The 56794-nt window shown below is 53.5% G+C and carries 57 protein-coding genes (1 of these 57 cut by a window edge); 39 read left to right on the forward strand and 18 right to left on the reverse strand.

All coding sequences use genetic code 11. From position 1 onward, the window contains the following. Positions 1 to 155 precede the first annotated feature (155 nt). The 5 genes from AC0LWE_RS11015 to trxC form a co-directional block, all read right to left on the reverse strand. Entirely contained in the window at positions 156 to 479 is a 324-nt protein-coding gene (locus tag AC0LWE_RS11015; protein ID WP_059179489.1) for a YfiM family lipoprotein, read from the reverse strand. A gap of 43 nt (positions 480 to 522) precedes the next feature. Further along, positions 523 to 1878, reverse strand: a complete 1356-nt coding sequence (gene pssA / locus AC0LWE_RS11020) for a CDP-diacylglycerol--serine O-phosphatidyltransferase (RefSeq protein ID WP_131488387.1) — start codon at positions 1876 to 1878, stop codon at positions 523 to 525. A gap of 109 nt (positions 1879 to 1987) precedes the next feature. Beyond that, positions 1988 to 4651 (reverse strand): bifunctional acetate--CoA ligase family protein/GNAT family N-acetyltransferase, encoded by a 2664-nt coding sequence (locus AC0LWE_RS11025; RefSeq protein ID WP_219347485.1) that lies wholly within the window; start codon positions 4649 to 4651, stop codon positions 1988 to 1990. Between the two features lie 35 nt (positions 4652 to 4686). Further along, the gene (locus tag AC0LWE_RS11030; RefSeq protein WP_219347486.1) at positions 4687 to 5385 is read right to left on the reverse strand and encodes a tRNA-uridine aminocarboxypropyltransferase; all 699 of its coding nucleotides are present in this window, start codon (positions 5383 to 5385) and stop codon (positions 4687 to 4689) included. Positions 5386 to 5454: 69 nt separating this feature from the next. Next, positions 5455 to 5874 carry a thioredoxin TrxC gene (gene trxC, locus AC0LWE_RS11035; RefSeq protein ID WP_059179485.1) on the reverse strand — a complete coding sequence of 140 codons (420 nt, stop codon included), beginning with the start codon at positions 5872 to 5874 and terminating at the stop codon, positions 5455 to 5457. 206 nt (positions 5875 to 6080) lie between these two features. Between trxC and AC0LWE_RS11040 the strand changes: the two genes are divergently transcribed. Then, positions 6081 to 7178 carry a tRNA/rRNA methyltransferase gene (locus tag AC0LWE_RS11040; RefSeq protein ID WP_202693293.1) on the forward strand — a complete coding sequence of 366 codons (1098 nt, stop codon included), beginning with the start codon at positions 6081 to 6083 and terminating at the stop codon, positions 7176 to 7178. Between the two features lie 76 nt (positions 7179 to 7254). On the opposite strand, the gene ung is transcribed toward AC0LWE_RS11040, so the two are convergent. After that, complete coding sequence (gene ung, locus AC0LWE_RS11045; RefSeq protein ID WP_219347487.1) at positions 7255 to 7944, reverse strand: uracil-DNA glycosylase; 690 nt, start codon at positions 7942 to 7944, stop codon at positions 7255 to 7257. Between the two features lie 300 nt (positions 7945 to 8244). Here ung and grcA point away from each other — a divergent pair, with 300 nt between their 5' ends. Continuing rightward, positions 8245 to 8628 (forward strand): autonomous glycyl radical cofactor GrcA, encoded by a 384-nt coding sequence (gene grcA / locus AC0LWE_RS11050; protein ID WP_219347488.1) that lies wholly within the window; start codon positions 8245 to 8247, stop codon positions 8626 to 8628. A gap of 45 nt (positions 8629 to 8673) precedes the next feature. Here grcA and srmB read toward each other — a convergent pair whose 3' ends face one another. After that, positions 8674 to 10002, reverse strand: coding sequence for an ATP-dependent RNA helicase SrmB (gene srmB / locus AC0LWE_RS11055; protein ID WP_059179482.1), 1329 nt, complete (start codon positions 10000 to 10002; stop codon positions 8674 to 8676). 133 nt (positions 10003 to 10135) lie between these two features. Between srmB and trmN the strand changes: the two genes are divergently transcribed. Then, positions 10136 to 10873, forward strand: coding sequence for a tRNA(1)(Val) (adenine(37)-N(6))-methyltransferase TrmN (gene trmN, locus AC0LWE_RS11060; RefSeq protein ID WP_202665663.1), 738 nt, complete (start codon positions 10136 to 10138; stop codon positions 10871 to 10873). Here trmN and nadB read toward each other — a convergent pair. Continuing rightward, positions 10858 to 12477 carry an L-aspartate oxidase gene (gene nadB / locus AC0LWE_RS11065; RefSeq protein WP_059179480.1) on the reverse strand — a complete coding sequence of 540 codons (1620 nt, stop codon included), beginning with the start codon at positions 12475 to 12477 and terminating at the stop codon, positions 10858 to 10860. The two genes, trmN and nadB, sit on opposite strands and share 16 nt — an antisense overlap. Positions 12478 to 12802: 325 nt before the next feature. Between nadB and rseD the strand changes: the two genes are divergently transcribed. The 12 genes from rseD (at position 12803) to acpS (ending at position 22411) form a co-directional block, all read left to right on the forward strand. Beyond that, the gene (gene rseD, locus AC0LWE_RS11070) at positions 12803 to 12907 is read left to right on the forward strand and encodes a rpoE leader peptide RseD (RefSeq protein WP_237729424.1); all 105 of its coding nucleotides are present in this window, start codon (positions 12803 to 12805) and stop codon (positions 12905 to 12907) included. Then, on the forward strand, positions 12904 to 13479 hold the full coding sequence (gene rpoE, locus AC0LWE_RS11075) for an RNA polymerase sigma factor RpoE (protein ID WP_015960054.1): 576 nt from the start codon (positions 12904 to 12906) through the stop codon (positions 13477 to 13479). The genes rseD and rpoE overlap by 4 nt, the downstream gene beginning before the upstream one ends. A 31-nt stretch (positions 13480 to 13510) precedes the next feature. Next, positions 13511 to 14161, forward strand: a complete 651-nt coding sequence (gene rseA, locus AC0LWE_RS11080; RefSeq protein WP_059179479.1) for an anti-sigma-E factor RseA — start codon at positions 13511 to 13513, stop codon at positions 14159 to 14161. Then, a complete protein-coding gene (rseB, locus tag AC0LWE_RS11085) occupies positions 14161 to 15114 on the forward strand; it encodes a sigma-E factor regulatory protein RseB (protein WP_059179478.1) in 954 nt (317 codons plus the stop codon). Before rseA ends, rseB begins: the two co-directional genes overlap by 1 nt. After that, entirely contained in the window at positions 15111 to 15587 is a 477-nt protein-coding gene (gene rseC, locus AC0LWE_RS11090) for a SoxR-reducing system protein RseC (protein WP_059179477.1), read from the forward strand. The genes rseB and rseC overlap by 4 nt, the downstream gene beginning before the upstream one ends. Before the next feature lie 186 nt (positions 15588 to 15773). Further along, positions 15774 to 17573: a translation elongation factor 4 gene (gene lepA / locus AC0LWE_RS11095; protein ID WP_131488373.1), complete on the forward strand. Its 1800-nt coding sequence runs from the start codon at positions 15774 to 15776 to the stop codon at positions 17571 to 17573. Between the two features lie 15 nt (positions 17574 to 17588). After that, a complete protein-coding gene (gene lepB, locus AC0LWE_RS11100; protein WP_059179475.1) occupies positions 17589 to 18563 on the forward strand; it encodes a signal peptidase I in 975 nt (324 codons plus the stop codon). 220 nt (positions 18564 to 18783) lie between these two features. Continuing rightward, positions 18784 to 19464: a ribonuclease III gene (gene rnc, locus AC0LWE_RS11105; protein WP_015960048.1), complete on the forward strand. Its 681-nt coding sequence runs from the start codon at positions 18784 to 18786 to the stop codon at positions 19462 to 19464. Beyond that, on the forward strand, positions 19461 to 20366 hold the full coding sequence (gene era / locus AC0LWE_RS11110; protein ID WP_015960047.1) for a GTPase Era: 906 nt from the start codon (positions 19461 to 19463) through the stop codon (positions 20364 to 20366). The genes rnc and era overlap by 4 nt, the downstream gene beginning before the upstream one ends. A 198-nt stretch (positions 20367 to 20564) precedes the next feature. After that, positions 20565 to 21272, forward strand: a complete 708-nt coding sequence (gene recO / locus AC0LWE_RS11115) for a DNA repair protein RecO (RefSeq protein WP_041689706.1) — start codon at positions 20565 to 20567, stop codon at positions 21270 to 21272. Between the two features lie 27 nt (positions 21273 to 21299). Further along, the gene (gene pdxJ / locus AC0LWE_RS11120; RefSeq protein WP_131488370.1) at positions 21300 to 22031 is read left to right on the forward strand and encodes a pyridoxine 5'-phosphate synthase; all 732 of its coding nucleotides are present in this window, start codon (positions 21300 to 21302) and stop codon (positions 22029 to 22031) included. Further along, on the forward strand, positions 22031 to 22411 hold the full coding sequence (gene acpS / locus AC0LWE_RS11125; protein ID WP_015960044.1) for a holo-ACP synthase: 381 nt from the start codon (positions 22031 to 22033) through the stop codon (positions 22409 to 22411). Before pdxJ ends, acpS begins: the two co-directional genes overlap by 1 nt. Here acpS and AC0LWE_RS11130 read toward each other — a convergent pair. Together AC0LWE_RS11130 and AC0LWE_RS11135 are read right to left on the reverse strand one after the other, a co-directional pair. Beyond that, positions 22408 to 22668 (reverse strand): YfhL family 4Fe-4S dicluster ferredoxin, encoded by a 261-nt coding sequence (locus AC0LWE_RS11130; RefSeq protein ID WP_059179473.1) that lies wholly within the window; start codon positions 22666 to 22668, stop codon positions 22408 to 22410. The genes acpS and AC0LWE_RS11130 overlap by 4 nt on opposite strands. A 56-nt stretch (positions 22669 to 22724) precedes the next feature. Continuing rightward, the gene (locus AC0LWE_RS11135; protein WP_059179472.1) at positions 22725 to 23573 is read right to left on the reverse strand and encodes a MurR/RpiR family transcriptional regulator; all 849 of its coding nucleotides are present in this window, start codon (positions 23571 to 23573) and stop codon (positions 22725 to 22727) included. Positions 23574 to 23690: 117 nt separating this feature from the next. Between AC0LWE_RS11135 and murQ the strand changes: the two genes are divergently transcribed. From murQ to tadA, 4 genes are read left to right on the forward strand one after another with little or no spacing between them, the layout of a single operon-like run. Further along, on the forward strand, positions 23691 to 24584 hold the full coding sequence (gene murQ / locus AC0LWE_RS11140) for an N-acetylmuramic acid 6-phosphate etherase (RefSeq protein ID WP_204771558.1): 894 nt from the start codon (positions 23691 to 23693) through the stop codon (positions 24582 to 24584). Between the two features lie 17 nt (positions 24585 to 24601). Next, positions 24602 to 25963, forward strand: coding sequence for a PTS transporter subunit EIIC (locus AC0LWE_RS11145; RefSeq protein ID WP_202667378.1), 1362 nt, complete (start codon positions 24602 to 24604; stop codon positions 25961 to 25963). Positions 25964 to 25966: 3 nt separating this feature from the next. After that, complete coding sequence (gene yfhb / locus AC0LWE_RS11150; protein WP_059179469.1) at positions 25967 to 26602, forward strand: phosphatidylglycerophosphatase C; 636 nt, start codon at positions 25967 to 25969, stop codon at positions 26600 to 26602. 24 nt (positions 26603 to 26626) lie between these two features. Then, positions 26627 to 27169 (forward strand): tRNA adenosine(34) deaminase TadA, encoded by a 543-nt coding sequence (gene tadA / locus AC0LWE_RS11155; protein ID WP_219347489.1) that lies wholly within the window; start codon positions 26627 to 26629, stop codon positions 27167 to 27169. Here tadA and mltF read toward each other — a convergent pair. Next, positions 27054 to 28607, reverse strand: coding sequence for a membrane-bound lytic murein transglycosylase MltF (gene mltF, locus AC0LWE_RS11160; protein WP_219347490.1), 1554 nt, complete (start codon positions 28605 to 28607; stop codon positions 27054 to 27056). The two genes, tadA and mltF, sit on opposite strands and share 116 nt — an antisense overlap. A gap of 266 nt (positions 28608 to 28873) precedes the next feature. Here mltF and purL point away from each other — a divergent pair, with 266 nt between their 5' ends. From purL to glnB, 5 genes are all read left to right on the forward strand, one after another. Next, entirely contained in the window at positions 28874 to 32761 is a 3888-nt protein-coding gene (purL, locus tag AC0LWE_RS11165) for a phosphoribosylformylglycinamidine synthase (protein WP_131488358.1), read from the forward strand. Positions 32762 to 33352: 591 nt separating this feature from the next. Next, on the forward strand, positions 33353 to 34786 hold the full coding sequence (gene qseE / locus AC0LWE_RS11170) for a two component system sensor histidine kinase QseE/GlrK (protein WP_106379798.1): 1434 nt from the start codon (positions 33353 to 33355) through the stop codon (positions 34784 to 34786). Then, a complete protein-coding gene (gene qseG / locus AC0LWE_RS11175; protein ID WP_059179464.1) occupies positions 34783 to 35547 on the forward strand; it encodes a two-component system QseEF-associated lipoprotein QseG in 765 nt (254 codons plus the stop codon). Before qseE ends, qseG begins: the two co-directional genes overlap by 4 nt. Then, on the forward strand, positions 35544 to 36881 hold the full coding sequence (gene glrR / locus AC0LWE_RS11180; RefSeq protein ID WP_059179463.1) for a two-component system response regulator GlrR: 1338 nt from the start codon (positions 35544 to 35546) through the stop codon (positions 36879 to 36881). The genes qseG and glrR overlap by 4 nt, the downstream gene beginning before the upstream one ends. A gap of 78 nt (positions 36882 to 36959) precedes the next feature. Then, complete coding sequence (glnB, locus tag AC0LWE_RS11185) at positions 36960 to 37298, forward strand: nitrogen regulatory protein P-II (RefSeq protein WP_002914032.1); 339 nt, start codon at positions 36960 to 36962, stop codon at positions 37296 to 37298. A 37-nt stretch (positions 37299 to 37335) separates the two neighbouring features. Here glnB and hmpA read toward each other — a convergent pair whose 3' ends face one another. Further along, a complete protein-coding gene (gene hmpA / locus AC0LWE_RS11190; RefSeq protein WP_219347491.1) occupies positions 37336 to 38526 on the reverse strand; it encodes an NO-inducible flavohemoprotein in 1191 nt (396 codons plus the stop codon). 302 nt (positions 38527 to 38828) lie between these two features. Between hmpA and glyA the strand changes: the two genes are divergently transcribed. Continuing rightward, complete coding sequence (glyA, locus tag AC0LWE_RS11195; protein ID WP_059179461.1) at positions 38829 to 40082, forward strand: serine hydroxymethyltransferase; 1254 nt, start codon at positions 38829 to 38831, stop codon at positions 40080 to 40082. Positions 40083 to 40130: 48 nt separating this feature from the next. Here the strand turns inward: glyA and AC0LWE_RS11200 are convergent, their stop codons facing one another. Then, a complete protein-coding gene (locus tag AC0LWE_RS11200) occupies positions 40131 to 40553 on the reverse strand; it encodes a DoxX family protein (protein WP_015960030.1) in 423 nt (140 codons plus the stop codon). A gap of 172 nt (positions 40554 to 40725) precedes the next feature. Here AC0LWE_RS11200 and AC0LWE_RS11205 point away from each other — a divergent pair, with 172 nt between their 5' ends. Further along, the gene (locus AC0LWE_RS11205; protein WP_219347492.1) at positions 40726 to 41865 is read left to right on the forward strand and encodes a 3-phenylpropionate MFS transporter; all 1140 of its coding nucleotides are present in this window, start codon (positions 40726 to 40728) and stop codon (positions 41863 to 41865) included. Between the two features lie 3 nt (positions 41866 to 41868). Here the strand turns inward: AC0LWE_RS11205 and csiE are convergent, their stop codons facing one another. Beyond that, positions 41869 to 43146, reverse strand: coding sequence for a stationary phase inducible protein CsiE (csiE, locus tag AC0LWE_RS11210; protein WP_174343065.1), 1278 nt, complete (start codon positions 43144 to 43146; stop codon positions 41869 to 41871). 124 nt (positions 43147 to 43270) lie between these two features. On the opposite strand from csiE, the gene AC0LWE_RS11215 reads away from it, so the two are divergent. Both AC0LWE_RS11215 and AC0LWE_RS11220 read left to right on the forward strand, forming a co-directional pair. Further along, positions 43271 to 43909, forward strand: a complete 639-nt coding sequence (locus tag AC0LWE_RS11215) for a DUF1007 family protein (protein WP_202667384.1) — start codon at positions 43271 to 43273, stop codon at positions 43907 to 43909. After that, on the forward strand, positions 43900 to 44880 hold the full coding sequence (locus tag AC0LWE_RS11220; RefSeq protein WP_219347493.1) for a nickel/cobalt transporter: 981 nt from the start codon (positions 43900 to 43902) through the stop codon (positions 44878 to 44880). The genes AC0LWE_RS11215 and AC0LWE_RS11220 overlap by 10 nt, the downstream gene beginning before the upstream one ends. 61 nt (positions 44881 to 44941) lie before the next feature. Here AC0LWE_RS11220 and suhB read toward each other — a convergent pair whose 3' ends face one another. Further along, positions 44942 to 45748: an inositol-1-monophosphatase gene (gene suhB, locus AC0LWE_RS11225; protein WP_096759540.1), complete on the reverse strand. Its 807-nt coding sequence runs from the start codon at positions 45746 to 45748 to the stop codon at positions 44942 to 44944. Positions 45749 to 45884: 136 nt separating this feature from the next. Here suhB and trmJ point away from each other — a divergent pair, with 136 nt between their 5' ends. The 11 genes from trmJ to sseB all read left to right on the forward strand — a co-directional run bounded on the left by trmJ (position 45885) and on the right by sseB (position 54955). Further along, entirely contained in the window at positions 45885 to 46619 is a 735-nt protein-coding gene (gene trmJ / locus AC0LWE_RS11230) for a tRNA (cytosine(32)/uridine(32)-2'-O)-methyltransferase TrmJ (protein ID WP_015960024.1), read from the forward strand. A 149-nt stretch (positions 46620 to 46768) separates the two neighbouring features. Next, positions 46769 to 47260 (forward strand): Fe-S cluster assembly transcriptional regulator IscR, encoded by a 492-nt coding sequence (gene iscR / locus AC0LWE_RS11235; RefSeq protein WP_059179455.1) that lies wholly within the window; start codon positions 46769 to 46771, stop codon positions 47258 to 47260. Positions 47261 to 47504: 244 nt separating this feature from the next. Next, positions 47505 to 48719 (forward strand): IscS subfamily cysteine desulfurase, encoded by a 1215-nt coding sequence (locus AC0LWE_RS11240; protein WP_015960022.1) that lies wholly within the window; start codon positions 47505 to 47507, stop codon positions 48717 to 48719. A 23-nt stretch (positions 48720 to 48742) separates the two neighbouring features. Further along, positions 48743 to 49129, forward strand: coding sequence for a Fe-S cluster assembly scaffold IscU (iscU, locus tag AC0LWE_RS11245; protein ID WP_005120408.1), 387 nt, complete (start codon positions 48743 to 48745; stop codon positions 49127 to 49129). 16 nt (positions 49130 to 49145) lie between these two features. Beyond that, positions 49146 to 49469: an iron-sulfur cluster assembly protein IscA gene (gene iscA, locus AC0LWE_RS11250; RefSeq protein ID WP_015960021.1), complete on the forward strand. Its 324-nt coding sequence runs from the start codon at positions 49146 to 49148 to the stop codon at positions 49467 to 49469. Positions 49470 to 49666: 197 nt separating this feature from the next. Beyond that, positions 49667 to 50182, forward strand: coding sequence for a co-chaperone HscB (gene hscB, locus AC0LWE_RS11255; RefSeq protein ID WP_202667386.1), 516 nt, complete (start codon positions 49667 to 49669; stop codon positions 50180 to 50182). A 14-nt stretch (positions 50183 to 50196) separates the two neighbouring features. Next, positions 50197 to 52047: a Fe-S protein assembly chaperone HscA gene (hscA, locus tag AC0LWE_RS11260; protein ID WP_219347494.1), complete on the forward strand. Its 1851-nt coding sequence runs from the start codon at positions 50197 to 50199 to the stop codon at positions 52045 to 52047. Between the two features lies 1 nt (position 52048). After that, positions 52049 to 52384: an ISC system 2Fe-2S type ferredoxin gene (gene fdx / locus AC0LWE_RS11265; RefSeq protein WP_015960018.1), complete on the forward strand. Its 336-nt coding sequence runs from the start codon at positions 52049 to 52051 to the stop codon at positions 52382 to 52384. 11 nt (positions 52385 to 52395) lie between these two features. Further along, positions 52396 to 52596, forward strand: coding sequence for a Fe-S cluster assembly protein IscX (gene iscX, locus AC0LWE_RS11270; protein WP_015960017.1), 201 nt, complete (start codon positions 52396 to 52398; stop codon positions 52594 to 52596). Between the two features lie 187 nt (positions 52597 to 52783). After that, positions 52784 to 54070, forward strand: a complete 1287-nt coding sequence (gene pepB, locus AC0LWE_RS11275; protein WP_131488326.1) for an aminopeptidase PepB — start codon at positions 52784 to 52786, stop codon at positions 54068 to 54070. 108 nt (positions 54071 to 54178) lie between these two features. Further along, positions 54179 to 54955, forward strand: a complete 777-nt coding sequence (sseB, locus tag AC0LWE_RS11280; RefSeq protein WP_059179451.1) for an enhanced serine sensitivity protein SseB — start codon at positions 54179 to 54181, stop codon at positions 54953 to 54955. Between the two features lie 18 nt (positions 54956 to 54973). Here the strand turns inward: sseB and AC0LWE_RS11285 are convergent, their stop codons facing one another. From AC0LWE_RS11285 to AC0LWE_RS11295, 3 genes are all read right to left on the reverse strand, one after another. Further along, positions 54974 to 55744 (reverse strand): MurR/RpiR family transcriptional regulator, encoded by a 771-nt coding sequence (locus AC0LWE_RS11285; protein ID WP_474265452.1) that lies wholly within the window; start codon positions 55742 to 55744, stop codon positions 54974 to 54976. After that, complete coding sequence (sseA, locus tag AC0LWE_RS11290; RefSeq protein WP_219347495.1) at positions 55744 to 56589, reverse strand: 3-mercaptopyruvate sulfurtransferase; 846 nt, start codon at positions 56587 to 56589, stop codon at positions 55744 to 55746. The genes AC0LWE_RS11285 and sseA overlap by 1 nt, the downstream gene beginning before the upstream one ends. 139 nt (positions 56590 to 56728) lie before the next feature. Further along, positions 56729 to 56794, reverse strand: partial view of a 6-phospho-alpha-glucosidase gene (locus AC0LWE_RS11295; RefSeq protein ID WP_131488322.1) — the 3' end only. It continues 1302 nt past the right edge of the window; the window shows 66 of its 1368 coding nt (coding positions 1303–1368); its start codon lies beyond the right edge, outside the window; the stop codon is at positions 56729 to 56731.

The following is a 56794-nucleotide window of genomic DNA, read 5'->3' on the forward strand; positions in this document are numbered from 1 at the left end:
ATGAGCTGCGCAGAAAACAAGCCAGTCTGATATGTCGCCCAGATGTTTACTACGTCTGTAGCCACGCCTCAATAAAATCGGCAATCTCATATTCTGGAATTTTGCCAACTCGTTGATACAGTTAGTGCGAAAGAAGGGAAGGGGCATGGGCATCATCAATAATGAGCGAGTTGCCATAATGAATAACCTGCCGTAGCACCGGCAATGTCCCATGCAAAATCTTTCCAGCTCCAGCCGCTTCCAGCAGACCGGCTATCCCACAATTCTTTTGTAGCTCCAAGACTCACTGAAAACATAAGCCCGTAAAAAGCGCTACGATCACGGCTATAACCCTGATGCTGAGCGTATTCGTTTCCTGCTGCAGAAAGCATCGCAGAGGCTATAAAATGCTGGGCTTTGTCCTGTCCCTGCCAGCGATCGTTGGCCATATGGCTGCAGCCAGAAAGTAAAAGAAGAGTACACAGGAAAGGGATGCGCATCGTTAACTCCAAAAAAAGCCCTGTCAATGACAGGGCCTGGGCATTACAAAATGCGGCTAATTAAGCGATCAATACGTATCCGGCGTAAACGGCGGATGAGCTTACGCACTTTCACCGGATAGTCTGCAATACTCTGAAGATCGCGATAGTGGCGAACAGTGAGTGTATGAGTACGGATTAATTCGAGTTCACGTTCACGTTGCGCAGAAAGTTCATGCCGTGGATCGTGAATCAGGATCGCATTTTCAAGATCCAGACGCCATGCTCGTGGGTTTAAATTATTCCCTGTCAGAAGCATCCAGTTATCGTCCACCCACATACCTTTCAGATGATAGCTGTTGTCATCATCCTTCCAGAGACGAACGATGAGCTGATCGGTATTAACGTAATATTGCAGACGACTCAGGAATCGACGCAGGTTAATTTCATAGAGATAGGGTAGTGCACCGATAATCTTAAATGGCTGATCTTCAGGGATAAAGAAATCATTTGCAGTCTTATCGCCAACGATAATTTCGACTTTTTTACCATCACGCAGCAGCTGGATAATGTTACGTACCAGGATGGCGGGTAAATTGAAATACGGCGTACAGATAGTCAGCTTTTGTTCAGTACAGGGCATCAAATGATAGATGGTCTTATTCAGCAGACTGGATTTACCCAAACCGACTAACGGCGTAACTGAAAGCTGTTCATTATCCGCATCGCCATGAAAATGATAAACCGCATCGCGTAATTCCTGACGGAAAAGGCGGATGTCATTTTTAATTTCCGGACTTTTTGGACGATTAGGATCATCAAGGCGATTCACGCCGCGGCCATGTACCAGGTTTTGATCAACCCAGTTAAACATGATATCCGTCATCTGTTTATTGCGAATAAGGTGATAACGATCATAACGATATTTATCGAGCTGATGCAGATAAACGTCATTAAGGCTGGCGCCGCTATAAAGGACACAGTCATCAATGATGAAGCCTTTAAAATGCAGAACACCAAGCGCTTCACGAGTATTGACGGGGACGCCGTAGACACGCACGTCTACGCTTGGATTTTCCTGAGCCATGCGGCAGTACCAGTCTGCATTGGTGTTTGATGCAGCAGCGCCAATCCGGCCTCGTTGTGCACGATGCCAGTCAACTAATATGCGAACGTCAAGTTCCGGGCGCTGACGTTTCGCCTCATAGACTGCGCTTAAAATGGCACGTCCGCCTTCATCCTGTTCAAGATAAAGCGCCACAATACAAATACGCTGAGTGGCACTCGCGATCTTTTCCAGAAGTGTCTCCCGAAAATGGGCGGGAGCATAAAAGAACTCGACATCATCAACTGACTGAGAAATCTTCGGTAGTTGAGCAAGGTGTTGTTGATGTTTATTGCGCTTAAATTTTGACAACATCACAGTGCGTATCTTCTCTGTTCATTGAAGGGTTATCTGACATCTGCAGACAACATAAGCGGACAATGATACCACCAGTAAAGTCCAAGTGGTCAACATTTCCAGTACCTTACTTCCGACTCAACGCCGGTGTCAGACTAAGCGACAGAGCAACAATCCCTTCGTCCAACTGAATATCTACGTCAAATCCGAGTTTACGTGCCAGGGTAATCATGCCGCGGTTATGGGGCATCGTAATACCATTCAGGCACAGCAATCCGTGATCGCGAGTGTAACTGATCAGTTTTTCTAACAGTTGCCGCCCCAGACCGAGTCCTTTCAGATCCGACCGAACGAGCACCGCAAATTCCGCATCCACATTGTCAGGATCGGAGATCGCACGCGTCACGCCCAGGATCTCATCGCCGCTATCATGATGACGAACGGCCACAAAGGCCATTTCCCGATCGTAGTCGATCTGGGTCATATTGGCTAAATCTTCGTGGGTAAATTCGCTGATCTCACTAAAGTAACGATAATACAAATCCTCTTTAGTAACCTGCCCGATAAAGACTCGTAGCTGCGGCTCGTCTTCAGGGAGGATAGGGCGAAAGAGCACGCTTTCCCCGCTTTTTAACTCGACCCACTCTTCCAGGTGCAAAGGATAGGGGCGGATGGCCAGTCGATTCTCCCGGTCACCATCAAATGGCGCGATATCCAGCGTCACATCCAGAGCCGTAAACTCGTTACCTGAAGCCAAAAGCGGATGAATATCCAATCGCTGGATTTCTGCACAATCAACAATCAGGTTCGATACTTGCACTAAAAATTGGCTTAACCCGGCAATATCCAGAGGCTGAAGCGCACTGCGGCCACGGATTTTTTTACTTTTGATAGCCTGAATCACCAGATAGCGCGCCAGGTTCATATTAAGCGGAGGCAATGCCACGACAGCCTGTTCTTCCGGGTGCCACTCAACACCGCCTTCGCCCAACATAATCAGCGGACCAAATACAGGATCCTGTTCGACCACGACTCTCAGTTCTTGTGCTCCGGCACGATTAGCCATGCTTTGGACCAGAAGCCCATGAACCCTGGCTTGGGGCCAGGCCATTTTGACGCGATCAAAAATTGCTTCAGCGGCCTGCTGCACTTCCGCTGCGGTGCGCAGGTAAAGCATCACCCCTTGTACATCCGACTTATGCGGAATATCAGGGGAGCGGAGTTTCAATGCAACGGGATAACCAATCTGTTCGGCAATGTGCACAGCCTCGGCGCTATCTCCAGCGATCCAGGTCGAGAGAGTGTGTATGCCATAGGCATCGAGGATCGGCTGGACCTCATGAGTATCAAGTGCACGCGCACCGTCTTCGATTGCCGAACGTAACAGATTATGAGCCGCTGTCGCGTTTGCCGTAAGATTGTCAGGTAACGCGGGCGTTTCACGCAGTTGTTTTTGGTTACGACGATACTCAACCATGTGCATAAACGCCGTAATTGTCCCTTCTGGCGTGCGGTACGTCGGGAGCCCAGCCTCGCTGAATAAGCGCCGCGCTTCTTGCGACGAAAACTCACCGCACCAGTTCGTCAGCAGAGTGACATATTTTCCGCGTGGATGATTTTTGACAGCATCGATTAACGCTCTGGCGCTTTCGCTGCCTGGGGCTGCGGCGCTAGGCGAGTGGATCACCATTAGCGCATCAAAGTCCTGACTATCCAGCAATAATGAAACGGCTTTGGTATAGCGCTCGCTGCTGGCATCGTCTCGCAGATCGAGCGGATTACCCGGCGTCACGCTGTCCGGAAATGCTTCACGTAATTTGCCAAGCATCTCTTCACTCAACGTGGCCAATTTTCCATTGCGTAACCACAGCTCATCCAGCGCCAATGCAGCGGGCGCGGCACCATTGCTGATGATCATCAGCCTTTCACCACGCAATGGACGCATATGGCTCAACGTCTCTACGGCAGAGAAAAGCTCATGAGTATCCTGCACACGCAGCAGACCTGCGCGCTGAATGGCGGCGTCCCAGGCAGGATCCATACCTGAATGGGAGTGGAGCAGACGCTGCGCTGCCGGGCTACGACCGCTTTTAATGACCAGAATAGGTTTGTTACGCGCGGCACTGCGGGCTGCGGAGACAAAGCGTCGCGCGTCGCTTAAATGTTCCAGATACAGCAGTATGGCGCTGGTTTTACTGTCACGTGCGAGGAAATCCAGCAGCTCATCCACGTCGATATCGAGGCTATCACCCAGTGCGATAAAATACGAAAACCCCATTTCACGCTGCTGGGCCCAATCAAGAATCGTGTTAGATACGGCTGCTGATTGAGAAATAAAGGCTAACTTACCTTTGCGTATCGGGACTGGAGAGAAGCTAGCGTTTAAACCCTGCCAGGGGGCCAGCAATCCCAGACTGTTTGGCCCCAGCAGGCGCATCTGAAAACGGCTGGCACAGGCCAGGAGTTCTGCCTGCTGCTCAGGCGGGGAAGAGAGAATGATGCAGGTTTTACAGCCTTTCTCACCCAACGCTTCCAGCAACGTGATGTTGCGTTTGGCATGCGTACACAGCACAGCGAGATCGGGTACAAACGGCAGACTGGCAACATCGGGCCACGCAAGCACACCCTGAACCGCTTTATATGCCGGCGTAACGGGCATCACCGGACCATTAAATCCCCCGGCCAGCAGATTGCGCATCATTAAATATCCCGCACGATCGGGTTTCATGGATGCGCCAATAACGGCAATAGATTTAGGGCGGAGTAGCGCTTCTAGCCCTCGCTGGCTCATACAAGTCTCCTGAAAGCACGAGTGACCTGATGATTTTAAACGCTTTCTGACTCTTCTGCTGTGACGCTTCCCGTACGATTGGGTTTTCCTGCCAGATAACGCTCACGGAAACAGGAAAAATGGTTGCCCAAAGCGCTGGCAGCGACGGTATCGCCCGCCAGATCCAGCAGAGCGATAGCCACTTCAGCCGTGCAATATTGATCTTCAGCATGAGCTGCACGTAGTCGGTAGGCCGACACTCTGGAGAGATCGACCGAGATCACGGGGAGTGCATCCAGATATGGGCTCTTGCGAAACATTTTGCGCGCTTCGGTCCAGGTGCCATCCAGCATAATGAACAGAGGGGGCTTTCCCGTCGCTGGCGTTGACATCACCTTCCTGTCAGGCCCTGCGTAAGAGGCAGGAAACACCACCATCGGTTGATAATCTGGGTTTGCAACCAGATCAAGCAGTGCCTGTGGGGGATCGGTTCGCGACCACTGGAACGCAGCAGTATTCGGGAGAATATCGGCAATCAATCGGCCAGTATTGCTGGGTTTCATGGGCTCAGTATCAAACATTACCAGGCAAAAACAGCTGTTAGCGTCGCTGGGAGCTAGCGTTTCGCACAGGCAGAGTTTAAGGGGCAGCAAGCAACGCTGGCAGCGACGAACGCGGTTGCCACGAGCAAGAAAAGGACGGGTCGCACGCGCCAGGCGTTCGGCGCGTAATTGGAGTACGGCGTTATCAGTCATAGAAATGGCGTAGGGAAAATGCCATTTTCGCAGAGCCAACTGCGGGGCACAAGATGCACCCCGCGAATGTTAGAGCGATTCGTTCAACCAGCTTTCAAAAGGCACCTTTGGTACGGCCCCATTAAGCATATCGACCATTTCGCCATTTTTGAAAATCATGATAGTCGGAATGCTGCGAATGCGAAAACGCGCGCTGAGTTCGCGTTCAGCTTCGGTATTCACTTTCACAAAACGCATTTTGCCGCTGCGTTCTTCCGCTACGTCCTCAAAGATGGGCGCAAAGTTACGGCACGGGCCACACCAGGGCGCCCAGAAATCGACGACAACAGGGAGATCGTCTTTCAGCAGTTTGTCGAGCGTTGCACCCGTGGCGTTAATCACGTCGCCATCGAAAAGCTCATGACCGCAACGCCCACATTTTGCTCCATCATCAATGCGGCCTTCCGGAATGCGATTCAGAGCCTGGCAGTTGGCACATACGGTATTCATAACTAACCTCTGATAGAGCAGTAGCACAAAGCGGCATAATGCCGATAATGTTTCAGATATGTTACATATTATCATTGAGCTTGTTTGAAACGACAATGCGTTTTATTCAATAGGAACAATAGTCACAGGCTTTTAAACGAAATAATGGCTATGCGCTTGCACATCGGGTAATCTGCGCGCTTCGCGCAGCGCTGGTGGAGAAAAGCATGAACGATGAACTGAAAAATAAAAGCGGCAAGGTCAAAGTGATGTATGTCCGCAGTGATGATGATTCTGACAAACGCACCGTTAATCCGCGTACCGGAAAGGGTGCAGGGCGTCCAGCATCGTCGCGTGCAGACGGTGGCCGTCGCCCCGCCCGCGATGACAAAAATTCCCGCGGTGATGACCGCAAACGTGATGACCGTAAGCGTGACGATCGCAAACGCGACGACCGCCCTCGGGATGATTTCCAACGTGATTCCTCGCCATGGCGCACAGTGTCTCGTGCCCCAACTGACGACGCGCCGGCTAAGGCCGATCACGGTGGAATCAGTGGTAAAAGCTTCATCGATCCGGAAGTGCTGCGCCGTCAACGCGCAGAAGAAACCCGTGTGTACGGTGAAAATGCGTGTCAGGCCCTGTTCCAGAGCCGTCCGGAATGTATCGTTCGTGCCTGGTTTATCCAGAGCGTAACGCCGCGTTTCAAAGAAGCGCTTCGCTGGATGGCTGCAAACCGTAAGGCATACCACGTTGTTGATGACGAAGAGCTGACGAAAGCGTCGGGCACTGAGCATCACGGTGGCGTTTGCTTCCTGATCAAAAAGCGTAACGGCACAACCGTTCAGCAGTGGGTCAGCCAGGCGGATGCCGATGACTGTGTACTGGCACTGGAAGATGTGGGTAACCCGCATAATCTGGGCGCAATGATGCGTAGCTGCGCGCACTTCGGCGTGAAAGGCGTCCTGTTACAGGATGCGGCCATTGTCGAGTCAGGTGCAGCGATTCGTACGGCTGAAGGTGGGGCTGAACATGTCCAACCGATCACCGGCGAAAGCGTACTGGATGCAATTGAGGAATTCCGCAAAGCGGGTTATTCCATCGTTACTACATCCAGCCATACAGGCACGCCGCTGTTCCAGGCGACGTTGCCGCGCAAAATGGTGCTGGTGCTGGGTCAGGAACGTGATGGTTTGTCTGATGCTGCGCTTTCCACGGCCGATTTGAGTGTTTCTATCGAAGGGACTGGCAAAGTAGAAAGCCTTAACGTTTCCGTTGCAACCGGCGTTCTGCTGGCTGAATGGTGGCGTCAAAACAAAGCGTAATCTCGCATTGTTTACTATGCCCGGCGATTGTCGGGCATATTCATTTTGGTGTTTACCTTTACATCCGCTTAAAAAATCACTCACTTTTCGCCGGTAATACTGGCATCCAGTCGATAGGCTTCTCGCCACGTTTTGCTAACCACTCATTCGCTAACACAAAATGATTGCAGCCAAAAAAGCCGCGATGAGCTGACAGCGGAGAAGGATGGGGCGCTTTTAGTACGTGGTGGCGCTTGGGATCAATAATCGCCCCTTTCTTCTGGGCATGCGCTCCCCACAGTAAAAACACAACGCCTTCCTGATGTTCGTTGATCAGGCCAATCACTTTGTCGGTGAACGTTTCCCAGCCGAGGCTGGCATGAGAATGTGCCTGTCCGGCTCGCACGGTCAATACCGTATTGAGAAGCAGCACTCCCTGATGTGCCCAGCTTTCCAGATAGCCATGGGCTGGACGCGTAAAACCAGGTATAGAACCTTCCAGCTCTTTATACATGTTCAGCAGCGAAGGCGGGGTGGCAATGCCTGGACGAACAGAGAAAGCCAAACCATGCGCTTGTCCTGGACCGTGGTAGGGATCCTGACCCAGGATCACGACTTTGACGTTATTCAACTCGGTGTAACGAAAAGCGTTGAACACATCTTTTTGCGGCGGATAGATTGTTTGGCCTGACTGTCTTTCATCGGCGACGGTGTTCAGCGTATTCAAAAAATAGGGTTGTTGTTTTTCATCAGCCAACACGTCATGCCATGTTAATGAAGTGGTCATCTCGCTCTCCTGCGAATTTTATCTGCGCCTAGCTTAACCGTTAATCTCGGGGGCGCAAAATCCGTTAGGGATAAAGTCTTTAAGACTTGAAAAGAATGAAAACAAACCCAGATTTCACGGTGAGAAAATTGATATAAAACAACAAATCCAAACCACACAATTTGTAAGGTCTGGTTTTTGTTGATTTAGGTCAATGAATGGGGCGGGTTCGACTGATATATATACACTCAAGAAACAATGGTTTTACCAATTGGCCGCTAATGGCCGACACCAAATAATGTAGGTTATGGGAGGCATCATATGATTACGGGTATCCAGATCATTAAAGCTGCAAATGACGACCTGTTGAATTCTTTCTGGCTGCTGGACAGCGAGAAAGGTGAAGCGCGTTGCGTCGTGGCGAAAGCCGGTTTTGCGGAAGACCAAATTGTGCCAGTAAATAAACTGGGCGAAATCGAATACCGTGAAATCCCAATGGAGATCCAACCAGAAGTACGCGTTGAAGGCGGTCAGCACCTGAATGTTAACGTCCTGCGTCGCGAGACCCTGGAAGATGCGGTTAAGCATCCAGAAAAATATCCGCAGTTGACCATCCGCGTTTCAGGTTATGCCGTACGCTTTAACTCACTGACGCCAGAACAACAGCGCGACGTGATTGCGCGTACCTTTACTGCAAGCCTGTAAGAGTTGCGGTAAATAAAAACGCCGGGTATTAAGCCCGGCGTTTTTTTATTCTTCTTTCGTAGAAGTCGCTGTTGAGCCACTTGGCTTACGGCGCTTACCAATATTCTTGGCATCGCGGTGACGGTCCTTCACGCGCGGTTTTTCTTTTTCTTTCTGTTTCTGCTCTTCACGTTTCGCAAGCACTTTCTTAGACGGTTTACCCGTCATTTTCTCGCTTGGCGGACGCGTCGTAGGGCGTAACTCATCAATCACGCGCGCTTTCACGGGCTCCTCGATGTAACGGCCTACTTTTTGAAGCAGCAGATAGTCATGTGCCTCAACCAAAGAAATCGCCGTGCCCTTCAGGCCCGCACGTCCGGTACGGCCGATACGGTGAAGATAGGTATCCCCGCTGCGCGGCATGTCGAAGTTAATAACATGACTTACTTCAGGAATGTCGATGCCGCGCGCCGCTACGTCGGTCGCCACCAGAACATTAACGCGACCTTCAGTCAGACGTTTAATCCCTTCGGTGCGTTTCACCTGCGGCATGTCACCTTCAAGATAACAGTTATCGATGCCCGCGGAACGCAGTTGAGCCGCCAGCTCATGTACGCGCTCGCGTTTACGCACAAAAACAATGGTACGCGTCGTATCATCTTGTTTGAGCAGATGCTTCAGCAACTCAAGCTTGTGTTCAAAGTTATCCGCGCGGTAATACCACTGGTGGATCTTTTTGCGCTCACGCGTAGACGGCGTGGCGGAAACTTCGGCCGGATCCTCAAGAAGACGCTCGGCAAAGTCTTTAATCGCATCGCCTTCAAGCGTCGCGGAGAACAGCATCGTCTGTTTACGCCAGCGCGTTTCACCTGCGATATGCTCAATGTCCTGCGCAAAGCCCAATTCCAGCATACGGTCTGCTTCATCGAGGATCAGCGTTTCTACTGCGCGGCAGTCAAAGTTCTCTTCTTTGATGTATTGCATCAATCGACCGGTTGTCGCCACCACGATATCCTGGTTCTCACTGAACACTTCAGCGTGGTTCATGTAAGCGACACCACCGGTGATGGTGGCAATATCCAGATGGGTTTTTGCGGCTAATTCACGCGCATGTTCTGCTACCTGAACGGCTAACTCACGAGTAGGTGTCAGAATCAAAATACGCGGTGGGCCAGATTTCTTGCGAGGGAAATCAATAAGATGCTGCAAGACAGGCAGCAAATACGCCGCCGTTTTACCGGTGCCTGTCGGCGCAGAACCGAGTACATCACGGCCTTCTAACGCAGGCGGAATGGCTGCCGCCTGGATGGCAGTCGGGCGTGTGAAGCCTTTATTCTGGAGAGCTTCCAGCAGGCATTCATCGAGTTCAAGTTCGGAAAAAGTCGTTACAGTCATGTTCTACCTCTGTGTGGGGCGCTGATTATAGACGTTATGGCTGCAATCTTCATCTGTTTGTATGGATATCCCTTTTCCACCACTTCGCTTTCCCCTATGCTACTCCCGTTTTATTTAAGAAGGTTGCTTTGACATGTCCCAACCCAAAGCGCTGTTGCGCCGCGATGGTTTCACATTTAAACAGTTCTTTGTAGCGCACGATCGTTGCGCGATGAAAGTCGGCACTGATGGTATTTTACTCGGTGCATGGGCTCCCGTCGCGGGCGTAAAGCGAATTTTGGATATCGGTAGCGGGAGTGGCCTTTTAGCGCTGATGCTGGCACAACGTACCGAGCAGCATGTCACGATTGATGCGGTCGAGCTGGATGTTCAGGCGGCAAATCAGGCCAGTGAGAACGCAGCTGAATCGCCCTGGGCTGAACGCGTTCAGGTGCAATGCGCGGATATTCTGGCGTGGGCGCCTGAGCAAACGGCGCGCTACGATCTTATCGTCAGCAATCCCCCTTATTATGAGCCGGGCGTTGACTGCGGCACGCCAGAACGTGACCAGGCACGTTATACCGGTTCGCTTGCACATCCTGCGCTTTTAACGGCGGCAGCCAATTTAATCTCCGAAGAAGGTTTTTTCTGCGTCGTTTTACCTGAAAATACCGGAAATACTTTCATCAAGACTGCGCTCGACATCGGCTGGTTTTTACGTCTGCGAACCGATATTGCCGATACCGAGGGAAAATTGCCTCACCGGGTATTGATTGCGCTATCCCCGAAAGAGGGGGAGTGCTTTAGCGATCGAATGGTAATTCGCGGGCCAGACCAGCGTTACTCCGAAGATTACACTGCGCTGACCCAGCCATTTTACCTGTTTATGTGAACAAGTGGGGCCAGAATTGACGGCCCCGATTCTTCCAGTTGGTCGGGGTAATCCAGCGTGTAATGTAAGCCGCGACTCTCTTTACGCATCATGGCGCACCGGACAATCAGCTCAGCAACCTGTACCAGATTACGCAGTTCAAGCAGGTTATTGGACACGCGGAAATGGGCGTAATACTCATCGATTTCTTGCTGGAGCATGGTAATACGCCGCAATGCGCGTTCCAGGCGTTTAGTGGTTCGCACAATCCCGACGTAATCCCACATAAACAATCTCAACTCATGCCAGTTATGCTGAATGACCACCAGTTCATCCGGATTATCGACTCGGCTCTCATCCCACGCAGGAAGGGATTCTACCTGGCGGGCATACGGCGTACGTTTGGTGATATCTTCTGCAGCTGACCAGCCATAGACCAGACATTCGAGCAGCGAGTTTGATGCCATGCGGTTTGCCCCATGCAGCCCGGTGTAGCTCACCTCGCCGATAGCATAAAGACCATCAACGTCTGTACGGCCATGGTCGTCCACCATTACGCCGCCGCATGTATAGTGCGCAGCAGGCACAATAGGGACGGGCTCTTTGGTCAGATCGATTCCCAGTCCGAGTAATTTCTCATAGATAGTCGGGAAGTGCTGACGCACAAAATCAGCGGGTTTATGGCTGATGTCGAGGTACATGCAATCGACGCCGAGACGCTTCATTTCATGGTCAATGGCACGAGCCACAATATCGCGCGGGGCAAGTTCGCCGCGTGAATCAAAGTCTGGCATAAACCGCGAGCCGTCGGGGCGTTTAAGATGAGCACCTTCGCCACGCAGGGCTTCGGTCAACAGAAAGTTACGCGCCTGAGGATGGAACAGTGCTGTCGGGTGAAACTGGTTAAACTCCAGATTGGCGACACGGCAGCCGGCACGCCAGGCCATAGCAATACCATCGCCTGAGGAGATGTCTGGGTTTGTCGTATATTGGTAAACTTTAGAGGCACCGCCCGTTGCCAGCACCACAGATTTTGCCTGACAGGTTTCCACTTTTTCTTTATTACGGTTCCAGACCCACGCGCCAACGACACGTCGCGTTCCCGGTAGCCCAATCTTATCGGAAACAATCAGATCGACTGCGTTGCTGCGTTCGAGTACCTGAATATTAGGATGGTTGCGCGCCTGGCTCACCAGCGTGGTCTCAACTTCTCTACCCGTGGCATCAGCAGCGTGCAAAATGCGTCGATGACTGTGACCCCCTTCACGGGTGAGGTGATAGCCCTCTTCTCCATTCGGCTGAATATGCGTATCGAATAAAACGCCCTGATCGATAAGCCACTGAACACAGTGGCGTGCATTGCTGGCTACAAATTCAGCGGCGTGCTCGTCGACAATTCCTGCGCCTGCTATCAAGGTATCTTCGACATGTGAGGCAATGCTGTCTGTTTCATCAAAAACAGCCGCAATGCCCCCCTGCGCATAGAAAGTGGAACCTTCGCTCATCGGGCCTTTACTCAGGACAATCACTTTCTGCTGGGAAGCCAGGCGAAGTGCGAGGGACAGGCCAGCCGCGCCGCTGCCAATAATCAGTACATCACATTGGAGTTCTGGAGTTGTGTTCATGATTTTTGTTTAATTTACTAAACAGTGTTTGGCCAGAATAGCACCAGCACGCGATATACAGCACGTTTTTTTTATTGTGTGTTGCGCCGCCTAAACATCGGCGAGGGGCCTAAAATTGTGCAAATGTGCGAAAATATTTTGCGAAGCAGATCGTTAGCTTCAGATTTAGTGGTGAAATAATACCTGTGTTGCGGTACTCTGCTGGCTGTAAAAATGCCATTTCCTATTAGAAATTGGGGTACGTATCGTTAACAGACATATAATGAGAGAAAATGAACTGTCTGCGACACGATGAACAAAAACAAAAGCCTAACGGAACTTACTGATGAACAGACACTCTAATCCCCTGCTTGCTCACATTGCAGTGTTTCTAGAGTGGCGTTTCGATAGCGCGTGGAATTTAGGTTTGGGGAGACATTACCTCGGATGAGCGAGCAGTTAACGGACCAGGTCCTGGTAGAACGGGTCCAGAAGGGAGATCAGAAAGCCTTTAACTTACTGGTAGTGCGCTATCAGCATAAAGTGGCGAGTCTGGTGTCCCGTTATGTCCCGTCAGGGGATGTCCCTGATGTGGTACAAGAGTCTTTCATTAAGGCCTATCGCGCGCTGGATTCTTTCCGGGGAGATAGTGCTTTTTACACCTGGCTGTATCGTATTGCTGTCAATACAGCGAAGAATTATCTGGTTGCTCAGGGGCGTCGTCCGCCATCAAGTGATATTGATGCTATTGAAGCTGAAAACTTCGAAAGTGGCGGTGCGTTGAAAGAAATTTCGAACCCTGAGAACTTAATGTTGTCAGAAGAGCTGAGACAAATAGTTTTTCGAACGATCGAGTCGCTCCCGGAAGATTTACGTATGGCAATTACGTTACGGGAACTGGATGGCCTTAGCTATGAAGAGATAGCTGCCATCATGGATTGTCCGGTCGGGACGGTTCGCTCACGTATTTTTCGTGCGCGAGAAGCTATTGATAATAAAGTTCAACCGCTTATCAGGCGTTGACGATAGCGGGATACTGGAAAAGGTATTAGGCATGCAGAAAGAAAAACTTTCCGCTTTAATGGATGGTGAAACGCTGGACAGTGAGTTGCTCAATGAGCTATCTCATTCTCCCGATATGCAAAAGACCTGGGAGAGTTACCATCTCATCCGTGATTCTATGCGCGGTGATACGGGCGATGTTCTCCATTTCGATATCTCAGCACGCGTAATGGCGGCCATTGAGAACGAGCCTGTACATCAAACCATTCCGTTGATTCCTGAAGCTCAGCCGGCACCGCATCAATGGCAAAAGATGCCGTTCTGGAAAAAAGTGCGTCCATGGGCCAGCCAGCTTACCCAAATGGGTGTGGCAGCATGCGTATCGCTTGCAGTTATTGTTGGCGTCCAGCACTATAATGGTCAATCTGAAGCGAATCAGCAGCCTGAAGCGCCAGTGTTCAATACGCTGCCGATGATGGGCAAAGCAAGTCCGGTTAGTTTGGGCGTGCCAGCAGATGCGTCGGTAAGTCCTGGTCAGCAACAGCAGGTACAGGAACAGCGCCGTCGTATTAATGCGATGTTGCAGGATTACGAATTGCAGCGCCGCTTGCACTCGGAACAACTCCAGTTTGAGCAGGCGCAAACCCAGCAAGCTGGCGTGCAAGTACCAGGAAACCAAACTTTAGGAACGCAATCGCAGTAATGAAGCAACTTTGGTGCGCCATGTCTTTGGTGGCGGGTAGCCTGTTCTTCTCTGCCAACGCCTCGGCTGATTTATCGTCCGGGGCGTTGTTGCAGCAAATGAATATGGCCAGCCAGTCACTCAATTATGAGTTGGCTTTTGTCAGTATCAATAAGCAAGGTGTAGAGTCGTTGCGCTATCGCCATGCTCGTCTTGATAAACAGCCGCTTGCCCAGCTTTTACAGATGGACGGCCCGCGCCGTGAAGTTGTTCAGCGCGGTAATGAAATCAGCTATTTTGAGCCAGGTCTTGAACCCTTTACGCTCAATGGTGATTACATCGTCGATTCGCTACCCGCCCTTGTTTATACCGACTTTAAGCGTCTGTCTCCCTACTATGATTTTATTTCGGTTGGCCGTACCCGCATTGCGGATAGGCTGTGCGAAGTCATTCGCGTAGTGGCGAAAGACGGCACACGATATAGCTACATAGTGTGGATGGATACGGAAACCAAACTGCCAATGCGTGTCGATCTACTCGATCGAGACGGAGAAACGCTTGAGCAATTTCGTGTGATCTCCTTCACCGTGAATAATCAGGTTGGCACCAGTATGCAGAGTCTGGCTAAAGCTAACCTTCCGCCGCTGCTGTCGGTTCCTGCGGGCGATGCGGCTAACTTTAACTGGGTGCCATCATGGATACCTCAAGGTTTCAGTGAGATATCCAGCAGTCGCCGCCAGCTGCCAACGATTGAAACCGCGGTCGAATCCCGACTTTATTCTGACGGTTTGTTTAGCTTCTCGGTGAATATCAATCGCGCGACAGCTAACAGTTCCGAGCAAATGCTCCGTACGGGCCGCCGAACAGTAAGTTCGACGATCCGCGATAATGCTGAAATCACCATAGTGGGAGAACTGCCTCCGCAAACGGCGAAGCGTATTTCTGACAGCATTAAATTTAGGGCCGCGCAATGATTAAAGAATGGGCCACGGTGGTTTCGTGGAGCGATGGAGTCGCGCTTGTTATGTGCGACGTCAAAGCCTCATGTAACAGTTGTGCTTCCCGTGCCGGATGTGGCTCTCGCGTACTCAACAAACTCGGGCCGCAAACGACGCATACGATTTCCGTGCCCAGCGAGCAGCCTCTCACCGAAGGGCAAAAGGTCGAGCTTGGTATTGCTGAAGGCAGTTTGCTTGGCTCGGCAATGCTGGTTTACCTCTCGCCGCTCGTGGGCTTATTTGTGCTTGCGGGAATTTTCCAGGTGTTATTTGGAACCGATCTTGCGGCAATGTGCGGCGGAGCGTTGGGTGGTGTGGGTGGTTTCATGTTGGCACGTGGTTTTTCGCAAAAACTCGCTGAGCGAGAAGCCTGGCAGCCTGTCATTCTGAGCGTAGGCCTTCCTCCCAATATGCTTCGCGTTGAAACGCTTTCTTCTGAAGCCCGGTAATGACACCGGGCTTTATCTTTATTTACATCTCTGAAATGAAAACCCCGAATCCTCGCGCTAAGCTTGGCTTCAACAGCATTTCCTGGTGACGAAGATGTAGTGTAGAATGCTGCGTTTTCGCACTGAAAAACGTCAGGCTAAGAACAGCGGCCTCCAGGAATTCGTAAGGCATAATTATTTAATTATATGAAGAATATACGTAACTTTTCGATCATTGCTCACATTGACCACGGTAAGTCGACGCTGTCTGACCGTATTATCCAGATTTGCGGTGGCCTGTCTGATCGTGAAATGGAAGCCCAGGTTCTGGACTCCATGGACCTGGAACGCGAACGTGGGATTACCATCAAAGCGCAGAGCGTCACGCTTGATTACAAAGCCGCCGATGGCGAAACCTATCAACTGAATTTCATCGACACCCCAGGCCACGTAGACTTCTCGTATGAGGTTTCTCGTTCGTTGGCGGCCTGTGAAGGCGCGCTGCTGGTGGTCGATGCAGGGCAGGGCGTAGAAGCCCAGACCCTGGCGAACTGCTACACCGCAATGGAAATGGAACTTGAAGTGGTGCCGGTTCTTAACAAAATCGACCTGCCTGCTGCTGATCCAGAACGAGTAGCGGAAGAGATTGAAGACATCGTGGGCATTGATGCTACCGATGCTGTGCGCTGCTCCGCGAAAACCGGCGTGGGTGTTCCTGAAGTACTGGAACGACTGGTTCGCGACATTCCACCACCGGAAGGCGATGTGGATGCCCCGCTGCAGGCACTGATTATTGACTCCTGGTTTGATAACTACCTGGGCGTTGTGTCGCTGGTCCGAATCAAAAACGGCACCATGCGTAAAGGCGACAAAATCAAAGTGATGAGTACCGGTCAGGTTTATAACGCCGATCGCCTGGGGATTTTCACGCCAAAACAGGTTGACCGTACTGAGCTGAAATGCGGTGAAGTTGGCTGGCTGGTTTGTGCAATTAAAGACATTTTGGGCGCGCCGGTCGGCGATACGCTGACGCAAGCCCGTAACCCGGCTGACAAAGCGCTGCCTGGCTTCAAAAAAGTGAAACCGCAGGTTTACGCGGGTCTGTTCCCGGTCAGCTCCGATGATTACGAAAACTTCCGTGATGCGCTTGGTAAGCTAAGCCTGAACGATGCTTCCCTGTTCTATGAGCCAGAAAGTTCTACTGCGTTGGGCTTCGGCTTCCGCTGTGGCTTCCTCGGTCTTTTGCACATGGAGATCATTCAGGAACGTCTGGAGCGTGAATACGATCTGGATCTGATCACCACAGCACCGACCGTAGTGTATGAAGTTGAGACAACCAACAAAGACGTTATTTACGTCGACAGCCCATCCAAGCTGCCGCCTCTGAATAATATCGAAGAGCTGCGCGAGCCTATCGCCGAATGCCACATGTTGCTGCCGCAGGAATTCCTGGGCAACGTAATTACGCTGTGCATCGAGAAACGTGGCGTGCAGACCAACATGGTTTACCACGGTAACCAGGTTGCGCTCACCTATGAAATCCCAATGGCAGAAGTCGTACTCGACTTCTTCGACCGTCTGAAGTCAACCTCGCGCGGTTACGCGTCGCTCGATTACAACTTCAAACGCTTCCAGGCTTCCAACATGGTCCGTGTGGATGTGCTGATCAACAGTGAGCGCGTCGATGCGCTGGCGCTGATTACGCACAACGATAACGCACCGTACCGTGGCCGCGAGCTGGTCGAGAAAATGAAAGAACTGATTCCGCGTCAGCAGTTTGATATCGCGATTCAGGCGGCCATTGGCAACCATATTATTGCTCGTGCAACGGTAAAACAGCTGCGTAAAAACGTTCTGGCGAAATGCTACGGCGGTGACGTCAGCCGTAAGAAAAAGCTGCTGCAGAAACAGAAAGATGGTAAGAAACGCATGAAGCAGGTTGGTAACGTTGAGCTACCACAGGAAGCGTTCCTCGCCATTCTGCACGTTGGCAAAGACGGAAAATAATTCTAAGGAGTTGGCATGGCGAACATGTTTGCCCTGATCCTGGTCGTTGCGACACTGGTGACGGGTCTGTTGTGGTGTCTGGATAAGTTTATTTTTGCCCCTAAACGTCTCCAGCGTCAGGCCGCCGCGCAGGCAGCGACGGGTGATCAACTGGATCCGAAAACCCTGAAGAAAGTCAGCCCTAAACCGGGCTGGCTGGAAACCGGCGCTTCCGTGTTCCCAGTTCTGGCGATTGTTTTGGTGGTGCGTTCATTTATTTATGAACCCTTCCAGATCCCGTCAGGTTCGATGATGCCAACGCTTTTGATTGGTGATTTTATTCTGGTAGAGAAGTTTGCTTATGGCATCAAAGATCCTATCTACCAGAAAACATTGATTGAAACCGGTCATCCAAAACGCGGCGATATCGTGGTCTTCAAATACCCCGACGATCCGCGCCTGGATTACATCAAGCGTGCGGTGGGTTTGCCTGGTGACAAAGTCAGCTACGATCCAGTAGCGAAAGAAGTCACCGTTCAGCCAGGTTGCAGTTCCGGAACGGCATGTGAAAACGCGCTGCCAATCACCTATTCCAACGTTGAGCCGAGCGACTTCGTTCAGACTTTTGCGCGTCGTAATGGCGGAGAAGCCACCAGTGGCTTCTTCCAGTTGCCAAAAGGTGAGACTAAAGAAAACGGTATTCGCCTGGTAGAACGCAAGGAAACGCTGGGTGATGTAACGCATCGCATCTTGACCGTTCCGATTGCGCAGGATCAGCTGGGTATGTATTACCAGCAGTCAGGTCAGCCGTTAGCGACCTGGATCGTGCCGCCTGGACATTACTTCATGATGGGTGATAACCGCGATAATTCCGCGGACAGCCGTTATTGGGGCTTTGTTCCGGAAGCCAACCTGGTAGGTAAAGCGACCGCGATTTGGATGAGCTTTGAGAAACAAGAAGGCGAATGGCCGACTGGCGTCCGCTTGAATCGGATTGGCGCAATTCATTAATCGTGTGAATTGAACACGTAACCACGGATAAACGTGGTTACGTGAATTATTTAAGGGATAATCTCACCTGGCTAACGACATCCCCACCCGTTGTGTATAGAATATTCCCCCGAAGTTTAAGGTTGGCGCAGAGCCAGTGCCACGGCACACGAAACCGCGTTGGTTTTCTCAGGTCGGTTTCGTGTGCTGCATTTTTGACGCATTCATTTATTGGTATAGCATGAACCCCATCGTAATTAATCGGCTTCAACGGAAGCTGGGCTACACTTTTCAGCATCACGAATTATTGCAACAGGCATTAACCCATCGCAGTGCCAGCAGCAAACATAATGAGCGTTTAGAGTTTTTAGGTGACTCCATTTTGAGTTACGTGATCGCGAATGCGCTTTATCACCGTTTCCCCCGCGTTGACGAAGGCGACATGAGCCGCATGCGTGCCACGCTGGTACGCGGTAATACGCTTGCCGAAATCGCACGCGAGTTTGAACTGGGTGAATGCTTGCGACTGGGTCCCGGCGAACTGAAAAGCGGCGGTTTTCGCCGTGAATCTATTCTCGCCGATACTGTCGAAGCATTAATCGGTGGCGTTTTCCTCGACAGCGATATTCAGACTGTTGAGCAGCTGATTCTGAACTGGTATCAAACGCGTCTGGATGAAATCAGTCCGGGCGACAAACAAAAAGATCCGAAAACGCGTCTGCAGGAGTATCTGCAGGGTCGCCATCTGCCGCTACCATCTTATCTGGTGGTGCAGGTCCGTGGTGAAGCGCACGATCAAGAATTTACCATCCATTGCCAGGTTAGCGGCCTGAGTGAACCGGTGGTTGGCACAGGTTCAAGCCGCCGTAAGGCTGAACAGGCTGCCGCCGAACAGGCGTTGAAAATGCTGGAGCTGGAATGAGCGAAGAAAAAAGTTACTGTGGTTTTATTGCTATCGTCGGACGTCCGAACGTTGGCAAGTCAACCCTGCTGAATACCTTACTTGGGCAGAAGATTTCAATCACGTCCCGTAAGGCGCAGACCACGCGTCACCGTATCGTGGGCATCCATACAGAAGGTGAGTATCAGGCAATTTACGTTGATACTCCCGGCCTGCATATGGAAGAAAAACGTGCCATTAACCGCCTGATGAACAAAGCGGCGAGCAGTTCGATCGGTGATGTTGAGCTGATCATTTTCGTCGTGGAAGGAACTCGCTGGACGGCGGACGATGAAATGGTGCTGAACAAACTGCGTGACGGCAGAGCACCGGTCATTCTTGCGGTCAACAAAGTTGATAACGTGCAAGAGAAAGCCGATCTGCTGCCACACCTGCAGTTCCTGGCAAGCCAGATGAACTTCCTTGATATCGTTCCGCTGTCTGCGGAAAGCGGAATGAACGTGGATACCATCGCGGGCATCGTGCGTAAACATCTGCCAGAAGCGATTCATCACTTCCCGGAAGATTACATCACCGACCGTTCTCAGCGCTTTATGGCCTCTGAAATCATCCGTGAAAAACTGATGCGTTTCCTGGGTGCTGAACTGCCGTATTCTGTGACCGTAGAAATCGAGCGTTTCCAAACCAACGAGCGCGGCGGTTATGACATCAACGGGCTGATCCTCGTCGAACGCGAAGGGCAGAAGAAGATGGTGATTGGTAACAAAGGTTCCAAGATTAAAACCATCGGTATTGAAGCCCGTAAAGACATGCAGGACATGTTTGAAGCACCGGTACACCTCGAACTGTGGGTGAAGGTCAAGTCTGGCTGGGCCGATGATGAGCGCGCACTGCGCAGCCTCGGTTACGGCGACGACGTCTAAGTTTTCCTGCTTAATGGCTTCCACGCTGCAGGACAAAACACACCGTGTTTTGAACAGCGCTTGCGCTGGCTCCGCAGGAGCGAGGCCAGACGCCGAGTCATGCGGCAAGATCGCGAATCTTCGGGAGCTTACTTCGGTAAACGACCAGGGTGAACGGGTACAACCAACGCACCTGCAGCGTGAAAGACGACGAGTATGATGGAAGGCTGGCAGCGCGCATTCGTCCTGCATAGTCGTCCCTGGAGCGAAACCAGCCTCATGCTGGACGTCTTCACGGAAGAATCTGGTCGCGTGCGTCTTGTGGCAAAAGGCGCACGATCCAAACGTTCGAATCTGAAAGGGGCTCTGCAACCTTTTACCCCTCTTTTAGTGCGCTTTGGTGGACGCGGGGAAGTCAAAACCCTGCGCAGTGCTGAAGCCGTCTCTCTGGCGCTTCCCCTTTCCGGTATCACGCTTTACAGCGGCCTGTATGTCAACGAACTCATCTCACGCGTTCTGGAACATGAGACACGCTTCTCTGAACTCTTTTTTGATTATCTGCACTGTATCCAGGCGCTGGCTGGCGCAACGGATTCGCCGGAACCGGCATTACGTCGGTTTGAGCTGGCCCTGCTCGGGCATCTTGGCTACGGCGTCGATTTTCTGCATTGCGCGGGGAGCGGGGATTCCGTCGATGACACCATGACCTACCGTTATCGGGAAGAGAAAGGTTTTATCGCCAGTATCGTCATTGATAACACCACCTTTACGGGGCGACATCTCCGGGCCCTGTCCGAGCGTGAATTTCCCGATCAGGACACCTTACGCGCGGCAAAACGCTTTACCCGAATCGCCCTCAAGCCGTATCTTGGTGGCAAGCCCTTAAAGAGCCGAGAATTATTCAGGCAGTTTGTGCCAAAGCGTTAACGAACAACGAGAAAACCGAGGATTGTCATGGCTGAATTACTGTTAGGCGTCAACATTGATCACATCGCCACGCTGCGTAATGCGCGCGGTACGGCATATCCTGATCCGGTTCAGGCGGCGTTTATTGCCGAGCAGGCGGGCGCAGACGGTATTACCGTTCATTTGCGTGAAGATCGCCGTCATATCACTGACCGCGATGTGAAAATTTTGCGCCAGACGCTGGATACCCGCATGAATCTGGAAATGGCGGTCACGGAAGAGATGCTGGCGATTGCCTGTGAAACCAAACCACATTTTTGCTGCCTGGTGCCGGAAAAGCGTCAGGAAGTGACCACTGAAGGTGGGCTAGATGTCGCCGGGCAGCAGGATAAAATGCGCGATGCCTGCAAACGCCTCGCTGACGCCGGAATTCTGGTTTCTCTGTTTATCGACGCCGATGTTGAGCAGATAAAAGCGGCCGCTGCGGTCGGCGCGCCGTACATCGAAATTCATACCGGCTGCTATGCCGATGCTGAAGATGAAGCCACGCAGGCTAAAGAACTCGCCCGCATCGCGAAAGCGGCAACTTACGCCGCCAGCCTCGGCTTGAAGGTTAACGCCGGGCATGGTCTGACGTATCACAATGTTAAAGCAATTGCGGAAATTCCAGAGATGTTCGAACTGAACATCGGGCACGCCATTATCGGGCGTGCGGTGATGAGCGGTCTTAAAGAGGCGGTGTCGGAAATGAAACGTCTGATGCTGGAAGCGCGTCAGTAATGGCGATTCTGGGCTTAGGCACGGACATCGTTGAAATCGGCCGTATCGAAGCGGTGATCGCCCGGAGTGGCGATCGCCTGGCGAGACGCGTGCTGAGCGACAATGAATGGGCTATCTGGGAAACGCATCAACAGCCGGTGCGTTTTCTGGCGAAGCGTTTTGCGGTCAAAGAGGCAGCAGCCAAAGCCTTTGGCACGGGCATCCGCAACGGACTGGCTTTTAATCAGTTTGAGGTGTTTAACGATGAACTGGGCAAACCGCGCCTGCGTTTATGGGGTGAGGCGCAAAAACTGGCTGAGAAGCTTGGCGTGGTCAATATGCACGTGACGCTGGCGGATGAACGACGCTACGCCTGTGCGACGGTAATTCTCGAAAGTTAAACTTTGTCCGCGTGGTGCATCAGTACAAATTTGTCCCACAGCTGCTCTTCTGATTCCACATGCGCAGGATCCTTGAGGATGGTGTTTGGAATAGGGCACACTTTCTGACAAGTCGGCGTCTCGTAATGACCGATGCATTCGGTACAGCGATCGCTGTTAATCTCATAAATGCTGTCACCCATCGAAATCGCCTCGTTAGGGCATTCGGGTTCGCACATATCGCAATTGATGCATTTTTTGGTGATTAACAGCGCCATCAGGAAAATCTCAGAAACATCACAAACAGGGCGGGCATTATACGCTCATTCCCTGCTCAAACCAGTTTTTTTACCAGCTCTTCGCTATGACGAATACGCTCCGGCGCATGTTCTAAATCCTGCTGTACGAGCGCCACAAAGAGCAAATCCGTCAGCATCATCTGCGCGCTGGTGGACGAAATCGCCGCGCTGCGCGTCGCTTGTTCCTCAGCAATGGTGTACAGGCAACGCGTGGCGCGTTGTTGCAGGGCGTTAGGCGTAAAACCGGTGATCGCCAGGATCTTCCCGCCCACACGCAGCGCCTCATCAGAGGCCAGATTGATTTCACGCCGCTCGCCGGAATACGAAATTGCCACCAACAGATCGTCTGGAGCCATAGCCTGAACCGTCGACAGGAGGGCATGCATATCCTGTTCGGCCATGGCGTTGTAACCAATTTTCGTTAGCTTCCAGCCAAAGTTCCGCGCCACCAGTCCGGATGCGCCAATACCCGTCAGAATGATCCGTCTCGCACTGCGCAGCATGGCGACACTCTCGAGCAGTTTTTCTTCGCTATTCACATCAAGCGTGGCGTGCATTGCCGTCACGTTCTCCTTGATGAGTTTTTCCCCGACGAGCCGCATCGGGTCATCACCGCGAATCTGATTGTGCAGCGGCATGGATTGCGGATTTGGGTTGTTGACCAGCGCTTCGCTGATCGCCAGTTTTAGTGCCGGAAAGCCTTTAAACCCAATCTTTTGCGCAAATTTAACGACGCTCGACTGGCTGACTCCCGCTTCGCTGGCGAGCTGTTGAGAGCTTAAGTGACGCGCATGATCGGGCTGCGCCAGCAGGAAATCCGCCAGTTTTTTGTCGCTCTGGGCAAAGCCCGCATAACGCTGGCGAATACGGATTAAGCAGTTCATACGTCCTCCTGGCGAAAATGTGATAGCCGCAGCAAATCGAAGTTTGCTCACCTGAATGAATTTTATATTCCACTATAGTACGAGTATTATGAATTAAAAATTCCTGAGGTACAAAAGATGAATCTTGGCTCGCTAGTTTCAGAATCACGTAATCCACAAACCATGGACCTGGATGCATTGTCCACCTTTGACCTTGTAACCCGTTTTAATCAACAGGATACGCTGGTCGCGCTGGCAGTGAAAGAGACATTGCCCGAGGTCGCTAAAGCCGTGGATGCGGCAGCCGATGCGCTTAAAGCTGGTGGACGCATAATTTACATGGGCGCAGGGACCAGCGGGCGGCTGGGGGTGCTGGATGCGTCTGAATGTCCGCCAACCTTTGGCGTGCCGCACGGTCTGGTTCTTGGCCTGATTGCAGGCGGACCCGGCGCATTATTAAAAGCGGTTGAAGGGGCTGAGGACAATCAGCAACTGGGCGCAGACGATCTCATGGCCGTTAATCTGAGTGCTAATGATGTCGTGGTCGGTCTGGCCGCGTCCGGGCGCACACCGTACGTCATCGGTGGACTGGAATATGCCAAACAGCAGGGCTGCACCACGGTCGCTATCTCCTGCAATCCGGGTTCGCCGATTGCCCAGATCGCGGCGATTGCGATCTCGCCGGTTGTGGGGCCAGAAGCGTTGACTGGCTCGACGCGGCTTAAATCCGGCACGGCGCAAAAGCTGGTGCTCAACATGATCTCTACCGGTGCGATGGTGAAATTCGGCAAGGTCTACCAGAACCTGATGGTGGATATGCAAGCCACCAATATCAAGCTGGTGGACAGAGCCTGCCGCATGGTGGTGCAGGCGACAGGGGCCAGTCGTGAAGAGGCTGAGGCTGCGCTCAAAAAAACCGATCACGATGTGAAACCCGCCATTCTGATGATTCTGAGTGGGCTAGACGCCGCGGCGGCGCGCGCTAAGCTCGACGCTCATCACGGTTTCTTGCGAGCGGCGTTGGAAAACTAAAAATAACAGAGGCGTGTATGGAAAAAACAGCAGCGCTCGCCAGCGAGATTTTGCAGGGGATTGGCGGAGAGAAAAATATTCTGCGTCTTGAAAACTGCATGACGCGGGTACGAGTAGAAGTTCAGGATGACGATCGGCTTGATATTGCTCGTCTGAAAAAGCTCTCTGGCGTCAGCGGATACGTCAAACAAGGTGCCCAGCACCAGCTGATTGTCGGGCCGGGTAAAGCCGCGCAGGTTGTCGATGCGATGCGGGCGTTAATGGGGGCAGGCGGTGCTGGCGTACTTGATGATGCCGAACGCACCAAAGCGCAGGCGAAAGCCAAATATAAAGCGCCAATGAGCGATGCGCTGCGACAGCTGGCTAACGTCTTTATTCCGCTGATTCCTGCGTTTATCGCCTCTGGTCTGATTACTGGCATTATCAATATTCTCAAGCGGCCAGACATCGTCGGGGATTTCGCAACGCAGTATCCCAATATGCTGGGGATCCTGGGCATATTCGGCAGCGCAGTATTTGCCATTATGAATATCCTGGTCGGCGTCAATGCCGCGAAGGTGTTTGGCGGATCGCTGGCGATGGGCGGCGTAATGGCGGGGATCCTTTCCAGCCCGCAGTTGGCGCAGATCACGCTGTTTGGTGAGGCGCTCCAGCCGGGGCGGGGTGGCGTAATCGCGGTGCTGTTGGTGGTCGTTCTGATGTGCTGGGTGGAGAAAAAGCTGCGCAGCCTGCTGCCTGGCTCAATTGAGTTAATCCTTAATCCGCTACTGACGACGCTGATCACTGGGAGTATCGCGATTGTGGCGCTGCAACCGCTAGGCGGTTGGATCTCAGAGGCCATTGCTCACGGTGCTTCTTTAGCTATCGATCGCGGTGGCCTGCTGGTTGGGGCGATTCTGTCCGGGACCTTCCTGCCACTGGTATTAACCGGTTTACATCAGGGGCTGGTGCCGATTCACGTTGAACTGGTTCAGGCGCATGGCTATAACGCCCTGCTGCCAATCCTGTCGATGGCGGGCGTTGGACAAGTGGGTGCGGCCATTGCGGTACTGATGAAAACGCGTAACGCCCGACTGAAAAAGGTCATCAAAGGGGCGCTGCCGGTGGGGCTGTTGGGTATCGGCGAGCCGCTTATTTTTGGCGTCACGCTCCCGCTCGGCAAACCGTTCCTCGGTGCGTGTCTGGGTGGTGCCGTGGGCGGGGCGCTGATCAGCTACTGGAAAGTGGCAACCGTTATTACCTTTGGCATTTCAGGTTTACCGCTGGCATTAACCATCGTGACCGGAAAAGTCATGCTCTATCTGTTAGGCTATCTAATAGCAGTAATAGCCGGGTTCCTGTTTACCTGGCTGTTAGGGTTCAACGATCCAGAGGAGTAAGGTTTGGTTAATCACGAGCGACGTGTTGTCTTTTTCGATTTAGATGGAACGCTGCATCAGCAGGATATGTTTGGCACATTTATGCGCTATCTGCTGCGCCGCCAGCCCCTCAATGCGCTGCTCGTGCTGCCTCTTTTGCCGGTGATTGGCATCGCGCTGTTGATTAAAGGACGCGCGGCTCGTTGGCCGATGAGCCTGCTGTTATGGGGATGTACTTTTGGTCACAGTGAGGCGCGGCTCATGCAGCTTCAACAGGATTTTGCCCTGTGGTTCCGTGAGCATGTCATCGCCTTTCCGGTAGTCCAGGAACGTCTGACCACCTATCTGAATGCTAATGATGCCGATATCTGGTTAATTACCGGTTCTCCCCAGCCGCTGGTGGAGCAGGTCTATTTTGATACGCCGTGGCTGCCACGCGTAAATCTTATCGCCACCCAAATTGGCCGAGCCTATGGTGGTTGGGTGCTGACCCTGCGCTGCCTCGGGCATGAGAAAGTCGTTCAACTTGAGAAAAAAATCGGCACTCCGCTGCGGCTGTACAGCGGTTACAGCGACAGCAAACAAGATAACCCACTGCTCTACTTTTGCCAGCACCGCTGGCGAGTCACGCCGTCTGGTGAACTTCAGCAACTGGAATAGTGTTAATCATAACGGGTGTGTATAATGCGCCCGCTTTTCAGACTGGAGTATTATCCGTTGTCCGACCTTGAACTCAATCATGAATACTGGATGCGCCATGCGCTTCAGCTTGCCAAACGCGCTTGGGATGAGGGCGAAGTGCCCGTGGGTGCCGTTCTGGTACATAACAACCAAGTGATTGGGGAAGGGTGGAACCGCCCGATTGGGCGTCACGATCCGACTGCACATGCTGAAATTATGGCGCTGCGTCAGGGCGGTCTGGTACTACAAAACTATCGTCTGCTCGAAACCACGCTGTACGTCACGCTGGAACCTTGCGTGATGTGCTCTGGTGCGATGGTACACAGTCGCATCGGGACGCTGGTCTTTGGGGCGCGCGACGAAAAAACAGGCGCAGCGGGATCGCTGATGGACGTGCTACGGCATCCGGGTATGAACCATCAGGTGCAGATTATCGACGGGGTGCTTGCACCAGAGTGTTCGGGGCTATTAAGTGATTTCTTTCGAATGCGCCGTCAGCAGAAAAAGCAACAAAAGGCAGAATCGACGTCGTCGCCGGGTGATTGAGTTCATGCGGTGAAACCACCGGATAGCTCTGCGCGATCTGCTTGGCCTGTGTCACTTCCTTTTCCTTTTCCATCAGATAACCCACAAGGCTTATCTGATATTTCCGGATATTTTCCACATAGGCGTAAGCCTCATGCCCACGCGCATAGCCGTAGGTCAGCTTGTTGTACCAGGGTTTCTGGCTTAGGAGTGGCAAACGCTGTTTAACGTCGGACCAGCTGTCCGGGTTTCCTTTCGTTTTCGCCGTCAACGCACGGGCGTCGAGCATATGCGCGTAGCCCATATTGTAGGCCGCGAGCGCAAACCAAATCCGCTCTTCTTCCGGTACGGTATCCGGTACTTTTGCCATCATGTCCTGCAAATAGCGCGCGCCGCCGCTGATGCTCTGTTCGGCGTCGGTGCGATCGGTCAGGCCGAGACTTTGTGCGGTATTTTTGGTGAGCATCATCAGCCCGCGCACACCGGTCGGTGACGTCGCCTGGGCATCCCAATGTGATTCCTGATAGGAGATAGCCGCCAGCAGACGCCAGTCAATTTCCTCGGCGTATTTCTCAAAGAGGGGCTGCAAATCGGGCAACACGCTGTCAACGGCACGCAGGAAGCTGCGGGTATCAACGTAATCAAAATCACCGCCGTGCCCAAGATATTTCTCTTCAAGCCGCGCCAGGATGCCTTCTTCATTCATGGAATTAAAGAAATCGAGTATGGCGGCGGAAAGCGTCTGATCGTCGTCGAGCGGACTAAACCAGGTGACGGGCTGTTCATCGGTTACATCAAGCGCAACGGCGATTTCTGGATGAACGCGCTGGAAAAAACTGATCGCAACAGAATCGGCGATCGTGTACGCCAGCTTTTTGTCTTTCACTTGCTCCAGCAGCGCAGTCGTGCCGAGTTTCTCATCGACTTTCCAGCTCAGATCCGGATATTTTTTCTCTTTCAGCGCACGCAGATCGTCAATGACCACGTGCCCCGGTGCGACGGTGAGCTGCTGATCGTTGAGCGTGGCCATCGTACGCGGGCGAACGCCACCGACGCGGTATACCACCTGTTGCGAAACAGAATAGTATGTCGGGCCAGGTTGATAGTTTTTGCTCCGCTCGCTGTTATACACAAGCCCTGCGGCCAGCAGGTCGGCATCGTCATTATCCAGGTCGTCAAACAGCTGGCTGATATTCTGGCGAACGGTGATTTTGAGCTTTACGCCAAGGTAATCGGCAAACTGTTGCGCCAGTTCATAGTCCAGGCCAATGATTTTGCCATTCACATTGTTATAGGTCAGCGGGGAGTCGAGAGTACTGACGCGCAGTTCCCCCCGCGACTGAATCGCGGCGATACGGTTTTCGGCTTTGCCAAACCAGGGAATAGAAGGCCATAAGGCCGCTGCCAGCAGCAAGGTGACTATGCCGATGAGCAGATAATTAATCTTGAATTTTTTCAATTAGTTAATTCTCTGCGCCGTGCGATGCCTCAGTGTGCTGTAGTCATGTTAAGAATAAGGTTTACCATTGAATGAGCGGCATTTTGCGTAAACTTGCGCCAGTTGGCAACTAATTACAGAGACAGGTAACACCAATCGATAAAAATTCAGAATGATTTTATTTCGACGCAAACGGTTTCGTCGGCGCTCAGGATTCTCTATAATGACGCCCGTTTTCCCCTTGCGCACACTGTAAGCGCCTCAAGCGCTTCGAAGACGAGAGACTTATGATGGAAATTCTGCGTGGTTCGCCTGCACTATCTGCCTTCCGTATCAACAAACTGCTGGCACGTTTTCAGGCTGACGGCCTTCCGGTAAGCACTATTTACGCTGAGTATGTCCATTTTGCCGACCTGAATGCTCCTTTAAATGCAGAACAGCGAGCGCAGCTCGAACGCCTGCTCAAGTATGGTCCGAGTCTGAGCAGCCACACGCCGACCGGTAAACTGATTCTTGCTACACCTCGTCCGGGCACCATCTCCCCCTGGTCTTCTAAAGCGACTGACATCGCCCACAACTGCGGCCTGAGCCAGATCAATCGTCTGGAACGCGGCGTAGCGTATTACGTTGAAGCCTCGACGTTGACAGATGAACAGTGGCAGACGGTAGCCGCTGAGCTGCACGATCGCATGATGGAGAGCGTGTTTGCCTCTCTGGACGACGCGCAACAGCTGTTTTCCCATCATCAGCCGGCACCCGTGCAAAGCGTGGATCTGCTGGGCTTGGGCCGCCAGGCGCTGATTGACGCCAACCTGCGTTTAGGGCTGGCGCTCGCGGATGACGAAATTGACTACCTGCAGGATGCGTTCATTAAGCTGAACCGCAACCCTAACGACATCGAACTGTATATGTTCGCGCAGGCGAACTCTGAGCATTGTCGCCATAAGATTTTTAACGCCGACTGGATTATCGACGGCGAAGAACAGCCAAAGTCGCTGTTCAAAATGATTAAAAACACCTTTGAGAAAAACCCTGAGCACGTGCTGTCTGCGTATAAAGACAACGCGGCGGTCATGGAAGGGTCTGAAGTGGGCCGCTTTTTCGCCGATCGCGAAGCAGGGCGCTATGACTTCCACCAGGAACCAACGCATATCCTGATGAAGGTCGAAACGCATAACCACCCGACGGCGATTTCGCCATGGCCAGGTGCGGCGACAGGCTCCGGCGGCGAAATTCGTGACGAAGGCGCAACCGGACGTGGCGCGAAACCAAAAGCAGGGCTGGTGGGCTTCTCCGTTTCAAACTTGCGTATTCCTGGCTTTGAACAGCCGTGGGAAGAAGATTTCGGCAAGCCGGATCGCATTGTCACCGCGCTCGATATCATGACCGAAGGCCCGCTGGGTGGCGCAGCCTTTAACAACGAATTTGGTCGCCCGGCCCTGAACGGCTACTTCCGTACCTATGAAGAAAAAGTCGACAGCCATAACGGCGAAGAGCTGCGCGGGTATCACAAACCGATCATGCTGGCGGGTGGGATCGGCAATATTCGCGCCGATCACGTCCAAAAAGGCGAGATCGTCGTGGGCGCTAAACTTATCGTCCTGGGCGGTCCGGCCATGAATATCGGTCTTGGCGGCGGCGCGGCGTCTTCTATGGCGTCCGGTCAATCTGACGCAGACCTTGATTTTGCCTCCGTTCAACGCGACAACCCGGAAATGGAACGTCGCTGTCAGGAAGTGATCGACCGCTGCTGGCAGCTTGGCGATGCCAACCCGATTCTGTTTATCCACGACGTCGGCGCGGGCGGTCTTTCGAACGCCATGCCAGAGCTGGTGAGCGATGGCGGCCGCGGTGGCCGCTTCAATCTGCGCGATATTTTGAGCGATGAGCCAGGCATGAGCCCGCTGGAAATCTGGTGTAACGAATCCCAGGAACGCTACGTGATGGCCGTTGCTGCCGATCAGTTGCCGCTGTTTGACGAGCTGTGCCGCCGCGAGCGCGCGCCGTACGCGGTGATTGGCGAAGCGACAGAAGAGCTGCACCTGACCATGAACGATCCGCATTTCGACAATCAGCCGATCGATCTGCCGCTGGACGTGCTGCTGGGCAAAACACCAAAAATGACCCGCGACGTGCAAACCCGTAAAGCGACGGGTAAGGCGCTGGATCTGCAGGGTGTGACGATTGCTGATGCGGTAAACCGCGTGCTGCATCTGCCTGCGGTGGCAGAGAAAACCTTCCTGGTGACCATCGGTGACCGTTCCGTGACCGGTATGGTGGCACGCGATCAAATGGTTGGCCCGTGGCAGATCCCGGTGGCGAACTGCGCGGTTACGACCGCGAGCCTCGATAGCTACTATGGCGAAGCGATGGCGCTGGGCGAACGTACGCCTGTCGCACTGCTCGACTTTGCTGCTTCTGCGCGTCTGGCTGTTGGCGAAGCGCTGACGAACATTGCGGCCACGCAGATTGGCGACATCAAACGCATCAAATTGTCCGCAAACTGGATGGCGGCCGCAGGCCACCCTGGTGAAGACGCGGGGCTGTACGAAGCGGTGAAAGCGGTAGGCGAAGAGCTGTGTCCGGCGCTGGGCCTGACCATTCCGGTGGGCAAAGACTCAATGTCGATGAAAACCCGCTGGCAGGAAGGCAATCAGCAGCGCGAGATGACGTCTCCGCTGTCGCTGGTGATTACCGCATTTGCGCGTGTTGACGATGTGCGTCATACCATCACACCGCAGCTGTCTACCGACGATAACGCCCTGTTGCTTATCGACCTGGGTAAAGGGCACAACGCGCTGGGCGCGACCGCGCTGGCGCAAGTGTACCGTCAACTCGGTGACAAACCTGCTGACGTACGCGATGTGGCTCAGCTGAAAGGCTTCTACAATGCGATTCAGGCGCTGGTTGCTGCGCGCCAACTGCTGGCCTACCACGACCGTTCAGACGGTGGCCTGATGGTTACTCTGGCTGAGATGGCCTTTACCGGCCACTGCGGCGTGGAAGTGAATATTGCTGGGCTGGGTAACGATCGTCTGGCGGCCCTGTTCAACGAAGAGCTGGGTGCGGTGATTCAGGTACGTGCGGCGGATCGCGAGGCTGTTGAAGCGTTGCTTGAACAGCACGGTCTGGCTGATTGCGTGCATTATCTGGGTAAAGCCGTAGCGGGCGACCGCTTTGTCATTGAAGCGGACGGCCATGCGGTGTATAGCGAGAGCCGCTCCCGACTTCGCATGTGGTGGGCTGAAACCACCTGGCAGATGCAGCGCCTGCGTGATAACCCGGAATGCGCTGACCAGGAGCATGAGGCGAAAGCCAACGATAACGATCCTGGCCTGAATGTGAAGCTCTCTTTCGATATCAACGAAGATATTGCGGCTCCGTATATTTCGACCGGTGCGCGTCCGAGAGTGGCGGTGCTGCGCGAGCAGGGCGTGAACTCCCACGTTGAGATGGCGGCAGCGTTCCACCGTGCAGGCTTCGATGCTATCGACGTCCACATGAGCGACCTGTTGGCTGGCCGTATGGGCCTTGAAGACTTCCAGGCGCTGGTGGCCTGCGGCGGCTTCTCCTACGGTGACGTGCTGGGCGCGGGTGAAGGCTGGGCGAAGTCCATTCTCTTCAACAACCGCGTGCGCGATGAGTTCGAAACCTTCTTCCATCGTCCACAGACGCTGGCATTGGGCGTGTGTAACGGTTGCCAGATGATGTCCAATCTGCGCGAAGTTATCCCGGGTAGTGAAGCCTGGCCGCGCTTTGTACGTAACCAGTCGGACCGCTTTGAAGCGCGCTTTAGCCTGGTCGAAGTCACTCAAAGCCCGTCGCTGCTGTTGCAAGGTATGGTGGGTTCACAGATGCCGATTGCGGTTTCGCATGGCGAAGGGCAAGTTGAACTGCGTGACGCTGCGCATCTCGCAACGCTCGAAAGTAAAGGTCTGGTGGCGCTGCGCTTTGTCGATAACAACGGCAATGTGACGCAGAACTACCCGGCAAACCCGAACGGCTCGGCGAACGGCATTACCGCAGTGACCAACGAAAGTGGCCGTGTAACCATTATGATGCCGCATCCGGAGCGTGTATTCCGTACTGTCAGCAACTCGTGGCATCCGGAAAACTGGGGCGAAGACAGCCCATGGATGCGCATTTTCCGCAATGCGCGCAAGCAGTTGGGGTAATCCATCTGCCTCTCGCCGGACGATAATCGTTACGTCCGGTGGATGAGATGTGCTTTCAAAGCCCGGTTCGCATCTGCGCGCCGGGTTTTTTCATTGTGATATCACGCATCTTTAGGTGTCGGTATTACACGACAATGGTACAGTTGTCGTGTCTCTAAAAGGCGACACTTAACGCTATGATTTATAAAGCAGTCTGGAAGTTTGAAATAAGGTGTAGCCAATGAGCGACACTTAGCCTGGAAATCATTCAGGCAATAAGTAACACGATGTTGTAGTAAAAGTCATATATTTCATAATGTTAATATTTTGTTTTGATTTTTGGCACGGCTGTTGCATAATATTAATCAGTGGCTCATTCACCCTCTTATGTCAGCCCCTTCGGGACGCGCTACATAAACTTCGAATGACGCACAAAAAGGTGCCTGCCGTCCAACTACTGATTATTGCTCACGCTTTATCAGGCTCCGGGCGAAACGTCGAGTAAGGCACCGCCTCATTTCATAACAAAGCCGGGTTTTTACCCGGCTTTGTTGTATCTGAAGGTCAGACTCGGTACGCTCTCCAGACCCCCCTCACTGAGAGAGTCATGCGTTGAAACGCTGGTCTGTTTTTCCTCGCTCCCTGCGACAGCTTGTTATGATGGCCTTCCTGCTCATCTTGTTACCCCTGTTGGTGCTGGCATGGCAGGCGTGGCAAAGCCTTAATGCGCTCAGCGCCCAGGCCGCGCAGACTAACCGCACGACGCTCATTGATGCCCGACGCAGCGAAGCGATGACCAACGCCGCGCTGGAAATGGAGCGCAGCTATCGCCAGTATTGCGTGCTGGACGACCGTACGCTGGAAAAGGTCTATCAAAATCAACGCAAACGCTACAGCGAAATGCTGGACGCGCATGCGGGTGTGCTCCCGGACGATAAGCTGTATCAGGCGTTGCGCCAGGATCTGAACGATCTGGGGCAATTGCAGTGCAAAAACAGTGGGCCTGATGAGGTCGCAACTGTCCGGCTCGAAGCGTTTGCCAGCGCCAATACCGAGATGGTGCAAACAACCCGTACCGTTATTTTTTCGCGTGGGCAGCAGCTGCAACAGGAAATCGCCGAGCGCGGTCAGTTCTTTGGCTGGCAAGCGCTGGTGCTGTTTATGGTCAGCCTGGCGCTGGTGCTGCTGTTTACCCGAATGATCATCGGCCCGGTAAAAGGCATCGAACGGATGATTAATCTTCTGGGGGAAGGAAAGTCCCTCGGAAATACCGTGGTCTTTAAAGGGCCACGGGAATTGCGTTCCGTGGGTCAACGCATTATCTGGCTCTCGGAGAGGCTGGCGTGGCTGGAATCACAGCGCCACCAATTTTTACGCCATATCTCCCACGAATTAAAAACGCCGCTTGCCAGCATGCGCGAAGGAACTGAATTGCTCGCCGATGAAGTGGCAGGGCCGTTAACCGCCGAGCAAAAAGAGATCGTCGAGATCCTCGACGCCAGTAGCCGTAATCTGCAAAAACTGATTGAACAACTGCTTGATTACAACCGTAAACTGGCCGATGGCGCGGTTGAACTGGAACGCGTTGAGATCGAACCGCTGGTGGATATGGTGCTCTCCGCCCACAGCTTGCCAGCGCGAGCTAAAATGATGCATACCGAACTGGATCTCCAGGAGCCAGTCTGTTTTGCAGAGCCTATGCTATTAATGAGTGTACTGGATAATCTTTATTCCAATGCGGTGCACTATGGTACTGAATCCGGTAACATTTATATTCGTAGTTTCACCCAGGGATCGCGGGTGTGTGTGGATGTCGCCAATACCGGAGATCCCATTCCGGATGACGAAAAAAAGATGATTTTTGAGCCCTTTTTCCAGGGAAGTCATCAGCGAAAAGGTGCGGTAAAGGGGAGCGGGTTGGGCTTAAGTATTGCCCGCGATTGCATACGGCGTATGCACGGCGAGTTGTATATCTCGCATGACGATCGCGCGGATGTTTGCTTTCGTATCGAACTGCCTCTTGAGCCGGAAAAATCAATGCAATGAATCTAAGTCTGGTGAGTATGTTACACGTCTTTTCTCGCGCCATTAACGCGGTGTTTTCCAGTAAAATTATCCGTACGGGTCTGCCATGTCTGCTGCTGGCGGGATGCGTTGCCCATACGCCGAAAAGTGCAATCAGCGATAAACAAGACGATAAATTACCTGAGCATCAGTTGGCCGATTTTCTCTCGACAGAGTGCGAAAACATCTGGCAGCTGAGCGGCCACGACGTCGAAGCGAACCCTCTGTTCTGGTTGCGTGGCATTGATTGCGCCGATCGGTTGTCACCAGCGGCGGCGCGCGCGCAGGCCCACCAGTGGGCTGATGATACCTGGCAGGACAGTTTCAAACGCGGCATCCTGCTGGCCAATGCCAAAATTAACCCGGTCGAGCGTCGTGTGAATACCACGCGGATGGATGCGCTCAGCCCACAAATTCCTGCGCAAGTGCGCCCGGTATATCAACTCTGGCGTGACGGGCAGGTTCTGCAATTGCAGCTTGCCGAAGAGCGCTTCCGCTACGGTAAATTGCAACAATCTGCGGACGGTGAACTGGATACGCTTCGGTCACAACAACAGTATTTGCGCGCGCAGCTTGAGACCACGACGCGCAAGCTGGAAAACCTTACGGATATTGAGCGTCAGCTGTCCACGCGTAAACCGGCCAGCAACTATTTACCGGATGCTTCTAAGACCAACGCACAGCCGGCCAAAACGCCTGATGAGGACAGTGATACTTCGAAACAAGAGGACGTGAAGCCATGACAAGTCGCAAACCTGCCCATCTCCTGCTGGTGGATGACGATCCCGGCTTGCTGAAGCTGTTGGGAATGCGCCTGGTCAGCGAGGGTTACAGCGTTGTCACTGCCGAAAGTGGGCAGGAAGCGCTGAAAACGCTTGGTCGAGAGAAAATCGATCTGGTGATCAGCGATCTGCGCATGGACGAGATGGATGGCATGCAGCTGTTCGTTGAAATCCAGAAGCTGCAGCCTGGAATGCCGGTCATTATTCTCACGGCGCATGGCTCGATTCCTGATGCGGTCGCCGCAACACAGCAGGGGGTATTTAGCTTCCTGACCAAGCCGGTGGACAAAGACGCGTTGTATAAAGCGATCGACGATGCGCTGGAACATTCCGCGCCGTCCGTTGATGAAAAATGGCGTGAATCCATCGTGACGCGCAGCCCGATTATGCTGCGCTTGCTGGAGCAGGCGCGCATGGTCGCACAATCGGACGTCAGTCTGCTGATTAATGGGCAGAGCGGGACCGGGAAAGAGATCCTGGCGCAGGCGATTCACAACGCCAGCCCGCGCAGCAAAAACGCATTTATCGCCATCAACTGCGGTGCGCTTCCTGAACAACTGCTGGAATCTGAACTCTTTGGTCATGCGCGCGGCGCGTTTACGGGCGCGGTGAGCAGCAGGGAAGGGCTTTTCCAGGCCGCAGAAGGCGGGACGCTTTTCCTTGATGAAATTGGTGATATGCCCGCGCCATTGCAGGTCAAACTGCTGCGCGTGTTGCAGGAGCGCAAAGTGCGCCCGCTGGGCAGCAACCGTGATATCGACATTAACGTACGGATTATCTCGGCTACTCACCGTGATTTGCCAAAAGCGATGGAGCGTAAAGAGTTCCGCGAAGATCTCTACTACCGCCTGAACGTCGTCAATCTGAAGATCCCGGCGCTGGCGGAGCGCGCGGAAGATATTCCGCTGCTGGCGAATCATCTTTTGCGTCAGTCGGCGGACAGACATAAGCCGTTCGTGCGCGCGTTTTCAACCGATGCAATGAAACGGCTGATGACCGCAGGCTGGCCGGGTAACGTGCGCCAACTGGTGAACGTGATCGAACAGTGCGTGGCGCTGACCTCCTCGCCGGTGATCAGCGATGCGCTGGTGGAGCAGGCGCTTGAAGGCGAAAACACCGCGCTGCCGACGTTTGTTGAAGCGCGTAATCAGTTTGAGCTGAACTATCTGCGTAAGCTGCTGCAAATCACCAAGGGCAACGTGACGCATGCCGCGCGCATGGCCGGGCGAAACCGCACAGAGTTTTATAAACTGCTGTCGCGCCATGAGCTGGAAGCGAACGACTTTAAAGAGTAATACCGCAAATTTGATTGTTTATGATACTGTGAGCAATCGATTACGAAGCTGCAAAAGACAGGCGTTTAAGGACCCACCATGAAAAAGATTGATGCGATTATTAAACCTTTCAAACTCGATGATGTACGTGAAGCGCTGGCGGAAGTTGGCATTACCGGCATGACAGTGACAGAGGTCAAAGGTTTTGGTCGCCAGAAGGGCCACACCGAGCTGTACCGTGGCGCAGAGTACATGGTGGACTTCCTGCCGAAAGTGAAAATCGAAATTGTGGTGACTGACGATATCGTGGATACCTGTGTGGATACTATTATCCGCACGGCGCAAACCGGTAAAATTGGTGACGGTAAGATCTTTGTCTTTGATGTGGCGCGCGTTATCCGTATTCGTACGGGTGAAGAAGACGACGCCGCCATCTAATCTGAATATTCCCCTCCCGCTCGGGAGGGGAATCGTACTACAGCACTTTATGCGGGCCGAAGCATTCGTAATGAATGTTGTCTTTATTCACGCCCAGCTCAACCAGCTGCTTCGCGGCAAACTGCATAAACGCCACCGGCCCACAGACGTAAAACTGCATCTCTGGCGCGCTGAATAGTCCCTCATGTAGACTCAAATCCATCAGCCCTTCGCTGTCAAAATGGCCCGTTGCACGGTCTGCTTCCGTCGGCAGACGATACCAGGTGTGTGCGTTAAAACGCGGCAAACCGGCCGTCATGGCGGCGATCTCATCGGCAAAGGCGTGCACATCGCCGTTTTCAGCCGCGTGGAACCAGTTAACCTGAGCGCTATGTTTTGCCTGAGCAAGCGTGTCCAGCATCGCCAGCATGGGCGTTTGGCCGACACCTGCGGAAATCAGCGTAACTGGCGTATTGGCGTCAACAGCCATAAAGAAATCCCCCGCTGGGGCGGCAAGATGAACTTCATCGCCCACTACGGCGTGGTTATGCAGCCAGCTTGATACCTGACCGCCATCTTCGCGTTTCACCGCAATGCGATAGCCTTTACCGTTTGGCTTGCGGGTCAGTGAATATTGGCGGATTTCCTGATGCGGGAATCCCTCAGGCTTGATCCACACGCCAAGATACTGGCCTGGCTGATAGTCCGCGACAGGCAGACCATCAACCGGCTCAAATTCAAAACTGGTGATCAGAGCGCTACGCGGCGTTTTTTCAACGATGCGGAAAGCACGCGTTCCTTCCCAACCGCCGTTTTTAGTGGCGTGTTCACTGTAGATTTGCGCTTCGCGATTGATAAACACATTTGCCAGCACGCCGTAGGCTTTGCCCCAGGCATCCAGCACCTCCTGACCAGGACTGAACATCTCATCCAGCGTCGCCAGCAGATGACTACCGACAATATTGTACTGCTCCGGTTTGATCTGGAAGCTGGTGTGTTTTTGGGCGATTTTTTCGACCGCGGGCAAAAGCGCTGCAAGATTATCGATGTTGCTGGCGTACGCCGCGATGGCGTTGAACAGGGCTTCGCGTTGATCGCCGTTGCGCTGGTTGCTCATGTTGAAAATCTCTTTGAGCTCCGGGTTGTGCGCGAACATGCGATCGTAGAAATGGGCGGTGAGTTTTGGTCCGGTTTCAACCAGCAGGGGAATCGTGGCCTTGACCGTAGCGATGGTTTGAGCGTCTAACATAGCATTTTCCTTCAGGTGATTTTCTAATGATGTATTTTATATGCATCTTATAAAAAATAACCCTGCGTTGTAAATGGGTCTGTGCATCATGAAAAATGTGCATCACAAACCTGAAAAGAAATCCGTTGAAAATCGTGAGGGCTTTATTCCTCAAACCCTTGCGTGGCGTACAGGTAAACGTTTGCGTAAATTCGTTTGTCAAGACCTGTTATCGCACAACTATTCGGTTATACTGTGGCGCGTTGTCCAACAGGACCGGCTTTTTAGGCCAAATTTTATTGTTAGCTGAGTAGGAGAAGCGGATGTTAAAGCGTGAAATGAACATTGCCGATTATGATGCAGAACTGTGGCAAGCAATGGAGCAGGAAAAAGTACGTCAGGAAGAGCACATCGAACTGATCGCCTCCGAAAACTACACCAGCCCGCGCGTTATGCAGGCTCAGGGTTCTCAGCTGACCAACAAATACGCTGAAGGTTATCCAGGCAAACGCTATTACGGCGGTTGCGAGTACGTTGATATCGTTGAACAGCTGGCGATCGACCGTGCAAAAGAGCTGTTTGGCGCAGATTACGCTAACGTTCAGCCGCACTCCGGTTCTCAGGCTAACTTTGCGGTTTACACCGCGCTGCTGCAACCGGGTGACACCGTGCTGGGTATGAACCTTGCACAAGGCGGTCACCTGACTCACGGCTCACCGGTTAACTTCTCAGGCAAACTGTACAACATCATCCCTTACGGCATTGATGAGTCCGGTAAAATTGACTACGAAGACATGGCGAAGCAGGCTCAGACCCACAAACCGAAGATGATTATCGGTGGCTTCTCTGCTTACTCAGGCGTGGTTGACTGGGCAAAAATGCGCGAAATCGCAGACAGCATCGGTGCATATCTGTTCGTCGATATGGCGCACGTTGCGGGTCTGATTGCGGCAGGCGTTTATCCGAACCCGGTTCCACACGCACATGTCGTGACCACCACCACCCATAAAACCCTGGCGGGTCCGCGCGGCGGCCTGATCCTGGCGAAAGGCGGTGACGAAGAGCTGTACAAAAAACTGAATTCTGCTGTTTTCCCAAGCGCTCAGGGCGGCCCGCTGATGCACGTGATCGCGGCCAAAGCCGTGGCGCTGAAAGAAGCGATGGAGCCAGAGTTTAAAGTTTATCAGCAGCAGGTTGCGAAAAACGCCAAAGCGATGGTTGAAGTCTTCCTGAACCGTGGTTACAAAGTGGTTTCGGGCGGTACTGAAAACCACCTGTTCCTGCTGGATCTGGTTGATAAAAATCTGACCGGTAAAGAAGCAGACGCAGCCCTCGGCCGCGCAAACATCACCGTGAATAAAAACAGCGTACCGAACGATCCGAAGAGCCCGTTTGTGACTTCCGGTATCCGTATCGGTTCTCCGGCTGTGACGCGCCGCGGCTTCAAAGAAGCTGAAGTGAAAGAGCTGGCTGGCTGGATGTGTGATGTTCTGGATAACATCAACGACGAAGCGGTGATCGAACGTATTAAAGGTAAAGTGCTCGATATCTGCGCACGTTTCCCTGTGTACGCATAATTCTGCTCACCGTAATAGAAAAGGCCGCGCAAGCGGCCTTTAGTTTATCTAGCGCCGGTCAATGGAAATAGCACCGGGCCCGGTCACCGCCAGCAATAAGAATGCGCCAGCGATACTGACGTTTTTGTAGAAATTGATCATGTTTGGCATCACCGCATCGCCACTCATATCCCAGTAGTGGTGCCCGATCACCGCCGTTCCCAGCGTATAAAAGACAAACAGCACAGCTAGCGGGCGCGTAAAGAAACCGAGTACAATCAGGATCGCGGCAGGCACTTCCATCACCACCGCAATAATCGCGGCAAGCATGGGCATGGGCGCACCCAGCGACGTCATATATTGTACCGTTCCATCAAACCCGGTCATTTTGGGAATACCAAAAATTATAAACAGCACCACGACCGCAATACGGGCGATCAACAGTATTAACGAACGAGACTGGCCGAAATCGAAATAGCGTAGTGAGTTCATGGGGAAATGACCTCTGCAAGTGTTGTTATTTAAACGTAATACACATTCACCGTCGCCGCCATCAGCCGAACGATTCCAGTGATGTTAATTTATCGTTAATTTATAGCAGGCTAACGGCTTGCTTAATTTCGCTATTCTCGCCAGACTAACGCCTCCAAATCGGGAGGGATTCATGATTTTGCATTCCACACGCTGGCTGGCGCTCAGCTATTTCACCTACTTCTTTAGCTACGGTATTTTTCTGCCTTTCTGGAGCGTCTGGCTCGCCGGGATTGGCCTCACGCCTGAAACGATCGGCGTCCTGCTTGGTGCGGGTCTGGTGGCGCGTTTCTTAGGCAGTTTGCTGATTGCGCCGCGCGTCAGCGATCCCTCGCTGCTGATCAAATCCGTGCGCATCCTGGCACTTCTCACGCTGGTGTTCCTGGCGGGCTTTTGGGTCAGCCAGCAGTTTGCCTGGCTAATGGTGGTGATGGTCGGTTTTAACCTCTTTTTCTCCCCGCTGGTTCCCCTGACGGATGCGCTGGCCAATACCTGGCAAAAACAGATGCCGATGGATTATGGCCGGGTGCGCCTGTGGGGGTCGATAGCCTTTGTGATTGGCTCGGCGTTGGTGGGAAAACTGGTCAGCCTTTACGATTATCACGCCATTCTGGCGCTGTTGAGTGTCGGTATTGCCTCAATGCTGCTGGGGATGCTGCTGCGACCGTCCGTGATGCCACAGGGCGAAAGCCGTCATCAGGAGAGCGCGGGCTGGTCAGCCTGGAAAATGCTTATCGTGCAGAGCTGGCGTTTTCTGGCTTGCGTTTGTCTGCTGCAGGGCGCACATGCGGCGTACTATGGTTTCAGCGCGATCTACTGGCAGGGCGCGGGTTATTCCGCTTCGGCGATAGGTTATCTGTGGTCGCTTGGCGTGGTGGCGGAAGTGGTTATTTTCGCTCTGAGCAAGAAACTGTTCCGCCGCTTTGGTGCGCGCGATTTGCTGCTGCTGTCCGCCGTGTGTGGCGTGGCGCGCTGGGGGATCATGGGCTGGACGACGGAGTTACCGTGGCTTATCGTGGCGCAAATCCTGCACTGCGGCACCTTCACCGTGTGCCATCTGGCGGCAATGCGTTACATCTCAGCGCGTGAGGGCAGCGACGTTATTCGTCTGCAGGCGATTTATTCTGCCGTGGCGATGGGCGGCAGTATTGCCGTGATGACGGTTTTTGCGGGCTATTTGTACCAGCATCTCGGTCACGGCGTGTTTTGGGTGATGGCGCTGGTTGCGTTGCCCGCGATGGTGGTGCGGCCGAAAGTGACCGCGCGAAGTTAAGCGTTACGATTCCAGCATCACGCGAATATGTTCTTGCTGCTGCGTGTTCAAGGCCTCTACGGCATGAATGAGCGGCGGCGAGAACAGCGGCAGGGCGGTGGCGTAAGGCGTAATCACCAGCGCCGCCTCTCGCGGTGCCCCGTCTTTCTGGAAAGCCTGTAGCGTCAGATAGCGAATATTCAACGGCAACAGAGTCAGCTCCCGCAGTTGTTCCTCAATCAGCACTTCGCACGCTTTGTCTTCACCCGTGAGCAACACCACCTGTTTTTCATACAGGTCGGTTTCCTGCATCAGCCACGCGCCAAAGATGACGGCGACCAGGCACATCTCTTCATCCGAAAAACGCAGGCCAAATTCGGCTTCGACTTCAAACAGAACATGACGAGTGGTACGCATCAGGCGCGGATAAAGACGCCCAATCTCTTCGGGCAGACTGTTATCGATTCCGATGCCGAACAACGAACGATCCAGCGCCTGCGTCAGATGGATATACAGCTGGTCCGTTAGCCCTTGTTCATCGCTAAAGCGCATTCCCGTTTGGCCGCGAAAACGGCCGATCATTCGCGAAATCGCCTGGCGCAGCCGTTCATCCTGCTGATGGGCATCCCGCAGCGGATCGGGGGTGCGGATCATCATGAACAGCAAGGACAGAAAAAGATTCTCATCGGTATGAGGATTCTGTAGCACGCGTCGCTGCCAGTGACGAACAATCTCCTGCGCGGTCAGAAATTCCCCGCGAGACTGCGCCCAGTTACGTTGCACGGGAGAAAACTGCGGTGTAAGGCCGAGATGATGCTGTATCAGGCAATACTGCAGGTACAGCTGCAAAAACTGAACGTCACGGCACTCAAACTGGCGCTGCAGGCGGCGCGAACAGAAGTTGATCAGCGCCCGCAGATTGGTATCGTCATAAAGCGTGCGTGCAATACCAAGCTGTTTAAGCTGCGTTTTAAGCGCCGGGGTAAACTGCTGAGTGATAAAGTGCGGACACAGGCGCAATGCCCGACGCAGCCAGTGCAGCAGGCATAAGCGTTGATCGAGCGTGGTGCCTTCAAGCCGGTAGCTGCCGTCATGATGCGTCGCGATGTCGAGCCGGTGATAGCGCTGGATTTCATCGCGCGTCTCGGCTATATCTTGCCGTGCAATGTCGTCATCGACCCCATTAATGCCAACAATGCTTTGCGGGGTAACGGCAAAATCGGGCAGGTAAAGCATCAAAAGCACCTGGCAGCGACGCTGCGAACTGGAAAGCACAGATGGTATTTCAAGTGTCGTCATCATCTGTCGGTATCCAGGAGAAGTATTCGATAAGAATAGCTAAAGGATGTGCGCTGGAAAGCGCGGCGGCAGCTCTTTCCGTCAGGAATGCGGGAGAACATCACAGAATTTTTGACGTGAGGAAACGATGCAAATAGTTAAACAAAGCGCCGGCGCGCTATTTTTGGCGGTTTTATCTTTCGCTGCCGCTGCGCATCCTCACAGTTTTATCAGCATGAAAACGGAACTGGTGGCGGATGACGCGCAGATTAGCGGCTTGAAAATGCGCTGGACGATGGATGAAATCACCTCCGCCGATCTGCTCTATGATGCGGGCGATGCCAAACCGGGCGATGAAATCTGGAAAAAACTGGCGGCGGAAGTGATGGCAAATGTCCTCGGTCAGCACTATTTCACCGAATTCTGGCATAACGGGCAAAAGGTAAAGTTCCTGAATCGCCCTACAACATACGGCATGGCGCGTGACGGTCATCAGGCGGTTTTAACCTTTATTCTGCCTCTGGCACAACCGCAGCCGCTGACCGGACAGAAATACACGTTCGCCACGTTCGATCCGAGTTATTACGTCGATATGAGTTACGCCGAAGACCGTGACGTCACTTTGCCTGCGGCGCTACAAAAACGCTGTAGCATCGCCGTACATACGCCTAAGCCCAGCGACGAAACGCTCAATTTTGCGATCGCGCTGGATAAAGACGATGCGCCGCCGGAGGACATGGAACTGGGCAAACAGTTCGCGCAGCAGGTGACCGTACAATGTCAGTAATTTCAGCGTCGATGAGGACAACGCGTCGTTGGCTACACCTGTGGCCGCTGGCGCTGTTTTTGATCATTGCGGGGATTGCCGCGCTGTGGTTCTGGCAGGCGTGGCCGCAGGTGATGATGAAAAGCATCCTCTGGCAAAGAGAGGTTAACCAGCAGATGAGCGGCTTGCTGAAAGCCGTTGCGGAGAATCCGTCAAAGGCGGGAGGCTCGCTGTTGATTTTCAGCTTTCTCTACGGCGTGCTTCACGCCTTAGGACCGGGGCATGGCAAAATTGTCATTACCACCTGGCTTGCGACACATCCTTCGAAGCTGAAATCCAGTATCGGTTTAACGCTCGCGTCGTCTTTATTGCAAGGCTGTGTGGCGATTGGTCTGGTGGTCGTGGTGCTCACGCTGCTGCAACTCCCCGCTCGTCAGCTGCATATGAGCAGCTTTTGGCTGGAGAAGGGCAGCTATGCGCTGGTAGGCTTACTGGGCGTGATGCTCTGCTGGCGGGCGATCAAAAAGTTAAGTGCGCTGCTGCGCAAGCCGAAATTCAAAGCCTTTACCCCGCATCATGTTCATGACGAACGCTGCGGGTGCGGCCATCAGCATTTACCGACGCAGGAACAGCTCCATAGCGGTGATGACTGGCGCGCGCGGCTGATGATTATTTTGTCCATGGGAATGCGACCCTGTTCCGGAGCGATCATGGTTTTGCTGTTCAGTAAGGTGATTGGCGTATTTGGCTGGGGAGTGGTGTCCGCCCTGGCAATGGCGGCTGGAACGTCGTTGACGATTACGTCGCTGGCGCTGCTGGTGCACAGCTTCCGTCAACTGGCCGTCAGGCTGAGCGGTAATAAAGCCCCGGTTCTGTGGCGACAAGTAGGGTGGACGACATTAGCATTAGCGGGCGGCGTGATTCTGCTGGTGGCGGCGGTGACAATGTGGTTCAGCGCGGTGCCAGTAGGGCGAGGGTTACGACCGTTTTAACAGGGTGCGCCTGATGCCCTCACCCTAACCCTCTCCCACAGGGAGAGGGAACCGAAAGGAATTAACGCTTCAGCGCATCACTCAGTTCGTCACGCATGCTCGCCAGCATCGCTTTCACTACGCGTGGGTTACCCGCAACGATGTTACCGCTCATCAGGTGGTTGTGACCGCCTGTGAAGTCACACACCAGTGCGCCTGCTTCACGTGCAATCAGTTCACCCGCAGCAAAGTCCCATGGCTTCAGTGCGATTTCGAAATAGCCATCAACGCGGCCAGCGGCGACGTAGGCCAGATCCAGTGCAGCAGAGCCTGAACGACGGAAGTCCGCACATTCGGTGAACAGCTTGCCGAGGATTTTCATATACGTGGTGGCGTGCTGTTTGGCTTTGAATGGGAAGCCGGTCGCCAGAATGGTGCCATCCAGATCGCGAGAGTTGGTCCCACGCAGACGATAACCGTTCAGCTGTGCGCCTTGACCGCGCGTTGCGGTGAACAGTTCGTTACGCATTGGATCGTAAACAACAGCGACTTCAGTACGGCCTTTGATGCGTACTGCGATAGAAACAGAGAAGTGTGGAAGGCGTTTGACGAAGTTGGTGGTGCCATCCAGTGGATCGATAATCCATTGAACATCCTGATCTTCGCCTTCATTCTCACCGCTTTCTTCGGCGATGATGGTGTGCTGCGGGTAAGATTTGCGAATGGTTTCGATAATAATCGCTTCTGCGGCTTTATCGACGTTAGTCACAAAGTCATTGCTGCCTTTCTGGCTGGTTTCTACAGAATCGGGAGTTTCGTAGTGTTTGGCAATTACATTACCCGCCTTGCGCGCTGCGCGCACGGCGATGGTCAACATAGGATGTTGCATCGGTTACTCTCACTGGATGTTAAAGAACAGGGAAACGAAAACGGCGCAGAGTATAGCAGCGAGTTCGGATCATGTCTCTCGTTTATGATAATATGCCGGAATATTCTTCAGACAATGACCTCAGACAACTAAAACTATGCTGCAAAATATTCGAATCGTGCTGGTTGAAACATCGCATACCGGCAATATGGGCTCTGTTGCCCGTGCAATGAAAACAATGGGTTTAACCAATCTGTGGCTGGTGAATCCACTGGTGAAGCCAGACTCTCAGGCAATCGCGCTGGCTGCGGGTGCCAGTGACGTCATCGGCAACGCGCAAATCGTAGACACGCTCGACGAAGCGCTGGCGGGTTGCAGCCTTGTGGTTGGCACCAGCGCGCGCTCGCGCACGCTGCCGTGGCCGATGCTGGATCCACGCGAATGCGGTCTGAAAAGTACTGCAGAAGCCGAACATGCGCCGGTGGCGCTGGTGTTTGGCCGTGAACGCGTTGGCTTGACTAACGACGAGCTGCAAAAGTGCCATTACCACGTGGCGATTGCGGCCAACCCTGAATACAGCTCACTGAATCTGGCGATGGCGGTACAGGTTATTGCTTACGAAGTGCGCATGGCCTGGCTGGCCGCGCAGGAAAAAGGCGAGACCGCTGAACCCGAAGAAACGCCGTATCCGCTGGTGGATGATCTTGAGCGTTTTTACGGCCATCTGGAGCAAACGCTGCTCACGACCGGCTTTATCCGCGCCTCTCATCCAGGTCAGGTCATGAATAAGCTGCGCCGTCTGTTTACCCGTGCCCGTCCAGAAACCCAGGAATTGAACATTCTGCGCGGCATGTTGGCGTCAATTATTGAGCAAAAAAACAAAGAATCCTAAACGGCACAGAAGGTTAAATACCTGACTAAAACAGTCAAGTAAATAGTTGACCAATTTAGTCGGGAATGTCAGACTTGCCCCTGCTATGCAATACCCCCATTTTACAATAAAAAACCCCGGGCAGGGGCGAGTTTGAGGTTAAGTAAGACATGAGACTGACATCTAAAGGGCGTTATGCCGTGACCGCGATGCTGGACGTTGCGCTCAACTCCGAAACGGGCCCGGTTCCGTTGGCAGATATTTCAGAACGTCAGGGAATTTCCCTGTCTTATCTGGAGCAGCTTTTCTCCAGACTGCGTAAAAATGGATTGGTTTCCAGCGTTCGTGGCCCAGGCGGCGGATATCTGCTGGGTAAAGACGCGGGCAGTATTGCAGTTGGCGAAGTGATCAGCGCTGTTGACGAGTCTGTCGATGCGACGCGTTGCCAGGGCAAAGGCGGTTGTCAGGGCGGCGATAAGTGCCTGACCCACGCGCTGTGGCGCGATCTGAGTGACCGTCTGACCGGCTTCCTGAATAACATTACCCTGGGCGAGCTGGTGAATAACCAGGAAGTTCTGGATGTTTCTGGTCGTCAGCAGAGCCATGAAACGCAACGCAGTACCCGCGCGCAAGACGCTATCGACGTTAAGTTACGCGCATAATTTACCTGTCCTGTTTCTGGGCGCAGCTGTGTTGGCCGCGCGTGTTCACCCCAGCCACTTACGCATGTAAGCTCCTGGGATTCACAAGCTTGCCGCCTTGCTGCACCGCAAAACAGTTTGGGTAAAAAATTATAAAAGAGATTTTAGAATCAGGCCGGGGCATCCGTGCCCCGTTAACTCGGTCGTACATCCAGCCGGTTGCCTGATTCCTTGCATTGAAGCGATGTACGGAGTTTATAGAGCAATGAAATTACCGATCTATCTCGACTACTCCGCAACCACGCCGGTGGACCCGCGTGTTGCCGAGAAAATGATGCAGTGTCTGACCCTGGACGGAAACTTTGGTAACCCAGCTTCCCGTTCTCACCGTTTTGGCTGGCATGCTGAAGAGGCGGTTGATATCGCCCGTAATCAGATTGCTGAGCTGGTGGGTGCCGATCCGCGTGAAATTGTTTTCACCTCCGGTGCAACCGAATCCGATAACCTGGCAATAAAAGGTGCAGCCAACTTCTATCAGAAGAAAGGCAAGCACATTATTACCAGCAAAACCGAACACAAAGCCGTGCTCGATACCTGTCGCCAGCTGGAGCGTGAAGGGTTTGACGTCACCTACCTTGCGCCAAAAAGCAACGGTATCATCGACCTCAAAGAGCTCGAAGCGGCAATGCGTGATGACACCATTTTGGTTTCCATCATGCACGTTAACAACGAAATCGGCGTGGTTCAGGATATCGCGACTATCGGCGAAATGTGCCGTGCGCGCGGCATCATCTATCACGTTGACGCCACCCAGAGCGTGGGCAAACTGCCTATCGACCTGAGCCAGCTGAAAGTGGATCTGATGTCCTTCACCGGCCACAAGATTTATGGCCCGAAAGGTATCGGCGCACTGTACGTTCGTCGTAAACCCCGTATCCGCATCGAAGCACAGATGCACGGCGGCGGTCACGAGCGCGGCATGCGTTCAGGGACTCTGCCTGTTCACCAGATCGTGGGGATGGGCGAAGCCTACCGTATCGCGAAAGAAGAGATGGAAACCGAGATGGCGCGCCTGCGCACTCTGCGTAACCGTCTGTGGGACGGCGTGAAGGACATGGAAGAAGTGTACCTGAACGGCGATCTCGAGCAGGGTGTTCCAAACATTCTCAACGTCAGCTTCAACTATGTTGAAGGCGAATCGCTGATTATGGCGCTGAAAGACCTGGCCGTCTCTTCTGGTTCTGCCTGTACGTCTGCAAGCCTTGAGCCATCCTACGTGCTGCGCGCACTGGGCATGACCGATGAGCTGGCACACAGTTCTATCCGTTTCTCTTTAGGTCGTTTCACTACCGAAGAAGAGATTGACTACACCATCAAGCTCGTTCGCAACTCCATTGGCCGTCTGCGCGACCTTTCTCCACTGTGGGAAATGTTCAAACAAGGCGTGGATATCAACAGCATCGAATGGTCACATCACTAATCGGTAGGTAAGGAGATTCAATCATGGCATACAGCGAAAAAGTTATTGATCATTACGAGAACCCACGCAACGTTGGCTCTTTCGACAACAGCGACGAGAGCGTAGGCAGCGGCATGGTTGGCGCACCAGCGTGTGGCGACGTGATGAAGTTGCAGATCAAAGTCAACAATGAAGGTATCATTGAAGACGCACGTTTCAAGACTTACGGTTGCGGCTCTGCAATCGCGTCCAGCTCCCTCGTAACCGAGTGGGTGAAGGGCAAGTCTCTGGACGAAGCACAGGCAATTAAAAATACCGATATTGCTGACGAACTCGAACTGCCACCCGTGAAAATTCACTGTTCAATCCTGGCAGAAGACGCGATTAAAGCCGCTATTGCGGACTACAAAAGCAAACGTGAAGCAAAATAAGAGTTGAGGTTTAAGTATGTCGATTACCCTTAGCGACAGCGCTGCCGCGCGAGTAAGCTCCTTCCTGGAGAACCGTGGTAAAGGCTATGGCCTGCGACTGGGCGTACGTACCTCCGGCTGTTCCGGTATGGCTTATGTACTGGAATTTGTGGACGAACCGGCGACGGATGACACCGTGTTTGAAGACAAAGGCGTGAAGGTAGTGATCGATGGCAAGAGCTTGCAATTCCTCGACGGCACTCAGCTGGACTTCGTTAAAGAAGGCCTGAACGAAGGGTTTAAATTCACCAACCCGAACGTAAAAGATGAGTGCGGTTGCGGCGAAAGCTTCCACGTATAGTCGCGATCCGCTGTTATACCGAGTCATTCGTGTTGCAGAAAGGCGGCAAGCGAGTGAACCCCAGAAGCTTACTTGAGTAAGTGACTGGGGTGAACAAGTGAAGACAACGCATTTGCAACGTGAAGGAAGAAGGTATAACCCCACGCGCAGCGCTCCTGCAGTGGGGTTTGTTTTAACAGGCTAACCCTGAGATTGTTATGGATTATTTCACCCTCTTTGGGTTGCCCGCCCAGTACTCGATTGATCTTCCCGCGCTGACGATCCGTTTTCAGGATTTGCAACGTCAATTCCATCCGGATAAATTCGCCAGCGGTACCCCGGCGGAGCAACTGGCGGCTGTATCACAGTCTGCAACCATCAATCAGGCGTGGCAAACTCTGCGTAACCCGTTGGCTCGCGCGGAGTATCTGCTTTCCCTGCACGGTTTTGATCTGACGAGCGAACAGTACACGGTACGTGACACCGCGTTCCTGATGGAACAGCTGGAGCTGCGTGAAGAGCTGGATGAAATCGGCCAGGCGAAAGACGAAGCGCGTCTGGAAAGCTTCATCAAGCGGGTGAAGGGAATGTTCGATTCCCGTCATCAGCAGATGGTTGAACAACTGAATCACGAGACGTGGGACGTGGCGGCCGACTCTGTACGCAAGCTGCGTTTTCTCGATAAACTACGAAGCAGCGCAGAACAACTCGAAGAAAAACTGCTCGATTTTTAATTTCGGAAGCGATTATGGCCTTATTACAAATTAGTGAGCCTGGCTTAAGCGCCGCACCACACCAGCGTCGTCTGGCGGTGGGCATTGACTTAGGCACCACCAATTCCCTCGTGGCGACCGTTCGTAGCGGCCAGGCTGAAACGCTGGCCGACGCCGAAGGGCGTCATCTGCTGCCGTCCGTCGTCTACTACCAGCAGCAGGGCCACTCGGTGGGATATGACGCGCGCACTAACGCGGCGAAAGATCCTGCCAACACCATCAGCTCCGTTAAACGCATGATGGGCCGCTCGCTGGCGGATATTCAACAACGCTATCCACATCTGCCGTATCAACTCCAGGCGAGTGAAAACGGCCTGCCGATGATCGCCACCGATGCGGGACTGCTGAATCCGATTCGCGTCTCCGCCGATATCCTGAAAGCCCTGGCCGCGCGCGCGACCGCGACGCTTGAAGGCGATCTCGATGGCGTCGTGATCACCGTACCCGCGTATTTTGATGATGCACAGCGTCAGGGCACCAAAGACGCCGCGCGTCTGGCGGGCCTGCACGTATTGCGTCTGCTGAATGAACCGACGGCTGCGGCGATCGCCTACGGTCTGGATTCCGGTCAGGAAGGCGTCATTGCCGTGTACGATCTCGGCGGCGGGACGTTTGATATTTCCATTCTGCGCTTGAGCCGTGGCGTGTTTGAAGTACTGGCGACAGGCGGTGATTCCGCGCTGGGTGGCGATGACTTCGACCATCTGCTGGCAGATTACATTCGCGAGCATTCGGGTATCGCCGACCGTAGCGATGTCCGCGTACAGCGTGAACTGCTGGATGCCGCCATTGACGCGAAAATCGCGCTCAGCGATGCCCAGGCTGTCACCGTGAATGTGGCGGGCTGGCAGGGTGAAATCACCCGCGATCAGTTCAATGAACTGATTGCCCCACTGGTTAAACGCACGCTGTTGGCGTGTCGTCGTGCGCTGAAAGATGCAAATGTCGACGCCAGCGAAGTGCTCGAAGTGGTCATGGTTGGCGGCTCGACCCGCGTGCCGCTGGTGCGCGAGCGCGTGGGTGAATTCTTCGGCCGCATGCCGCTGACGTCTATCGACCCGGATAAAGTCGTGGCAATTGGCGCGGCTATCCAGGCTGATATTCTGGTCGGTAACAAGCCGGACAGCGAAATGCTGTTACTGGACGTCATCCCGCTTTCCCTCGGTTTAGAAACCATGGGTGGCCTGGTCGAGAAAGTGATCCCGCGTAACACCACCATTCCGGTGGCGCGCGCGCAGGAATTTACCACCTTCAAAGACGGTCAAACTGCGATGTCGATCCACGTGATGCAGGGCGAACGCGAGCTGGTTCAGGATTGCCGTTCGCTGGCGCGTTTTGCGCTGCGGGGTATTCCGGCATTACCTGCGGGTGGGGCGCATATTCGCGTCACTTTCCAGGTCGATGCTGACGGTTTGCTGAACGTCACGGCGATGGAAAAATCGACCGGTGTCGAATCGTCTATCCAGGTAAAACCGTCTTACGGTCTGACGGATAGCGAAATCGCCTCCATGATTCAGGATTCAATGAGCTATGCCGAACAGGATGTGAAAGCGCGCATGCTGGCAGAACAAAAAGTGGAAGCCGCACGCGTACTGGAAAGTCTTGAAGGCGCACTCACTGCAGATGCCGCGCTGCTCAGCGCCGCAGAGCGTCAGGTGATTGATGAAGCAACGGCCCATTTACGGATCGTTGCTGAAGAAAATGACGCTGACGCAATAGAACAAGCGATTAAAAACGTTGATAAAGAAACCCAGGACTTCGCCGCTCGCCGCATGGATAAATCTGTCCGTGTTGCGCTGAAAGGCCAGTCCGTGGACGAGGTTTAATATGCCAAAGATTGTTTTTTTGCCTCATGCGGACCTGTGTCCGGATGGCGTAGTTCTGGAAGCTGAGACCGGCGAAACCATCCTCGATGTTGCCCTGCGCAACGGTATCGAGGTGGAACACGCCTGTGAAAAATCCTGTGCCTGTACGACCTGCCACTGCGTGGTTCGTGAAGGTTTTGACTCCCTTGCGGAAAGCACGGAAGACGAAGATGACATGCTGGATAAGGCATGGGGTCTGGAGCCCGATAGCCGTTTGAGCTGTCAGGCGCGCGTCACCGATGAAGACCTGGTGGTCGAATTCCCTCGTTACACGATTAACCATGCCCGCGAGCATTAACAGAGGTTAGTATGGGACTGAAGTGGACTGATAGCCGCGAAATCGGCGAGGCGTTGTACGATGCCAACCCCGATCTCGATCCGAAGACCGTGCGATTCACCGATATGCATCAGTGGATCTGCGATCTGGAAGATTTTGATGACGATCCCAGCGCATCCAGTGAAAAAATTCTGGAGGCAATTCTGTTAGTCTGGTTAGATGAAGCAGAATAATTCCCACGTCATGCTTCACGTTGCCGATGCGTTGGCTGCGCTTGTTCACCCCGGTCACAGAGTTATCTCTGCTCCCGGAGATTCACTCGCTTCCCGCCTTCCTGCAACGCGAATCATTTAGTGGAAAGAGACTCTATGGGCTGCCTTCTGGCGGCCCGTTTGCTAGTTGCTAATAAGGATAAATAAAATGACCGAAGCGATGAAGATTACGCTCTCGAATCAGCCTGCTGATGCACGCTGGGGCGAAAAAGCCACCTACAGCATCAACAACGATGGCATCATCCTGCACCTGAATGGCAGCGACGATTTGGGCTTGATCCAGCGCGCTGCTCGCAAAATTGACGGCCTGGGTATTAAGCACGTCACGCTGGCCGGTGAAGGTTGGGATACGGATCGCAGCTGGGCATTCTGGGCGGGTTACAAAGGCCCGAAAGGCACGCGTAAAATCGAGTGGGCAAACCTCGACGAAGCTGGTCAGAAAGAGCTGGAAAGCCGTCTGATGATCATCGACTGGGTGCGCGACACCATTAACGCACCGGCGGAAGAGTTAGGTCCGGAACAGCTGGCGCAGCGCGCAGTGGATCTGCTGTGCAAAGCGGCAGGCGACAAAATGTCTTACCGCATCACCAAAGGCGAAGATCTGCGCGAGCAAAACTACATGGGTCTGCATACGGTCGGCCGTGGTTCTGAGCGTCCGCCCGTCCTGCTGGCGCTGGACTACAACCCGACGGGCGACAAACAAGCGCCGGTATACGCTTGTCTGGTCGGTAAAGGCATTACCTTCGATACCGGCGGCTACAGCCTGAAGCAGAGCGCGTTCATGGACTCGATGAAGTCCGATATGGGCGGCGCGGCGACCATTACCGGTGCGCTGGCTTTTGCTATCACCCGTGGTCTGAACAAGCGCGTGAAGCTGTACCTGTGCTGTGCGGACAACATGGTGAGCGGTAACGCTTTCAAACTGGGCGATATCATTCGTTATCGTAACGGTAAAAACGTCGAAGTGATGAACACCGACGCCGAAGGCCGTCTGGTCCTGGCGGATGGCCTGATTGATGCGTCTGCGCAGAAACCAGAGCTGATCATTGATATGGCCACGCTGACCGGTGCGGCGAAAACCGCGCTAGGCAACGATTATCATGCGCTGTTCACCTTTGACGACAAACTGGCGAGCCGTCTGATGGCGAGCGCGGCGGCTGAGAACGAACCGTTCTGGCGTCTGCCGCTGGCGGAATTCCACCGCAGCCAGTTGCCGTCTAACTTTGCCGAGCTGAACAATACCGCGAGCGCGGCGTATCCAGCGGGGGCAAGCACTGCGGCCGGTTTCCTGTCCCATTTCGTGGAGAACTACCACGAAGGCTGGTTGCACATCGACTGTTCCGCAACCTACCGTAAAGCGGGCGTTGAGCAATGGTCCGCGGGCGCAACTGGTTTGGGCGTACGCACCGTGGCGAATCTGCTGACGGCTGAGTAATGACTGCCCCTCACCCGAATCCTCTTCCAACGTGAGAGGCGTTTTTGCGCTTTCTCCCGTGAGGAAGAAAGTCAGGGTGAGGGGGTAAATGCGATATCTGGAAAGTTTATGTCCGATACCAAAAACGAATTAGAAACTCTGCTGGAGCAAGCGGCGACTGAGCCAGCCCATCGCCCGGCATTTTTCCGCACTCTGCTGGAATCCACGGTGTGGGTGCCTGGAACGGCGGCGGAAGGCGAGCAGGTTGTTGAAGACAGCGCGCTGGACCTGCTGCACTGGGAAAAGGACGACGGCACCTCGGTGATCCCGTTCTTTACCTCGCTCGAAACGTTGCAGGAAGCGGTGGAAGACGAGCAGGCGTTCGTCGTTATGCCGGTGCGTACGCTCTTTGAAATGACGCTTGGCGAAACGCTGTTCCTCAATGCCAAGCTGCCGACGGGTAAAGAGTTCACTCCGCGTGAAATCAGCCATCTGATTGGCGAAGAGGGCAATCCGCTGAGCACGCAAGAAGTGCTGGAAGGCGGCGAGACGCTGTTGCTGTCTGAAGTAGCAGAACCTCCGGCGCAGATGATTGATTCTCTCACCACGCTGTTCAAAACCATCAAGCCGGTCAAACGCGCGTTCCTGTGCTCTATCAAAGAGAGTGCCGACGAACAGCCGATTCTGCTGATCGGCATTGAAGCGGACGGCGACATTGAAGACATTATTCAGGCGGCGGGAAGTGTGGCTACTGACACCTTGCCGGGCGATGAGCCGATTGATATTTGTCGGGTTGTGAAAGGTGAAAAGGGCATCAGCCACTTTATAACTGAACACATCACGCCGTTTTACGAGCGTCGCTGGGGCGGATTCCTGCGCGATCTTAAAACCAACCGCATTCTCTAAAGTGGTCGGGGTGAGCACTCACCCCGTCGCTTCCAGCAGCAAAAAATCCATCAGCAAAACCAGATTTGATTCAAACGACGTCACGCCTGCGGCTTCGGCAGCGTAATGCACAGCCTCGTCATACAGCGCGAAATGCACATCCGCCATTCCCGCCAGGGTATTCGCCGACGCGCGCGTAAAGGCGACCACCGTCATGCCGACATTTTTCGCAATCCGCGCTTTATCCAGCACCTGTTCCGTTTCACCGCTGCGGGAAACGGCGATAAACACCTGATAGCGCGCCGCGTTGCTCAAAAAGATATTTCGGCTATCGCCGGGCCCGGAGATAAACGCCGTTTTTCCTAACACCTGTAGCTTTTTTGTCAGGTATTCAGCAAACAAATATGAAAAGCCCGCGCCGTAGAGAAAGAAGCTCTCTTTCTCGCGCAATAGCGCCGCAAACTGCTGTCGTCTCTCCTGCGTGGCCCACTGAAACGTCAGCTGATAGTTGGCGATAAATTGATTAAACAAGGCAGGGAGTTGGGGCAAATCCTGAGCCTGCGACGCAATATGCGGCGTATCGGAAAGCAGCTGTTTACAGTGCCAGATAAACTCGCTGAAACCGCTAAACCCCAGCTTTTGGCACAGCCGCATGATGGTCGCGGTCGAGACAAATGTCGCCTGCGCCAGTTCGCGTACGGTGATATTGCCCACCAGCAACGGGTGTTCTGTCAGATGCGCTAAAACGCGATACTCCGCGCGGGTCAAGGATTCACCGCGCGTCAGCAGCGTTGCCAGGCGATTATCCATTACGGCGTAGGTTCAATTGGCAGGTCGTCGCGCGCACCCCATTCGCTCCAGGCACCGTCGTAGAGCGTGACGTCGGAAATACCCAATGTCGCCAGTGCCAGAATCACCACGCATGCCGTCACGCCGGAACCACAGCTGGCAATAATGGGCTGATGAAGATCCACCCCCTGACGTTCAAAAATTTCGACCAGTTCATCGGTGGTTTTCAGCTCACCTTCAAAGACTAAATCGCCCCACGGCACGTTGAGCGCGCCGGGAATATGTCCGCGCTTCAAGCCTGGACGCGGTTCGTCAGCGTGCGCGTTAAACCGCGGAGCCGGACGGGCATCGACAATTTGCGCTGTTTTTTCGTGGCTGACCAACAACACATCGGTGAGGCGTTTCACCAGGGCTGCGTCTAACGAGGCGTCAAAATCCCCCTCTGGCAACGCAACATCACCCTGCTGCAAGGGCAATTCATCACGCTTCCAGCCCGCGAGACCGCCCGCCAGAATAGACACGTTATCAGCACCAAAGGCTTTCAGCATCCACCACGCACGCGGGGCGGAGAACAGATTCCCTTCGTCGTACACGACCAGATGTTTTTCGCGATTCACGCCCAGCTCGCGCATGGCCACGGCAAAGGCTTCCGGGCGCGGCAGCATATGGGGAAGTGGGGAAGTGTGATCGGACAGAGCTTCAATATCAAAAAAGACCGCGCCCGGCAGATGTCCGGCGCGGTATTCAGCCGTGAGGTCGCGGTGCTCCTGACCGGGAGGCGCCATACGGGCGTCAATAATTTGTACTTCCGGATCGTCGCTATGCTCAATCAGCCAGTCGGCTGCAACAAAATATGAGGTGGACATGGTTGCCTCCATTTTCGCCACTTGACCGTTCTACTCAGTGCTGCAAATACTGCAGCTCGAAAGATTGACGGTAAAAATGGATTGTCGGTGTTTTTTCTGACACCGACAAGCAAACCACGTTCAACTCGCGAGCAACCCCTTATTTTTTCACCGCTTCGCCGTCCTGCCAGGCTTTTTGCAGCGCGGGCCAGTAATCCCGGTTAGC

The sequence above is a fragment of the Lelliottia sp. RD5 genome, assembly GCF_056032945.1.

Bases quoted from the DNA above. Each gene is read 5' to 3' on its own strand.
- pssA (WP_131488387.1), bottom strand. From the start codon at position 1,878: ATGTTGTCAAAATTTAAGCGCAATAAACATCAACAACACCTTGCTCAA.
- rseA (WP_059179479.1), top strand. From the start codon at position 13,511: ATGCAGAAAGAAAAACTTTCCGCTTTAATGGATGGTGAAACGCTGGAC.
- rseC (WP_059179477.1), top strand. From the start codon at position 15,111: ATGATTAAAGAATGGGCCACGGTGGTTTCGTGGAGCGATGGAGTCGCG.
- AC0LWE_RS11015 (WP_059179489.1), bottom strand. From the start codon at position 479: ATGCGCATCCCTTTCCTGTGTACTCTTCTTTTACTTTCTGGCTGCAGC.
- AC0LWE_RS11135 (WP_059179472.1), bottom strand. From the start codon at position 23,573: ATGAACTGCTTAATCCGTATTCGCCAGCGTTATGCGGGCTTTGCCCAG.
- pepB (WP_131488326.1), top strand. From the start codon at position 52,784: ATGACCGAAGCGATGAAGATTACGCTCTCGAATCAGCCTGCTGATGCA.
- pdxJ (WP_131488370.1), top strand. From the start codon at position 21,300: ATGGCTGAATTACTGTTAGGCGTCAACATTGATCACATCGCCACGCTG.
- acpS (WP_015960044.1), top strand. From the start codon at position 22,031: ATGGCGATTCTGGGCTTAGGCACGGACATCGTTGAAATCGGCCGTATC.
- hscB (WP_202667386.1), top strand. From the start codon at position 49,667: ATGGATTATTTCACCCTCTTTGGGTTGCCCGCCCAGTACTCGATTGAT.
- trmN (WP_202665663.1), top strand. From the start codon at position 10,136: ATGTCCCAACCCAAAGCGCTGTTGCGCCGCGATGGTTTCACATTTAAA.
- AC0LWE_RS11285 (WP_474265452.1), bottom strand. From the start codon at position 55,744: ATGGATAATCGCCTGGCAACGCTGCTGACGCGCGGTGAATCCTTGACC.
- AC0LWE_RS11240 (WP_015960022.1), top strand. From the start codon at position 47,505: ATGAAATTACCGATCTATCTCGACTACTCCGCAACCACGCCGGTGGAC.
- srmB (WP_059179482.1), bottom strand. From the start codon at position 10,002: ATGACTGTAACGACTTTTTCCGAACTTGAACTCGATGAATGCCTGCTG.
- qseG (WP_059179464.1), top strand. From the start codon at position 34,783: ATGAATCTAAGTCTGGTGAGTATGTTACACGTCTTTTCTCGCGCCATT.
- trmJ (WP_015960024.1), top strand. From the start codon at position 45,885: ATGCTGCAAAATATTCGAATCGTGCTGGTTGAAACATCGCATACCGGC.
- glyA (WP_059179461.1), top strand. From the start codon at position 38,829: ATGTTAAAGCGTGAAATGAACATTGCCGATTATGATGCAGAACTGTGG.
- purL (WP_131488358.1), top strand. From the start codon at position 28,874: ATGATGGAAATTCTGCGTGGTTCGCCTGCACTATCTGCCTTCCGTATC.
- AC0LWE_RS11145 (WP_202667378.1), top strand. From the start codon at position 24,602: ATGGAAAAAACAGCAGCGCTCGCCAGCGAGATTTTGCAGGGGATTGGC.
- AC0LWE_RS11215 (WP_202667384.1), top strand. From the start codon at position 43,271: ATGCAAATAGTTAAACAAAGCGCCGGCGCGCTATTTTTGGCGGTTTTA.
- rnc (WP_015960048.1), top strand. From the start codon at position 18,784: ATGAACCCCATCGTAATTAATCGGCTTCAACGGAAGCTGGGCTACACT.
- AC0LWE_RS11220 (WP_219347493.1), top strand. From the start codon at position 43,900: ATGTCAGTAATTTCAGCGTCGATGAGGACAACGCGTCGTTGGCTACAC.
- AC0LWE_RS11200 (WP_015960030.1), bottom strand. From the start codon at position 40,553: ATGAACTCACTACGCTATTTCGATTTCGGCCAGTCTCGTTCGTTAATA.
- lepA (WP_131488373.1), top strand. From the start codon at position 15,774: ATGAAGAATATACGTAACTTTTCGATCATTGCTCACATTGACCACGGT.
- AC0LWE_RS11130 (WP_059179473.1), bottom strand. From the start codon at position 22,668: ATGGCGCTGTTAATCACCAAAAAATGCATCAATTGCGATATGTGCGAA.
- trxC (WP_059179485.1), bottom strand. From the start codon at position 5,874: ATGAATACCGTATGTGCCAACTGCCAGGCTCTGAATCGCATTCCGGAA.
- rseD (WP_237729424.1), top strand. From the start codon at position 12,803: ATGAACAGACACTCTAATCCCCTGCTTGCTCACATTGCAGTGTTTCTA.
- rpoE (WP_015960054.1), top strand. From the start codon at position 12,904: ATGAGCGAGCAGTTAACGGACCAGGTCCTGGTAGAACGGGTCCAGAAG.
- era (WP_015960047.1), top strand. From the start codon at position 19,461: ATGAGCGAAGAAAAAAGTTACTGTGGTTTTATTGCTATCGTCGGACGT.
- iscA (WP_015960021.1), top strand. From the start codon at position 49,146: ATGTCGATTACCCTTAGCGACAGCGCTGCCGCGCGAGTAAGCTCCTTC.
- ung (WP_219347487.1), bottom strand. From the start codon at position 7,944: ATGACCACTTCATTAACATGGCATGACGTGTTGGCTGATGAAAAACAA.
- AC0LWE_RS11205 (WP_219347492.1), top strand. From the start codon at position 40,726: ATGATTTTGCATTCCACACGCTGGCTGGCGCTCAGCTATTTCACCTAC.
- glnB (WP_002914032.1), top strand. From the start codon at position 36,960: ATGAAAAAGATTGATGCGATTATTAAACCTTTCAAACTCGATGATGTA.
- hscA (WP_219347494.1), top strand. From the start codon at position 50,197: ATGGCCTTATTACAAATTAGTGAGCCTGGCTTAAGCGCCGCACCACAC.
- murQ (WP_204771558.1), top strand. From the start codon at position 23,691: ATGAATCTTGGCTCGCTAGTTTCAGAATCACGTAATCCACAAACCATG.
- tadA (WP_219347489.1), top strand. From the start codon at position 26,627: ATGCGCCCGCTTTTCAGACTGGAGTATTATCCGTTGTCCGACCTTGAA.
- recO (WP_041689706.1), top strand. From the start codon at position 20,565: ATGGAAGGCTGGCAGCGCGCATTCGTCCTGCATAGTCGTCCCTGGAGC.
- glrR (WP_059179463.1), top strand. From the start codon at position 35,544: ATGACAAGTCGCAAACCTGCCCATCTCCTGCTGGTGGATGACGATCCC.
- AC0LWE_RS11030 (WP_219347486.1), bottom strand. From the start codon at position 5,385: ATGACTGATAACGCCGTACTCCAATTACGCGCCGAACGCCTGGCGCGT.
- iscX (WP_015960017.1), top strand. From the start codon at position 52,396: ATGGGACTGAAGTGGACTGATAGCCGCGAAATCGGCGAGGCGTTGTAC.
- AC0LWE_RS11040 (WP_202693293.1), top strand. From the start codon at position 6,081: ATGAACGATGAACTGAAAAATAAAAGCGGCAAGGTCAAAGTGATGTAT.
- hmpA (WP_219347491.1), bottom strand. From the start codon at position 38,526: ATGTTAGACGCTCAAACCATCGCTACGGTCAAGGCCACGATTCCCCTG.
- suhB (WP_096759540.1), bottom strand. From the start codon at position 45,748: ATGCAACATCCTATGTTGACCATCGCCGTGCGCGCAGCGCGCAAGGCG.
- csiE (WP_174343065.1), bottom strand. From the start codon at position 43,146: ATGATGACGACACTTGAAATACCATCTGTGCTTTCCAGTTCGCAGCGT.
- fdx (WP_015960018.1), top strand. From the start codon at position 52,049: ATGCCAAAGATTGTTTTTTTGCCTCATGCGGACCTGTGTCCGGATGGC.
- iscU (WP_005120408.1), top strand. From the start codon at position 48,743: ATGGCATACAGCGAAAAAGTTATTGATCATTACGAGAACCCACGCAAC.
- AC0LWE_RS11025 (WP_219347485.1), bottom strand. From the start codon at position 4,651: ATGAGCCAGCGAGGGCTAGAAGCGCTACTCCGCCCTAAATCTATTGCC.
- rseB (WP_059179478.1), top strand. From the start codon at position 14,161: ATGAAGCAACTTTGGTGCGCCATGTCTTTGGTGGCGGGTAGCCTGTTC.
- sseA (WP_219347495.1), bottom strand. From the start codon at position 56,589: ATGTCCACCTCATATTTTGTTGCAGCCGACTGGCTGATTGAGCATAGC.
- nadB (WP_059179480.1), bottom strand. From the start codon at position 12,477: ATGAACACAACTCCAGAACTCCAATGTGATGTACTGATTATTGGCAGC.
- iscR (WP_059179455.1), top strand. From the start codon at position 46,769: ATGAGACTGACATCTAAAGGGCGTTATGCCGTGACCGCGATGCTGGAC.
- sseB (WP_059179451.1), top strand. From the start codon at position 54,179: ATGTCCGATACCAAAAACGAATTAGAAACTCTGCTGGAGCAAGCGGCG.
- lepB (WP_059179475.1), top strand. From the start codon at position 17,589: ATGGCGAACATGTTTGCCCTGATCCTGGTCGTTGCGACACTGGTGACG.
- grcA (WP_219347488.1), top strand. From the start codon at position 8,245: ATGATTACGGGTATCCAGATCATTAAAGCTGCAAATGACGACCTGTTG.